Annotated in this window: 48 protein-coding genes; 4 read left to right on the top strand and 44 right to left on the bottom strand. The window is 43.6% G+C overall.

Going from position 1 to position 57671, the window contains the following annotated elements:
* Positions 1 to 419 precede the first annotated feature (419 nt).
* The 24 genes from RYL27_RS01470 to RYL27_RS01355 all read right to left on the bottom strand — a co-directional run bounded on the left by RYL27_RS01470 (position 420) and on the right by RYL27_RS01355 (position 28656).
* Positions 420 to 1646, bottom strand: coding sequence for a glycosyltransferase family 4 protein (locus tag RYL27_RS01470; protein WP_314964732.1), 1227 nt, complete (start codon positions 1644 to 1646; stop codon positions 420 to 422).
* Between the two features lie 10 nt (positions 1647 to 1656).
* Positions 1657 to 2709: a GNAT family N-acetyltransferase gene (locus tag RYL27_RS01465; protein ID WP_314964731.1), complete on the bottom strand. Its 1053-nt coding sequence runs from the start codon at positions 2707 to 2709 to the stop codon at positions 1657 to 1659.
* A gap of 108 nt (positions 2710 to 2817) precedes the next feature.
* Positions 2818 to 3276: a GNAT family N-acetyltransferase gene (locus tag RYL27_RS01460; RefSeq protein WP_314964729.1), complete on the bottom strand. Its 459-nt coding sequence runs from the start codon at positions 3274 to 3276 to the stop codon at positions 2818 to 2820.
* Entirely contained in the window at positions 3263 to 3943 is a 681-nt protein-coding gene (locus RYL27_RS01455) for a sugar transferase (protein WP_314964727.1), read from the bottom strand. Before RYL27_RS01455 ends, RYL27_RS01460 begins: the two co-directional genes overlap by 14 nt.
* 1 nt (position 3944) lies before the next feature.
* Positions 3945 to 5228 (bottom strand): DegT/DnrJ/EryC1/StrS family aminotransferase, encoded by a 1284-nt coding sequence (locus tag RYL27_RS01450; RefSeq protein WP_314964725.1) that lies wholly within the window; start codon positions 5226 to 5228, stop codon positions 3945 to 3947.
* Positions 5229 to 5230: 2 nt separating this feature from the next.
* Positions 5231 to 7273, bottom strand: a complete 2043-nt coding sequence (locus tag RYL27_RS01445; RefSeq protein ID WP_314964723.1) for a polysaccharide biosynthesis protein — start codon at positions 7271 to 7273, stop codon at positions 5231 to 5233.
* A gap of 144 nt (positions 7274 to 7417) precedes the next feature.
* Positions 7418 to 7894, bottom strand: a complete 477-nt coding sequence (locus RYL27_RS01440; protein WP_314964721.1) for a hypothetical protein — start codon at positions 7892 to 7894, stop codon at positions 7418 to 7420.
* Between the two features lie 150 nt (positions 7895 to 8044).
* Positions 8045 to 9025: a translation initiation factor 2 gene (locus tag RYL27_RS01435; protein WP_314964719.1), complete on the bottom strand. Its 981-nt coding sequence runs from the start codon at positions 9023 to 9025 to the stop codon at positions 8045 to 8047.
* A 1-nt stretch (position 9026) separates the two neighbouring features.
* Complete coding sequence (locus RYL27_RS01430) at positions 9027 to 9482, bottom strand: DUF4869 domain-containing protein (protein WP_314964717.1); 456 nt, start codon at positions 9480 to 9482, stop codon at positions 9027 to 9029.
* A gap of 140 nt (positions 9483 to 9622) precedes the next feature.
* Positions 9623 to 12256 (bottom strand): pyruvate, phosphate dikinase, encoded by a 2634-nt coding sequence (gene ppdK / locus RYL27_RS01425; RefSeq protein ID WP_314964715.1) that lies wholly within the window; start codon positions 12254 to 12256, stop codon positions 9623 to 9625.
* 173 nt (positions 12257 to 12429) lie between these two features.
* Positions 12430 to 13131: a response regulator transcription factor gene (locus tag RYL27_RS01420; protein WP_007157052.1), complete on the bottom strand. Its 702-nt coding sequence runs from the start codon at positions 13129 to 13131 to the stop codon at positions 12430 to 12432.
* A 71-nt stretch (positions 13132 to 13202) separates the two neighbouring features.
* Positions 13203 to 14249 (bottom strand): sensor histidine kinase, encoded by a 1047-nt coding sequence (locus RYL27_RS01415; protein ID WP_314964713.1) that lies wholly within the window; start codon positions 14247 to 14249, stop codon positions 13203 to 13205.
* Between the two features lie 27 nt (positions 14250 to 14276).
* Positions 14277 to 15398: a UDP-galactopyranose mutase gene (glf, locus tag RYL27_RS01410; protein ID WP_314964712.1), complete on the bottom strand. Its 1122-nt coding sequence runs from the start codon at positions 15396 to 15398 to the stop codon at positions 14277 to 14279.
* A 143-nt stretch (positions 15399 to 15541) separates the two neighbouring features.
* Positions 15542 to 15985 carry a MarR family winged helix-turn-helix transcriptional regulator gene (locus tag RYL27_RS01405; protein WP_007157055.1) on the bottom strand — a complete coding sequence of 148 codons (444 nt, stop codon included), beginning with the start codon at positions 15983 to 15985 and terminating at the stop codon, positions 15542 to 15544.
* Positions 15986 to 16900 carry a thioredoxin-disulfide reductase gene (gene trxB, locus RYL27_RS01400; protein WP_314328032.1) on the bottom strand — a complete coding sequence of 305 codons (915 nt, stop codon included), beginning with the start codon at positions 16898 to 16900 and terminating at the stop codon, positions 15986 to 15988.
* Positions 16901 to 17189: 289 nt separating this feature from the next.
* Positions 17190 to 17498 (bottom strand): thioredoxin, encoded by a 309-nt coding sequence (gene trxA / locus RYL27_RS01395; RefSeq protein WP_304070416.1) that lies wholly within the window; start codon positions 17496 to 17498, stop codon positions 17190 to 17192.
* Between the two features lie 136 nt (positions 17499 to 17634).
* On the bottom strand, positions 17635 to 18642 hold the full coding sequence (locus tag RYL27_RS01390) for an ORF6N domain-containing protein (protein ID WP_314964709.1): 1008 nt from the start codon (positions 18640 to 18642) through the stop codon (positions 17635 to 17637).
* Positions 18643 to 18734: 92 nt separating this feature from the next.
* On the bottom strand, positions 18735 to 19451 hold the full coding sequence (locus tag RYL27_RS01385; RefSeq protein WP_314964707.1) for a regulatory protein RecX: 717 nt from the start codon (positions 19449 to 19451) through the stop codon (positions 18735 to 18737).
* Positions 19452 to 19528: 77 nt separating this feature from the next.
* A complete protein-coding gene (recA, locus tag RYL27_RS01380; RefSeq protein ID WP_304070410.1) occupies positions 19529 to 20656 on the bottom strand; it encodes a recombinase RecA in 1128 nt (375 codons plus the stop codon).
* A gap of 369 nt (positions 20657 to 21025) precedes the next feature.
* Positions 21026 to 22276, bottom strand: coding sequence for a hypothetical protein (locus tag RYL27_RS01375; RefSeq protein ID WP_314964705.1), 1251 nt, complete (start codon positions 22274 to 22276; stop codon positions 21026 to 21028).
* A gap of 24 nt (positions 22277 to 22300) precedes the next feature.
* Entirely contained in the window at positions 22301 to 23503 is a 1203-nt protein-coding gene (locus RYL27_RS01370; RefSeq protein ID WP_314964704.1) for a TolC family protein, read from the bottom strand.
* A gap of 259 nt (positions 23504 to 23762) precedes the next feature.
* Positions 23763 to 26816: an efflux RND transporter permease subunit gene (locus RYL27_RS01365; protein ID WP_314964702.1), complete on the bottom strand. Its 3054-nt coding sequence runs from the start codon at positions 26814 to 26816 to the stop codon at positions 23763 to 23765.
* A 2-nt stretch (positions 26817 to 26818) separates the two neighbouring features.
* The gene (locus tag RYL27_RS01360) at positions 26819 to 27985 is read right to left on the bottom strand and encodes an efflux RND transporter periplasmic adaptor subunit (protein WP_314964700.1); all 1167 of its coding nucleotides are present in this window, start codon (positions 27983 to 27985) and stop codon (positions 26819 to 26821) included.
* Between the two features lie 2 nt (positions 27986 to 27987).
* On the bottom strand, positions 27988 to 28656 hold the full coding sequence (locus RYL27_RS01355; protein WP_314964698.1) for a TetR/AcrR family transcriptional regulator: 669 nt from the start codon (positions 28654 to 28656) through the stop codon (positions 27988 to 27990).
* Positions 28657 to 28923: 267 nt separating this feature from the next.
* On the opposite strand from RYL27_RS01355, the gene ispE reads away from it, so the two are divergent.
* A complete protein-coding gene (gene ispE / locus RYL27_RS01350; RefSeq protein WP_314964696.1) occupies positions 28924 to 29829 on the top strand; it encodes a 4-(cytidine 5'-diphospho)-2-C-methyl-D-erythritol kinase in 906 nt (301 codons plus the stop codon).
* Positions 29822 to 30511 (top strand): GntR family transcriptional regulator, encoded by a 690-nt coding sequence (locus tag RYL27_RS01345; RefSeq protein ID WP_007157066.1) that lies wholly within the window; start codon positions 29822 to 29824, stop codon positions 30509 to 30511. The genes ispE and RYL27_RS01345 overlap by 8 nt, the downstream gene beginning before the upstream one ends.
* A gap of 116 nt (positions 30512 to 30627) precedes the next feature.
* Here RYL27_RS01345 and RYL27_RS01340 read toward each other — a convergent pair whose 3' ends face one another.
* From RYL27_RS01340 to prfA, 14 genes are all read right to left on the bottom strand, one after another.
* Complete coding sequence (locus RYL27_RS01340; protein WP_314964694.1) at positions 30628 to 31461, bottom strand: Spy0128 family protein; 834 nt, start codon at positions 31459 to 31461, stop codon at positions 30628 to 30630.
* 15 nt (positions 31462 to 31476) lie between these two features.
* Complete coding sequence (gene srtB / locus RYL27_RS01335; RefSeq protein WP_314964692.1) at positions 31477 to 32211, bottom strand: class B sortase; 735 nt, start codon at positions 32209 to 32211, stop codon at positions 31477 to 31479.
* Between the two features lie 180 nt (positions 32212 to 32391).
* Positions 32392 to 33828 (bottom strand): DUF7601 domain-containing protein, encoded by a 1437-nt coding sequence (locus RYL27_RS01330; protein ID WP_314964690.1) that lies wholly within the window; start codon positions 33826 to 33828, stop codon positions 32392 to 32394.
* A gap of 700 nt (positions 33829 to 34528) precedes the next feature.
* A complete protein-coding gene (locus tag RYL27_RS01325) occupies positions 34529 to 36664 on the bottom strand; it encodes an ATP-binding protein (RefSeq protein ID WP_314964688.1) in 2136 nt (711 codons plus the stop codon).
* On the bottom strand, positions 36661 to 37884 hold the full coding sequence (locus tag RYL27_RS01320) for a metallophosphoesterase family protein (protein ID WP_314964686.1): 1224 nt from the start codon (positions 37882 to 37884) through the stop codon (positions 36661 to 36663). Before RYL27_RS01320 ends, RYL27_RS01325 begins: the two co-directional genes overlap by 4 nt.
* 168 nt (positions 37885 to 38052) lie before the next feature.
* Positions 38053 to 39327 (bottom strand): [FeFe] hydrogenase H-cluster maturation GTPase HydF, encoded by a 1275-nt coding sequence (gene hydF, locus RYL27_RS01315; RefSeq protein WP_314964684.1) that lies wholly within the window; start codon positions 39325 to 39327, stop codon positions 38053 to 38055.
* A 193-nt stretch (positions 39328 to 39520) separates the two neighbouring features.
* The gene (gene hydG, locus RYL27_RS01310; protein WP_314964682.1) at positions 39521 to 40975 is read right to left on the bottom strand and encodes a [FeFe] hydrogenase H-cluster radical SAM maturase HydG; all 1455 of its coding nucleotides are present in this window, start codon (positions 40973 to 40975) and stop codon (positions 39521 to 39523) included.
* Positions 40976 to 41085: 110 nt separating this feature from the next.
* The gene (gene hydE, locus RYL27_RS01305; protein WP_314964680.1) at positions 41086 to 42153 is read right to left on the bottom strand and encodes a [FeFe] hydrogenase H-cluster radical SAM maturase HydE; all 1068 of its coding nucleotides are present in this window, start codon (positions 42151 to 42153) and stop codon (positions 41086 to 41088) included.
* Positions 42140 to 42391 carry a TM1266 family iron-only hydrogenase system putative regulator gene (locus RYL27_RS01300; RefSeq protein WP_007157078.1) on the bottom strand — a complete coding sequence of 84 codons (252 nt, stop codon included), beginning with the start codon at positions 42389 to 42391 and terminating at the stop codon, positions 42140 to 42142. Before RYL27_RS01300 ends, hydE begins: the two co-directional genes overlap by 14 nt.
* 657 nt (positions 42392 to 43048) lie before the next feature.
* Positions 43049 to 43747, bottom strand: coding sequence for a hypothetical protein (locus RYL27_RS01295; protein WP_040649068.1), 699 nt, complete (start codon positions 43745 to 43747; stop codon positions 43049 to 43051).
* 44 nt (positions 43748 to 43791) lie between these two features.
* Positions 43792 to 44604: a GNAT family N-acetyltransferase gene (locus RYL27_RS01290; protein ID WP_314964678.1), complete on the bottom strand. Its 813-nt coding sequence runs from the start codon at positions 44602 to 44604 to the stop codon at positions 43792 to 43794.
* Positions 44605 to 44953: 349 nt separating this feature from the next.
* Positions 44954 to 46102 carry an L-threonylcarbamoyladenylate synthase gene (locus RYL27_RS01285; protein WP_314964677.1) on the bottom strand — a complete coding sequence of 383 codons (1149 nt, stop codon included), beginning with the start codon at positions 46100 to 46102 and terminating at the stop codon, positions 44954 to 44956.
* A gap of 171 nt (positions 46103 to 46273) precedes the next feature.
* Positions 46274 to 48013, bottom strand: coding sequence for a glycosyl hydrolase family 18 protein (locus tag RYL27_RS01280; protein WP_314964675.1), 1740 nt, complete (start codon positions 48011 to 48013; stop codon positions 46274 to 46276).
* Between the two features lie 107 nt (positions 48014 to 48120).
* The gene (prfA, locus tag RYL27_RS01275; RefSeq protein ID WP_007157084.1) at positions 48121 to 49197 is read right to left on the bottom strand and encodes a peptide chain release factor 1; all 1077 of its coding nucleotides are present in this window, start codon (positions 49195 to 49197) and stop codon (positions 48121 to 48123) included.
* A 248-nt stretch (positions 49198 to 49445) separates the two neighbouring features.
* Between prfA and RYL27_RS01270 the strand changes: the two genes are divergently transcribed.
* The gene (locus RYL27_RS01270; RefSeq protein WP_007157085.1) at positions 49446 to 49736 is read left to right on the top strand and encodes a hypothetical protein; all 291 of its coding nucleotides are present in this window, start codon (positions 49446 to 49448) and stop codon (positions 49734 to 49736) included.
* A 255-nt stretch (positions 49737 to 49991) separates the two neighbouring features.
* On the opposite strand, the gene RYL27_RS01265 is transcribed toward RYL27_RS01270, so the two are convergent.
* From RYL27_RS01265 to RYL27_RS01240, 6 genes are all read right to left on the bottom strand, one after another.
* Positions 49992 to 50780, bottom strand: coding sequence for an acyl-CoA dehydratase activase (locus RYL27_RS01265; protein WP_314964672.1), 789 nt, complete (start codon positions 50778 to 50780; stop codon positions 49992 to 49994).
* Between the two features lie 32 nt (positions 50781 to 50812).
* Positions 50813 to 51964, bottom strand: a complete 1152-nt coding sequence (locus tag RYL27_RS01260; RefSeq protein ID WP_314964670.1) for a double-cubane-cluster-containing anaerobic reductase — start codon at positions 51962 to 51964, stop codon at positions 50813 to 50815.
* 43 nt (positions 51965 to 52007) lie between these two features.
* On the bottom strand, positions 52008 to 52772 hold the full coding sequence (locus RYL27_RS01255) for an amino acid ABC transporter ATP-binding protein (RefSeq protein WP_007157088.1): 765 nt from the start codon (positions 52770 to 52772) through the stop codon (positions 52008 to 52010).
* A gap of 164 nt (positions 52773 to 52936) precedes the next feature.
* A complete protein-coding gene (locus RYL27_RS01250; protein WP_314964668.1) occupies positions 52937 to 53890 on the bottom strand; it encodes a transporter substrate-binding domain-containing protein in 954 nt (317 codons plus the stop codon).
* A 144-nt stretch (positions 53891 to 54034) separates the two neighbouring features.
* The gene (locus RYL27_RS01245) at positions 54035 to 54709 is read right to left on the bottom strand and encodes an amino acid ABC transporter permease (RefSeq protein ID WP_331666483.1); all 675 of its coding nucleotides are present in this window, start codon (positions 54707 to 54709) and stop codon (positions 54035 to 54037) included.
* A 223-nt stretch (positions 54710 to 54932) separates the two neighbouring features.
* On the bottom strand, positions 54933 to 55832 hold the full coding sequence (locus RYL27_RS01240) for an AraC family transcriptional regulator (protein WP_314964667.1): 900 nt from the start codon (positions 55830 to 55832) through the stop codon (positions 54933 to 54935).
* A 272-nt stretch (positions 55833 to 56104) separates the two neighbouring features.
* On the opposite strand from RYL27_RS01240, the gene gnpA reads away from it, so the two are divergent.
* Positions 56105 to 57671 (top strand): 1,3-beta-galactosyl-N-acetylhexosamine phosphorylase (gene gnpA / locus RYL27_RS01235; protein WP_314964666.1); only part of this gene is annotated, 1567 nt, incomplete at its 3' end.

Raw genomic sequence — 57671 nt, 5'->3', positions numbered from 1 at the left:
AATCTTGATAGAATTTAGGCATACTTCTATTTTCAAGAATTAATATTTGGATTATGTTGCATTACATAATTAGCATTTGCATATCTCATACACTACATACGATCCAAAATTTTATATTGATTTTTTCTTTTATCAAAAATACCTGTAGACTATTCCCTTAAATCCAGTCCTGATTATCATTCCAAAGTCAACTGTGTTTTATTAGAAAATACCCTTTAGCAATAAACATGTATTCGCTTTATCTCGTTTTCTCACAATTTATACGGTATTTATTAACAAAGCGCATATAACTAATGTTTAACAATGTGCAAAAGTATAAATAATAATTCTTATATTAATTCTCTTATACTTCTATCTATAGAAGCTACATCATCATACAATGCATACCTGATTTGATTTCTTTTTGAAGATATATTACACTAATTTTTGTATGCTCTTACAATAGCGTTATAAGCTACATCCGTTACATAATTACGTTTCAAACAATTCCTTGCATTCCTTGACTTCTCTTGTAATTCATCTTCTATCTGGTTTGATTCAAAGATTGATGAAATAAGATTTCTAAATTCTTGAGGATTCTTACTTTCTACCCACCATCCAAAATTTTCTTCCATAATTATTCTACCCACATCCGTATTTATATCGGTAGCTGCTATGACAGGGAGTCCATAATTCATGTAATCCAACAAACGAGATGGAAAGTTAGGAATGGTAAATCTATAATCTAAAAATAGTAATCCAACATCACAAGAGGCTACCAAGCAAGAATACTCTTCATAAGGTAATAAACAATCTATTACAGTCACATGCTTAGGGTTGACATTTTTAATGTATAAATCTATTTTAGAAAACTCGGTTCCTGATCCACATAAGATAAAATGTACAGCTTCTATATCAGAGCATCTATCGATTGCTTCAATAACATAATCTACATTCTGCGGCTTTCCAAAGTTTCCACCATATAAAAGTAAGTATTTATCTTTTGGAATTTTATATTTCTCTAAAATTGCATCATCTCTACGAATCTCAGTCTCATGCACAAAATCTATAGTGTTAGGGCAAAGCTCTATTTTATCTTTTGCAATTTCCCTATTATTTTTTAAAATAAAATCTATATTGGCATTTGACATACATCCTATTTTATCCGATATACTATATAACTGTCGTTCAATACACTTAAAATACCTATATACAATCCCTTTCCATCCTTTCCGAGACAAAATACCAATGTCAATAGCATTTTGCGGAAATATATCTTTTAGGAGCAAATAGGTATAAGCGTTATACTTCTTTTTTAATTCTGAAACCAAGCCTGCTATGGTAATAGGAGGGGTAGTATATAAAATCAAATCAAAGGATAATTGGCTCCAATACTTATCTATCGCCTTTTTGTAAAGATATCCTAGTGTCAGAGTGGAAATCCCTTTTTCAATCAAATTGGTTTTTGTAATATTCCCCACCCTGACTCTTAATACATTGATTCCTTCCTCAATTCCAAGCTCAGTGGCTCGACCATTTCGTTTTTCCAGTGCGCCTACCACATATACTTTATGTCCTTCTTTTGCAAACTTCTTTAATAAATCGGTATAGGCTCCACTATGACTAAAATTATATACTGCACCTATCGTTAAAAATAATATTCGCATTAATTTCACCTTATGCTCTATACTGAGGAAAAAACGCTGCTTCTTTACATGTTGGATTATCCTTTATTCTTAAATTCAACAAATAATCATATGCTTCCCTATTAAATATTTTTCTGCCAATATAAAAATCCACTATACCTCTTGGCGCAAGGCATGTTTTATATTGAAATATTCCGTCATCAGTACCATAACCTCCACCAAGAACAAAGTTTTTCAATCCCTTTTCTTTTGCCCATTTAATAATCTCAAATTTCAAAAAGTCATTTGGTCTTAAATCATAGTACTCTTTGTAAGTCCCTCCAAGATAGGAGTATGCATTTTCTGCACCATATAATACCAATTCAGTCGAAATTATCTTTTCATCCTGAAGGACATGAAAATACATAATATTATCTTTCATTCGATTTATACACTCATAAAATTCCTTTGAAAAGTAGAAACTGTCCTGTGCGTTGTTACGATCCATGGTTGAATAATAAATATCCAAAAAGTCTTTTAAATGTGCATCTGTATTTTCAATGATAATCTCCAATCCATTTTCTCTAGCTCTTTTTACATTCTTTCGAACCTTCTGTTTAAAGTCCATCCATAAATCATCGATGGGCAAGTCCAAGCTTCTTACCACATTGTGTGTTCTTGATTCTATTTCACCATCGTAGTACTTGTAGTAATCTTCCAAAAGCTCAAAACGAACAAATTCACATATATAGCCATTTTGAAGACAATAATGATTATATTCTTCGTTTAGTGAAGAATAATCAACTATATTTCCTAAAAAACCGCCATACCCATACGGCGAAATTAAGTCAAAATAGCTATTTTCTTTGATCTTATTTTTAAACTTATCATCCTTAGCTATATCCCGTTTAAATACAACATTTATAGCCCTTTCATCATTATTTTCATAATACAAAAGGATGGGAATTCCGTTTTTTTCTTCTTCCCTCATAAAAGCTAAAACATATTCATTAAGGTAAAAAACATCATAGTTGGAAATAGACTTAACAGTATTATTCCAACGCTCTTGCTCGTGAACATTGATTTCCGTAATTCCTTTTTTCATAAAATTATTCCTTAGATTTTATAATTTTCCCCAACTCGTAAACCTTCTTTTTAAGTCCTATGCTATACCAATATCTAAACATACAGTTTTAAGCATCTGATTATCAACTTAACGAATATCTTTTTTTAGTAAATACCTTTCTACTTGATATCCATTTTTCTGATAAAAGTTTACTGCAGGAACATTATTTTCAGTTACGAACAAATCCATACCATCGTAATTATGCTTTTTTGCATATCTTTCTGCTTCATCCATCAAAAGTAAGCCTAGACCTTGATTTCTCATTTTTTTTGAAACAGCAAAGCTCGCTACATGTAGTCTTTTTTTATCGAATCTGTCTATTGAATGACACCATATCCATCCCAAAACATCATTGTCTTTAATCGCTGTAAAAACAATTGCAGAACCATCTGAAATATATTCTCCCAATTTAGAAATTTTTTCTTCATAATACTCTTCTTTAATTATGAATTCAGGGAAACTAATACTCATTGCCTCCCTAATTAATTCCTTTATAGAATCTTTGGTTTTATCAAAGTTAAGCTTATCCAGTCTAGTGATTTCCATTTTTCCTCTCTTCATCAAAATCTTTTATCGTGTATTTTCCGTCCGTAGTAATATCTGAATGCATTATCACTTTTTTTATGGTTTTAAAAACTATTTTAATGTCCCCAACAAACGTAATCTTACTTACATACTTGCAATCAAGCGCAAATCTTTCATCCCAACCAAGATAATTCCTTCCGCTTACTTGCGAAAGTCCGGTCAGGCCCGGCTTTACTGCATGACGCATTCTTTCCTGTTCGGTATAAAAAGGAAGGTATTTTACAAGAAGAGGTCTTGGTCCAATCCAAGCCATATCCCTAAAAAGTAAAATATTAAATAAGATTTCCGGCAATTCATCCAGGCTGGTACTTCTCAGCTTTTTACCAAACTCGGTAAGTCTTTCCTCATCGGAAAGTTTGTTTTCACCTTCCTGAAGCATGGTTCTGAACTTATATAATTTAAAAATCTTTTCTTTTCCAGTTCGAGGATCAATTTTCCCCGGCCGATCTTGCGTATATAGTATCGGTGACCCAAGCTTGACTCTAACTAAAACAGCAATTATTATATATAGCCACCAAAAAAGTAGTACAAAAACAAATGCAAATAGCCACCCTAACACTGGCTTTAGGATGGCCTCATATAATCCATAAGGTCTATGTTTTAAATAATCACAATCCAATTCAGACATTTTACTGAAAGCACCTCTTCATAACTTCAATAATTCTATCTTGTTCTTCTTCCGTCATTTTATTATCCGAAGGTAAACACAGCCCTCTTTGAAAGATATCCGCTCCGACATCTACTATTTCTCCTTCATCAATATAGGCATTTGTCCGACCGCGTCCATTACCCTGACGTGTTACAAATGCATTCATTCGGTAAATCGGCTGCATATGCATCGGTTTCCAGATGGGACGACTTTCTGCATTAATTGCCGAAAGCATCTCCATGATTTCTTGCGGATTTGTTTTTCCTTCTTGAGACTGATATAAATACTCCCTCTCCCCTCGTACAATCGGAGACATTGCCTCTTTATCAATTAAAAGACAGCTGAGCCAGAAATTAGGCACACTATTCTCTGCATCATAAGGGTTCATCGTAATGGGTAAGTCTTTAAGTCCTTCCTTGTATCTTCTATAAATCTCTCTTTTTCTTGCAATATGCTCATCCAGATAAGGAATTTGTCCTCGTACTACTCCGGCTATTACATTAGACATCCGATAATTATATCCAATTTCTTCATGCTGATACCATGGAGCATCTTCTCGAGACTGGGTACTCCATTTTCTTACCTTATCTGCATCGTCTTTGGAATCTGTTAAGAACATTCCACCGGAAGAGCCTGTAATGATTTTATTGCCATTAAAGCTAATGGCATTATAGTCACCAAAAGTCCCGGTTTCTTTTCCCTTATAGCTTGCACCAAAGGATTCTGCTGCATCCTCAATAATGAGAGCATTGTGTTTTTGGGCGATTTCCAAAATCTCGTCCATCTTTCCGGGAGTTCCATAAAGATGAGCCAGTACGATTAATTTCACATCCGGATAAAGTGAAAAAGCTTTTTCTAAAGCTAGGGGATTCATGTTCCAGGTATCCTTTTCCGTATCAATGAAGATAGATTCCCCGTCCTCATAGGCCACAGGATTCACGGACGCATCAAAGGTTAAATCGGAACAAAAGACTTTTTTGCCTTTTAGCGTTCCTTCATGTGGTCTTGCCTGTCCGTAAAGCTTCTCTCCGGCAAGCTTTGTTGCAAGATGAAGCGCTGCCGTTCCGGAAGAGAGCGCAACCGCATAGCGGCATCCTATTCTTTCTGCAACCTGTCTCTCCACCTCATTGATATTCTTCCCTACAGTAGACATCCAGTTGCTCTCAAAAGCCTCTTTCATAAATGCCAGCTCTTCTCCGTGCATAGTAGGAGAGCTTAGCCAAACTTTCTTTTCAAAAGGCTTTATGCCATCCAGTGACTTCATTCTTAAACACTCCTTTTTTCTATTTCCGCCGGCTTATAGGTTCCCACAATTTCCTTCACCATTTCCCGGATATCGTCCTTGTTCTTATAGGCCGCTTCCATCAGGTCGTCCACCTTCCCCAGGAAGGCATCAATATCGAAACTCAGCGGCTTTCCGATATGAATACGCTCGTTGGCGGTGTTCTGCAAGCCCTCCTCCGCCATCAGCTTTTCTTCGTATAGCTTTTCTCCCGGACGAAGTCCGCTGTATTGTACCTTGATATCGATATCCGGCTTAAATCCGGAAAGGCGAATCAGGTTTCTGGCCAGGGTATCAATCTTTACCGGGCTTCCCATATCTAAGACAAAGATTTCTCCCCCCTTAGCGAAGGTTCCCGCCTCTAAGACAAGGCTTACCGCCTCAGGAATGGTCATAAAGTAACGGATAATATCCGGGTGAGTTACCGTTACCGGTCCGCCCTTTTCGATTTGCTTTTTGAAAATGGGAATGACGGAGCCGTTGGAGCCCAGCACATTTCCGAAGCGTACCGCCACGAATTCCGTCTGAATATCCTGGAACACTGCCCCCGTGCCGTCTTTGTCCGCATTCTCCATGCCCTTATGGGTGAAGAGCTGTGGGATGTCCTGCACTCTGCCTGCCTTAATCTTATTGTCAAAGGCCTGAATAATCATTTCGCAAAGTCGTTTGCTGGCTCCCATGATATTGGCAGGATTTACCGCCTTATCCGTGGAAATCAGCACAAAGCGCTTACAGCCGTTCACCATGGCCGCATAGGCGGTTTTGTAGGTTCCCAAGGCATTGTTCTTAATACTTTCGCAGGGGCTGTCCTCCATTAAGGGCACATGTTTATGAGCCGCTGCATGATAAACGATTTCCGGTCTGTACTCCTTAAAAATCTGGAACATTCTCCGGGAGTCTCGTACGGAGCCGATCAAGACCAGTAAATCCAACTCCGGAAAATTTTCCCTTAGCTCCAGCTGGATATTGTAGGCATTGTTCTCATAAATATCGAAGATAATCAGCTTCTTAGGACTGTGGCCTGCAATCTGCCGGCAAAGCTCCGAGCCGATGCTGCCCCCTCCGCCGGTGACCAATACCGTCTTTCCGTTAATAAAGGAAAATACCTCCCGAAGATCCACCTTGATCGGGTCTCTTCCCAGCAAATCCTCCACGGAAACTTTTCGCATGGCGCTGGCACTGACCTGTCCGGTAACCAGCTGGTACATTCCGGGAAGGTTCTTCAGCTCACAGGTGGTTTCGTTACAGATTTGCAGAATATCTCTTCTTTGAGAAACCGTAGCGGAAGGAATGGCCAGGAAGATTTTATCCACGGCAAATTTTTCCACCGCCTCCAAAATGCTTTCTCTTCCTCCCACCACAGGGATATTGTCAATCAGTCTTCCCCACTTGTTTTTGTTGTCATCGATAATACAAACTACCGCCCCGTCCACTTCTCCGGAGCGTTGAATGTCACGAATCAGCATTTGCCCGGCAGAACCTGCTCCGATTACCATAATCCGATGATGACTTTTCTTGTTATTGACCTTTCGAAGAAGCAGGATAAAACGATAGGAAAAGCGAATGCCCAGTACTGCCAGATACTGCAAAATCGCCCCGATAACGTAGTAGGAAATCGGCATTCTTCCCCACAAGAGCGTGATGCCGATGATATGAAAGACGGAGCAAATGACGGTGGCCATGCTTACCCGAAGAAGCTCGGAATAGCTGGCAAAACGCCAGATGCTTTTATAAAGCTTTAAAAACCAAAAAACCGCCAGTGACCCAAGAATATAGAAGGGAAGAAACGCTTTCCAACGTTCTATATATATTGTGTCAATGGTGCTGTAGCGCAAATCATAGCGAAGCCAAAGGGCAATCAAATAGGAAAAGCTGAGGGCAAGGGAATCATAAAGCATCAGTCCTAAAGCAATGATATGCCAATGCTCTAATCGAAAACCCTGCCCTCTCTTTTCTCGTTGGGGTACTTTCCCCCCATCTTGATTATCTATATTCTCGCTAGATATCTTGTCCTTAGTATTTTCCATGAAGAATGATTTCTCCTATTGCTACAGTCCTTGTACGTGTTGTTAAAAAGTTCTGCTGCTCTTTTTCTCGGGCGATGAAACGAAAACCTTTATTTCTTGCTCTAGGTATTTCTTCCCGCTCCGGTAAATTCTTATTCTTTTTTCTTACGCAGTGAAGGGGAAGCTCTCTCCCGGCTGCACGGTAACATCCTCCACTGTCTCTTCTCCCTTGGTGATTACATAGTGTACACCGTATTTTTGGAAGAAGCTTCCATAGCTGTCGTCTGTGGACTTACTATAACGGAAATCCTGTACCGCCGCCGCATTGGAAATCTCCCGCATCAGCTGATCCAGGAAAATGGTCAGTGCTTCATTGCTGACATTATCCACTATCTCTGCATGAACTTCCACCATATGGGTATCATTACTTCCGGAAATCGTCAGATTCTTTACAAAAGGGAAATCCTCAGGATCCATGCTCTCTATCACATCGTCAGAAATCTGGTCGAAATCGATAAGAATGACTTGATCTGCCGCTGCCGTAGTCATAACAGGAGCAGAATTCACTCCGTACTTGGGTTTGCAGGAAGCTAAAGATAACAAAGCCATAAGGCATAAAAGACAAGCTCTCTTCTTCAACATGAAATCTCCTTAAAAATTAATATCTTAATGTATTTTTTCTCTATTCTTATGCTAAAGCAGTATAGCATTGAACAGCGTTTTTAGCAATTTTTTATGAATCAGATTCTCTTATCTTAGAGACTTTATAAGAGCACTATTATACTGATACATCTATTCTTTAGCCAAGCAGATTGGTGCCATTGCCTCTAACACTTTTTGAACAACCTTATCCTGAAGATAAAAGTCCTTAAGATTAGACTTGTCATAAGGATAAGGGGAATCTTCTGTTTCTTCCATTAGTAAATCTGTAAAATATCTTTCCCAGCTAAAGTATTTTTCACTTTCAATATAATTTTCCGCTTCTTCAAGCCTTTTACGAATAAATGGTTTATTTAAAATATCCGCATACAATAAAAGCCATTCAAAAGATTCCGGAAGATAGAGTTTGATATTTGAATTTCCTCTAAGTAATTGAGAAATATGAGCCATTTCCGGTCCAAATGCTGCTCCATCCGCTATTACCAAAGTTTCCTTCTGCTCTTTATTAAGCAGCCTTTTCTGTAAAATCCCTAGAATATTAGACTTTCCATCTGCACTTTCGCAGCAAATCCCCCTTGTCATGGCAACTTGTGAAAAAAAGGTAAATCCTGCTTGAGAATCCTCCGTCACTAAGGACTTTACCAAAAGCTTTCCGGGATTTGTCTCCGAGTATATCTTATAAAACAGGTTATATACCTGCCTTGTATCCATATATCTTCCCGAACAATGAATCCCGTATATTTCTTCCACGGAGTAGGGTAAGGCAGGTAAATTTTCTCTGGTAATCAGCACATAATAATTATTGGAATTACGAATTCTTTTTGCAAAATCCTTAGTTTTCAAAAACCTACTGTCCTCATCAACAAAGACTATGGAATCATGGATATTTTCCAACGTCTCCTGCCAGTATTTTCCGGATAGCGCTACACAGGCCTTATCGCATTGAATTTGCACGCCAGAATCCTTGCCAAGATTTCCATATTCTTCAATCATAGAGAACAGCGTTGTTTTTCCCGTAGCACTATCTCCTCGGATAATAGTAATATTTCTTTTTATAGAAAATGCAAATCGAATCCGCTTATTTTGTATAACAATGTGGTGCATTCCCTTCATTTTAGAAGTCCTCCAAAGGAATTTTAATAGCTTCCTCTAAATACGCATTGTAGCTTTCTACCATTTTGCCGGTATTTAAGATAAATGCGGAAAATCCTTCCACAGTGCTAAAATCCATGATGTGATGCAAATTAATTGTTAAATCTTTATGAGACGCAATGGTAGAAATCCACTTGGCGCAATTATCTCCGCAAGCCGATCCATTAAAGATATGTCCGCTGTTATCAAAAGCCATCAGCAAAAGGGTCTTGACTCCCCCGGAAAGCCTTTCAGGGGGAATCGGTCCCAATATCGGACTCTCAATTAGATGGCTACTAACCACCTTGGATTGATCCACATCTTCTATCATTACCTTTGCCAAGTCCTCTTCCAGCCACTCATCCTCATATTGATTGTTAAAGTATATTGAAGGCGTATAAATTGCATTTTCCATTTCTCCGAAAAAAATCTTTAACAAAGCACTTCCTCCTAAGCTAGAGTCTTGACCATACGATTCTAAGCTATCCTATCACATTTTCCTTAAATCTTGAATTTAAGTTTTTCTTATTCACAGTAATAAAAAAGACGCATCCCTTAAAGGATACGCCTTTTTATCTATTACTTTCTTGGATTCTTAATCTGCGCCTGTGCTGCAGCAAGACGTGCTACCGGCACACGGAACGGAGAACAGGAAACGTAATCCAGTCCGATATCGTGGCAGAACTCAACGGAAGAAGGATCTCCACCGTGCTCACCACAGATTCCTACGTGTAAGTGCGGATTTACAGGCTTTCCTAACTCGATAGCCATCTTCATCAGCTTTCCTACACCAACCTGATCCAGCTTTGCAAATGGGTCAGACTCAAAAATCTTGTTGTCATAGTAAGCATTCAGGAACTTTCCTGCGTCATCTCTGGAGAAGCCGAAGGTCATCTGGGTTAAGTCGTTGGTTCCGAAGCAGAAGAAGTCTGCATTTTTCGCAATCTCATCCGCAGTAAGGCAGGCTCTTGGAATCTCCACCATGGTTCCTACCTGGTATGCAAGATTTACGCCGGCCTTCTTGATTTCCTCGTCAGCAGTCTCTACAACCACCTTCTTAACAACATTGAACTCCTTCACTTCGGAAGTAAGAGGAATCATGATTTCCGGATTCATCTTCCAATCAGGATGCTTCTTCTGTACGTTGATTGCCGCACGGATAACTGCCTTGGTCTGCATAACGGCAATTTCAGGATAGGTAACAGCAAGACGAAGTCCTCTGTGTCCCATCATGGGGTTGAACTCGTGCAGGGAAGTGATGATATCCTTGATTTCCTGTACGCTCTTGTTCTTTGCCTTAGCCAGCTTCTCGATTTCCTCTTCCTCCTGTGGAACGAACTCGTGAAGAGGCGGGTCTAAGAAACGGATGGTAACAGGATTGCCCTCAAGTGCCTCATAGAGTGCCTCAAAGTCTCCCTGCTGGTAGGGAAGAATCTTCTCTAATGCTTCTTCTCTCTCTTCCTTGGTGTCGGATACGATCATCTCACGGAAAGCGAAGATTCTCTCGGGATCGAAGAACATATGCTCTGTACGGCAAAGTCCGATTCCCTCTGCACCAAGCTCTCTTGCCTTCTTAGCATCCTGTGGAGTATCTGCATTGGTACGAACGGCAAGCTTTCTGTACTTGTCAGCCCAAGCCATGATTCTTCCGAACTCTCCGGCAATAGAAGCGTCTACTGTAGGAATCAGGCCGTCATAAACATTTCCGGTAGAACCGTCTAAGGAAATGAAATCTCCCTCGTGGAAGGTCTTTCCGCCTAAAGTAAACTTCTTATTTGCCTCGTCCATGACAATGTCGCCAAGTCCGGATACGCAGCAGGTTCCCATTCCTCTTGCTACTACGGCTGCGTGAGAAGTCATACCGCCACGAACGGTCAGGATACCCTGTGCCACCTTCATTCCGGTGATATCCTCAGGAGATGTCTCCAAACGAACCAGGATTACCTTTTCTCCACGTGCTGCCCAAACTTCCGCATCGTCAGCAGTGAACACAACCTTACCGCAAGCAGCTCCGGGAGATGCGCCAAGTCCCTTTCCAAGAGGAGTAGCTGCCTTTAATGCCTTCTGGTCAAACTGTGGGTGAAGAAGGGTATCTAAGTTTCGAGGATCAATCATAGCAACTGCCTCTTCCTCGGTACGCATTCCTTCATCTACCAAATCACAAGCAATCTTTAATGCTGCCTGAGCGGTTCTCTTACCGTTTCTGGTCTGCAACATATACAGCTTTCCGTGCTCTACGGTAAACTCCATATCCTGCATATCTCTATAGTGCTTCTCTAAAATCTGACACACTTCTGTAAACTGCTTGAAGGCCTCAGGGAACTTCTGCTCCATCTCATTGATGTGCATAGGAGTACGAACTCCGGCTACTACGTCCTCTCCTTGTGCATTGGTTAAGAACTCACCGAACAATCCCTTTGCTCCTGTTCCGGGGTCTCTGGTAAATGCTACACCGGTTCCGCAATCGTCACCCATGTTTCCGAAAGCCATGGACTGAACGTTTACAGCGGTACCCCAAGAGTATGGGATGTCGTTGTCTCTACGGTAAACGTTGGCTCTTGGGTTATCCCAGCTTCTGAATACCGCCATAATAGCCCCGTAGAGCTGCTCCTTAGGATCGGAGGGGAAGTCGGAACCAATCTTGGATTTGTACTCTGCCTTAAACTGCTCAGTCAACTCGTGTAAGTCTTCTGCAGTAAGGTCAACGTCCTGAGTAACGCCCTTCTTAGCCTTCATCTCATCGATAAGCTCTTCGAAGTACTTCTTACCTACTTCCATAACTACATCAGAGTACATCTGGATAAATCTTCTGTAGCAGTCCCATGCCCATCTTGGATTGTTGGACTTCTCAGCCAAAACTCTAACAACATCTTCATTTAAACCAAGGTTCAAGATGGTATCCATCATACCCGGCATGGAAGCTCTTGCTCCGGAACGAACGGACACTAACAATGGATTCTCATGATCTCCAAACTTCTTTCCTGTAATCTCTTCCATCTTAAGGATGTGTGCGTCGATCTGCTCACGAATCTCGTCATTAATCGTCTTGCCATCCTCATAGTACTGTGTACAAGCCTCGGTAGTAATGGTAAATCCCTGAGGAACCGGTAAACCGATCTTGGTCATCTCCGCCAAGTTCGCTCCCTTACCACCCAAAAGCTCACGCATGCCTGCATCACCTTCTTTGAAAAGGTAAACCCATTTTCTTGCCATTGTGCATCCTCCTTAATCGATTAGGGAAAATGGAAAAAATTTTTTTCATTCCCGTCATTTGAAGTAATTGTCAGATTGTTCGTGATAAAATACGAAAATCATACTCCGTCATTATAAACAAGAATAAAATGATAGTAAAGGGAGGAAACAGGTAAATTCAGCTTTTCTATTTCCTATGCTTTAAAGCGATACCCCACACCCCAGATTGTCTCGATGTATTGAGGCTTCACTGCATTTTCCATCTCAATCTTCTCACGAAGCTTCTTGATATGTACGGTAACAGTGGCAATATCTCCGATGGACTCCATTTTCCAAATCTCCTGGAACAGCTCTTCCTTGGTGTAAACCCGGTTGGGATGGGCCGCAAGAAAGGCTAAAAGATCAAACTCTCTAGATGTAAAGGGCACCTCTTCTCCGTTTACAAACACTCTTCTGGCGGTGGTATCAATCTTCAAACCCCGGATTTCAATGATTTCATTTTCTTCCTTGCCGCTATCCCGAAGTCTTGTGTATCTTGCCAAATGGGCCTTTACTCTGGCCACCAGCTCGCTGGCGGAGAAGGGCTTGGTCATGTAATCATCCGCCCCAAGGCCTAATCCTCTGATTTTATCGATATCGTCTCTTCTTGCCGAAACCAGCAGGATGGGGATATCCTTCTTGCTTCGCACCTCCTGCGTAATGGAGAAGCCGTCTCTTCCCGGGAGCATCAAATCCAGAATCAGAAGGTCATAATTTCCTTCCAAAGCCTTCTTTAAGCCCTTTTCTCCGTCCCCCTCGGTCTCCACCTGAAAGCCGGACAGCTCCAAATAGTCTTTTTCCAGCTCTGCGATGGAGGCTTCGTCCTCCACAATCAAAATTTTCTTCTTCTCTTCCATAGAATTTCCTTTCTTGCTTCCGTATTTTATCTTTTTCCCTTTTTCTTCTTTTGGGAAATGCTTTAGCTGCCTTAATGGTTTCTTGTTTGGGGAAAGCATTTTCGTAATACAAAATGAATGCTTGTTCCCTCTCCCAATTCGCTCTCCGCCCAGATTCTGCCACCGCTATCTTCGATAATCTTCTTTACGATGGAAAGGCCAATGCCGGAACCGCCGGTTTCCGTATTTCTGGCGGCATCTGTTCGGAAAAATCTTTCAAAAATATTGGGTAAATCTTTTTTTTCGATTCCCTTTCCGTTATCGGAAATCTCCACCTCTACGAAATCCCCCGCATCGGAAAGCACGAAGCGAATCTTCGGATCCTTCTTATCCATATATTTAATGGCATTGGAAATGATATTGTTCAGCACCTTTCGTAGCTGCTCCGGATCCGCAATGACCTCCACGGATTCTTCCAGCAGAAAGTCCGTTTCGAACCTGTAGCCCATGGCATCCAAGTCCATCGCCACCTCCACGCTGAAATCCTGAAAATACTCCAAGGCGGGAAGCTGACAAAAATGATAGGGAATCCTGTTGGTTTCTATCTTGGCGTAGTAATTCAATTCGTCAATCAGGCGATTCATCTCCACTGCCTTATGGTAAATGGTTTGGATGTATTTCCGTTTTTTCTCCTCGGTGGAGGCTACCCCATCCAGAATTCCCTCCGCATATCCTTTGATAGAGGTAATGGGAGTCTTTAAATCATGGGCAATATTGGTGACAAGCTCCCTGTTTTCCTGCTCGTCCTTTAACTTTTCTTCCTGATTCTGCTTTAGGCGAATCCGCATTTTCTCGAAGGCCTGGGTCAGCTCTCCAAACTCATCGTGGCTTTCCGCCTCCAGACTGAAGTCCAAGTCTCCGTCTCCGATACGTTTGGCTGCGTTTTTCAATTCATCCACCGGCTTCACAATGCCGTTATAAATCCAAGCAATAAAGAACAGTCCCGCAAAAATCAGGATAAAAATCCCCTGACTGATTCGAAGAATCTTCAGAAAGGAGAGGTAAAACAAGAGGATGGGCAAAAGGGTGGTTACCACAAATCCTACCGCTACACGCCCCATAAGTCCTATGGGTTTCATTGTTTCCTCCTTTCCGACAAATACCGTTTATCCTAAATGCTTTTTGGAAAAGTCCAGGGCGGAGGCAATAACCATATCCATGTCATAGTATTTGTACTCTCCCAGGCGGCCTCCGAAAAGTACCTTCTCTTCCTTCTCGGAAAGCGCCTTGTACTTCTGATACAAAGCCTGGTTTTTCTCATCATTTACCGGGTAGTAGGGCTCTTCTCCCCTCTTCCACTCCGCACTGTATTCCTTGGAAATGATGGTTGTGGGAATATCCTTTCCTTCCAGATCCTTTCCGAAGGTAAACCACTTATGCTCTATAATTCGAGTATAGGGGCTTTCTTCATCGGTGTAATTCACCGCGGCATTTCCCTGATAATTCTCTATAGGAAGCTCTTCCACCACGAAATCCACCTTCCTGTATTCCAACTCTCCCAAGGAGTACTCGTAAAAGGCATCAATAGGACCGGTAAATACAATCTTCTCCGCCTTTTCCATCCACATTTCCCTATTCTCAAAGAAGTTTTGAGACAGCTCCACGGGGATATCGGAAAGAATATTTTCCACCAGCTTGGTATAGCCCGCCTTGGGAATTCCCTGATATAGGGCATTAAAGTAGTTGTTGTCATAGGTTAGACGTACCGGAAGTCTTTTGATAATGGAAGCCGGAAGATCCTTACAATCCCTGCCCCACTGCTTTTTGGTATAGCCCTTAATCAATTTCTCATAGATTTCCCTTCCCACCAAGGAAATAGCCTGCTCTTCCAGATTCTTAGGCTCGCTAATTCCCGCGGCCTTTCGCTCCGCCTCAATTTTTTCTTTCGCTTCCTCCGGGCGGATTACCCCCCACATCCGATTGAAGGTATACATGTTAAAGGGCAGAGAATAAATCTCCCCCTTATAATTGGCTATAGGGGAATTGGTGAAGCGGTTAAATTCCGAAAAGCGATTCACATACCGCCAAACCTCTTCATTGTTGGTATGGAAAATGTGAGCCCCATAGTGGTGAACCATGATACCATTTTTCTCGTAGCTGTAAACATTTCCCCCGATATGATTCCTTTGGTCAATGACCAGAACCTTCTTCCCCCGTTCCTTTGCCTCTCTAGCAAAAACAGCGCCAAAAAGTCCCGCACCCACTACCAGATAATCAAACTCTGCCATCTATTCCTCCAATCTTGTCTCGAACTGTACACTGCTCCCTATTTTACCAAAGCTTTGGGAAGAACGATAGCGGAAAACAAGTCAACTGACAAAATCTTTACTCTATTAGTCGCTAAACAAAAAACAAAAAAGAAAGGAGGACCTTAGTCCTCCTCCAATCCCTCTAAGGTTCTATGTAATAATTTCTTCAATACCTGCATCTCTTCATCGCTTAGAGAAATGCATGACCGCATTCCCTCCGGAATGGACAGGGCTTTCTGCTTTAGTGCCTCTCCCTCTGCACTAATGCGTACACAAAGGGCTCTCTCATCCTCCTGATTGCGAGAGCGTGTAAGCAATCCTTTTTGCTCCAATCTTTTTAAAAGAGGCGTCAAGGTTCCGGAATCCAGATATAGGGCTTCTCCCAAATCCTTTACCCGCACTTCTTTTTTCTCCCAAAGCACCATCATGGCAATATATTGGGTATAGGTCAGATCCAAGGGATCCAGAAATGGCTTATATTTTCTTGTGACCTCCTTGGCACAAGCATAAAGAGGAAAACAAAGCTGATTTTCCAGTCTCAAACTTAAGTCGCGATCTACTTTCATTTATAGTCCTTTTTCGTTGATATAGCTTACTGCTGCAAGTCCTGCCACTGCACCGTCGGAGGCTGCTGTTGCCAGCTGGCGGATTGCCTTGGTTCTGCAATCTCCTGCGGTGAAAATGCCGGGAGTCTTGGTTAAGGTACTTTCTCCTGCAGAAATGTATCCCTTACCGTCTAATTCCACCAGTTCAGAGAAGGCCTGATTGTCCGGCGCCTGTCCAATGGCAACAAACAGACCGTCCACCTTCAGAGTTCTTTCCTCTCCGTTCTTATTCTCTACCACAATACTGGTTAATCCGGAAGCATCACTTTCCAGCCTCTTTACGGTGGAATTCAAAACCAGCTCTACATTTGGCTTGGAGGTCAAACGATCCACTTCTGCCTTGTCCGCTCTGAATTCGTCTCTTCTGTGAATCACATAAACCTTCTGCACATAATCGGAAAGGAAGGTGGCATCCTCTACTGCTGTGTTTCCACCGCCGTTTACTGCTACCACCTTGCCACGGTAGAACATTCCGTCACAGGTTGCACAGTAGGAAATGCCCTTTCCCACCAGCTCCTCTTCCTTTTCCACGCCAAGGCTTCTGTTCTTGGCACCGGTAGCAAGGATTACGGTTTTTCCCTCGTAGCTCTTGTCCTTTGTCTTTACTTCCTTAAACTGTCCCTTATCTTCGATTCCCTCTACCTTTTCAAAAGCAAACTCTGCTCCCAGGTTTTTCGCCTGATTATAGAGGTTTGTGGCAAATTCAAAACCGGAAATCTTCTGGATTGCCGGATAATTTTCAATTTCCGGAGTGTTGATAATCTGACCGCCGTATGAAGCCTGTTCTAAAACCAATACGCTTTTTCCGGCTCTCAGTCCGTAAATGGCTGCGGATAATCCTGCTGTTCCCGCTCCCACAATGATAATATCATGCATTGTTTTTCTTTCCTTTCTATCTTAATCGCTTCGCCTATTTTATTCTTTTATAAGTCTTATTTTCCCTGTTTCTGCGTTTCTGCTTCTACTTCTCTGTTTCTGCTTTTCTGTTTCTGCTTTTCTGTTTCTGCACTTCTTAAGCTTTATTTTTCGTTTAGTTATAAGAAAAGGGCGACCGCAGTCACCCTCTCCCTTCCCCTAAGGGGCTTTCTATCTTTAGACCCAAACTACTCTTTTTCCTGAAAGAACGGACTGCTTGCCTTCTTTAAAGAAAATATGCTCCGTTAAATTACTTTAAAAGATCTAAAACCTGATCCTTCTGAATAAATCCTGTATTCTGCTTGTATACCTGGCCATCCTTAAATACGATTAAGGTTGGGATAGCGCGAACACCGTAGCGAGCCATCAAGTCCTGCTCTTCATCGGCATTAACCGCATATACCTTAAAGCCCTGTGCCTCAGCTGCAATCTCTCCGATAATTGGAGAAAGCATCTTACAAGGTCCACACCAGTCTGCCCAGAAATCCACTAATACCGGCTCCTTAGACTGTAGTACCTTCTCTTCAAACTCTGCTGCAGTAATATTTGGTGCTGACATATTCATTCCTCCTTGAGTATTTATAAAAGTGATTATTGATTTTCTTTACGTGTTTGATTGTACGCAATTAAATAGACTGTGTCAAGTTTTCATTTCTAAAGAGTTTATAAAGTACAGACAGCCCTCCTGTATAGCATTAAATTTGTAAGTCTGCATTATTTAGTATTCCTTTAAACAAGCCATGATACATATCTCTTAAAGGCTCTTCTATTTTGGATATTGTAGATATTTTATTTCCTACATCTTTCGAAGATGCTCCACAAAAATAAAAAGCTTCATGATTTGTACCATAGTCAATAGCAAGATATCTATCATGATACATTGTTCCTACGTTTTTTATTTTCAATTGGATGTTGGGATAATCTTGTCTGAAGTCATTTAAAATACTCTGCGTGAGCATATCCTTGTTTTTCAAATTTTCGCTAAAGACTATAATTTCAACATTATCTTTAGCAGCTCTCAATAATTCCAATGTTTTTAGACCTATGTAGTTATCAATTAAGAAAATGCTTTTCTTTGCAGACTTATATACTGTAGTATAGGCAAGATCAGCTTCAATCTTCTCTCCGTTCATCAGCAGAAAATGTTTATAGCTATTCGGATCTATAAAGTTATCCATTACTTTTTTAAAGTCTTCCTTTGATGCCAAAGTGCTTATCTTATTATTAAGTATTGCTATATCTCTGGTATTCTGTGTCGTCTGTGCTGCTACTTGTATAAACGCTTTGGCATCGATAAACTCACTGTTTTCAACAAGGAAATCCTTCATCTGCTTAAACATTCGTATCAATGCCTTGCTTTGTTTTGTGGCAAGTTCCCCTTTTAACACAGTCATTAGCATATAAATTCCTTGCTCTGTAAAAGCGTAGGGGAGATATCTTCTACCGCCGGATCCCTGCTCTGATTTTGAGGTCGAATTTTTCGACCTCAAAATTTCCCACTCATCTCTTGTGAGTTGAAACAGAAAATCTTCATCAAACTTGCCAGCATTGTTTTTCACTTGCTCATTAAATCTCTTCGTAGAATAACCATATATTTCAGCAAGATCAAAATCAAGCATAACCTTTTGATGTCTAATATTGAAGACCTTTTTCTTAATTGTATTTTCATCTATTACAATATTTTTTTCTTTTGATTCCTCCATGAACTTCACCTTCCGATATACTTTATCTGTATTACTCTAGTGATAACTTCTCACTTAGTTTTGAAAATATATCCTCTATTGTTTATAGTTTTCTACTCCTCCTGCTGCAAATACTCCTGAATCATACTGTAAGAAAAGCCCTTTCGAAGGAGGGAGGCCGTAAGCTTCTGCCTCTCCTTCCAATCCGATAGATCCATGTTTCTGCTTTTTTTCTCCAGCCAACGCTTTAAAGCAATTCTTTCCGGATCAGTTTCTCTTTGCTCTTCAAAGGAACTTTCCTCTCCCTCTTCTCTATGTTTTCTTTGATAATCCTCCATGGCTTCTCGAATCACAGAGCCGTCAACGCCTCTACCATAGAGCTTAGTCTGTATATCCTTTGCGGAACGGCGGTGAGCATTTTCCTCCAAATATTGCATACAATAGCGATAGTCATTGATGTAGTCGTATTCTTTAAGAAAGGAAATGGTTCTCTCTATAATTTCTTCTGTATAATGCTCGGACTTTTGCAGTTTTTCCCGAAGTCTCCGTTCGGTCTTTGCTGCCCCTGTTAAGAGATAAAGGCTTCTTTCTTTGCATCGGTTATAGAGCCTTTCCTCTTCGGAAAGACTTTCTCTTCGTAAGGGATTCCGGACAATTTCAGCAAGTTCAGTATCCTTCAAAGAAAAAGCAATGCCCCTCGACTCGCTGTCTTCCTGCTTCCTTTCTTCCCGTTGTTCTTCTTCCGCTTCCTCTGCCTTACTTTCTTTATTGCTACTTTTCTTTCTCACTGCCTGTTCCCGAAGAAATTCCTCCGGATTCCATTCCTTCAAGTTGTTCCTCCTTTTGTCCACTCTGTATAAAGCTTTAGGAAAAAAGAGGGAGTCCGCACTCCCTCTTCAAACAAATCTTATTCCTCTGCGTCCTCAGCCAGGCTAACCGTAAGATCCATATCCTCATCCTCCGGAACAAAGGCCAAAACCTCTTCCAAATAGGGGTCTTCCTTCAAACCGTATTCTTTACGAAGTTGAATCTCCAAATCCGCCATGATTCTGGGATGACTCTTTAAGAAGGCCTTGGCATTCTCACGGCCCTGTCCGATCTTATCCCCGTTATAGGCAAACCAGGCACCACTCTTCTCAATCATCTTCTTTTCTACCGCAAGATCCAGGATTTCTCCTTCCTTGGAAATACCGGAACCGAAGCTGATGTCAAACTCCGCATTCTTAAAGGGAGGGGCAATCTTATTCTTGGAAATCTTCACCTTGGTACGGGCTCCACTGAAATCTCCGTCACCGGTCTTAATGCTTTCTCCCTTTCGGATGTCCACACGAACAGAGGCATAGAACTTTAACGCGCGTCCACCGGTGGTAGTCTCCGGATTACCAAACATCACGCCGACCTTTTCTCTTAACTGATTGATGAAAATAAGGATACAGTTGGACTTGGCGATAATAGCGGTAAGCTTTCTTAAAGCCATAGACATCAAACGAGCCTGTAAGCCCACATGGCTGTCTCCCATCTCTCCGTCAATCTCCGCCTTAGGCACCAATGCCGCCACGGAGTCCACAACCAAGATGTCCATCGCACCGGAACGAACCATGGTCTCTACAATATCCAAGGCCTGCTCTCCGGAATCCGGCTGTGCCACATAGAGGTTATCAATGTCCACGCCGATAGCCTGAGCATAGCGGGGATCCAAAGCATGCTCCGCATCAATAAAGGCCGCGATTCCTCCACGCTTTTGTACCTCTGCCACTGCATGAAGGGCAAGGGTAGTCTTACCGGAGGATTCCGGACCGTAGATCTCGATAATACGCCCTCTTGGGAAACCGCCTGCCCCAAGAGCAATATCCACGGATAAGGAACCGGTGGGTACTACGGAGATGTCCTTATTCACTCCGGAATCTCCCAGCTTCATCACGGAGCCCTTTCCGCAATCCTTTTCAATCTTGCTGAGAGCCGCATCCAGCGCCTTTAACTTTTCATCCCGATCTTCCAATGCTACTACAGGAGCCTTGCTTACTTTGTTTGCCATGATTTTCTTCCTTTACTTTTTGTATTGTTACTTGGACCGGTTTTCGCTTCTTACCGGACTACTGTTCTTTCCCTTTATTTCTTCATTTTTTGCTTGCCGAGAGATTATATCATAGAACATACATTCTGGCTATTGGAATTTTTCTTCAGCTTCTTCCGTTATAACACAAAACACTCCAATCTCCTATACTCCACATTCGGATAAGCTTTTCTTAAAAAATACGCTTCGAATTCCCTGTTCGGAATGCCTGTTTATCATAAGGCTTATCGTAAGACTTTCTATAATGCTTTCCATAAAATCCTTATGCGTATGTCCAATGAGATATCCCACACTACCCGTGAGATACTCCTTAAGAAAAAAAGAGAGGGATTACTCCCCTGTGGAAAGTATCCCTCTCTCGACCGCTTCTTCGTATTGGAAGACCGCCTGATTATAATCCAGTTTTGCCTGAGCAGCTGCATTTTCCTTGGATAAGGCTTCTAAGGATAAGCCTTGGAAATCTGCCCTTCCCAAAAGTCCCAAAGCATTCATCCGCTCTGCTTTTTCCTTTTGTAAACGGGAAAGCTCTGAAACGGATTCTGCCGCATTTAATGCCGCTTCCGCTTCGCTAATATTCCGTCTGAGCTCCTCCATGGAAACTCGAATCTGCTGTTCTTTTTCCTTTTGACTCTGTTTCTTCTCCGTCCAGCCGGTAATGTTATTATCCTTAACGCGGAGAATACTGCCCAGTTCACTGTTATGACTTAGGGCGGAATCAATGTCCTTTCCCCAGTCTCTTGTTGACAGATAATTTCTTGGATAGTCGGGAATGGCTTCGAACTGAATATTAGAATAGGTATTCATGCTCCAACCAAGGCTCAGTCCCATATTTCTCTTCATGCTTTCCAGACCGTCCTTAGCCTTTTGTAAATCCGACTGAGCACCGTCCAAGGCAAGCTTTGCCGCGCTCACATCATTTGCCGTAGCCTGTCCGAGGCGCGCCTGTCTTTCCGTCTTTTCTAAGCCTGCCTGTAACATGGCCACTCTTTTTTCCAGCATTGTCTTATTGTTTTCCAAGGAAATGGCACTGAAATAAAGATTTTGCATACCGTCGCTTAAGAGCTTTTTTCCGGTATAAAATCCGGACTTCACAGCCTTTTCCGTCTTGGCTTCCGCCTTCTTCATGCTTTTTTCCGTCTCGGAAAGCTGCACCAGGCCTTGGTTCACCTCTGCCAGACTGCTGTCTATATCCGGTAAAATCTTCTTGCTGTTCTTTACCTTTTCTAACTGATTGATCTGGCTTTGCAAAAAAGCCTTGGTCGTAGGATCTGTGGTATCCTGCTTCTGCTCCTTTAAGCTGTCAATGCTTTCCTGCAAATTCGCCAGTATATCAGCCTTTTCGTCCTTTACCGCCTTCTGTACGGAAGCCATATCGCCGGTGCTTTGCGCCAAAGCATCCTGCTCCATCTTGGCCACGGTACTGAATTGGTCCACAAGATCCGGGATTTCTCTGAAGGAAATGATGTTGTCATTTACATCCCAAGGCTTCTCCTCCGCGAAAGCAGGGAAACTTTGACAGAGAAGCCCTAGGCTCAAAGCCAGAGCAAATGCGGATTTTATCTTATTCTTTTTCTTCTCCATAAAAGATTCAATGTATCCTTTCTCTTACTCTGCCGTCGCCAAACCATTCTTTCCGGCCTGATAATCCAAATATTCTTCATAAAGCTTCAAATCCGCCTGCTGCTTTTGAAGGCTTGCAGTATCGGAAGCATTTTTCGCCTTTTCAAAATCCACTCGGCTTACACTTCCCAGCTTATAGCCACGCTCTGCCTTTTGGTAAGCCTGCTGTGCGTTGGAAGCCTGCAGCTCCGCCTGTCTTTTTGCCTCCTCCGCCTGCTTTAAGCTTTGGTAGCGAGAAAGCATATCGGATTGAATCTTTTCCTTTGCTGCGGAAATGCTTCTTGTCAGGTTCTGTCGGTTGGCATCTCCTGTGGAAAGGTTTAGCTTTCTTTCTGAAATCCGAAGACTGTAGTTATTCTGTAAAGCCGTCTTACTGTCTTCCTCTAAATTCACTGCCGTAAGCTGCTCTGCACTAAGGCTTGGAATTACAGGCATCTCCGGAGTGTCACTAGCTTTCCAGCCCAGGTTCACCCGTAAAAGCTCCGTCATCTTATCAAAGGCGGAATTGTTCTTCGTAAGACTCAGATTCGCCTGGTCATAGGCCTCCTTAGCAGTCAGTACATCAATCTGGGTGGCCTTTCCGATAGCTTTCTTTCTCTCGGTGCTTTTCTGTGCACTTTTCGCATCTGCTAAAGATAAGGCATCGATTTGCTTTTGAAGACCGGTGCTTTCTCTGCTAATGAAGGACTTTCTAATGGTCTCAATAGTATTCTGCTCGGTTTGCTCCACGGAAAGCTTGGCAATCTCCCGGTCTGCGTTCTGTGCTACAGTATCTGCGGAAAAATTGCTGCTGTTGCTCTGATACTGCATTTCTGCCAGAGCCTCCGCCACACTGTTTCCGTCTGCTGCGGACAATGCCTTTTCATAGGCTTCTTCCACCTGATTTCTGGCATCCTCTACATTGACATTGTAGCTGCCCTTGCTGTCACTTTCCCGGAAGTTTCTCCAAAGACTGGATACGGTGGGGTTGTACTCGTGTACCAAGTCCCCGATTTCTTCCCAGGAAATCACATTGTCCCGAAGCTTTGCCCACTCCTCCTCGGAACGCTGCCGTTCAAAGGAAGTCTGCATCTGATCCACGGAAACATTATCGGAAAAGCCCGGTACCTTCTGCGCCATGGCAGGCATGGTAAAGGACAGACTCGCTAAAACAATTGCTATACTAATAGGATATCCCTTTTTTCTCATCTTCTTCTCCTTACAAAAAAGGCTCATATTCTCTAAGCATGGGGCTGTAAAGTACACTGTACTGCATAAGAGCTATAATGTATCCTTACAGCCCCTACTAAGAGAAAAGGAGTCTTCTCTACTATAACATAATATTCCTCGGAATTTCTTAACGAAAATCGTCAATCCTGTGAACTTTTGGTGTTCTTTTTCCTAAATAAGTTTCTACTATCCTGCCAAATATCGCCTTACGCTATGCACCAAAGCTGCACTGCCGGCTTTAAACTTTTATCATATGTTTTTTCCTGCCATAGATAATCATGTAGTACACCGGAAGTAGAAGCAATGCCAGCAAGGTGGACGCCACCAAGCCTCCTACATTTACCAAGGCCAGCCCCTGCATCAGGGCGCCATTATCACCAAAGCCCAAAGCCATGGGAATCATAGACAATACCGTAGTCAGGGTGGTCATCAAAATAGGACGAAGTCGGGTGGCACCGGACTCTGTCAAAGCTTTCTCCAAAGGCATTTCCTGACGGTACTGGTTTACCGTATCCACATAAAGGATTCCGTTGTTTACTACAGTTCCCACCAGCATCAAAAATCCCAAAAGGGAGGTCATGGACAGGGTGGCATCAAAGAGCCACAAGAGACCGAAGGAACCAATTAAGGAGAAGGGGATAGTGGTCATCACCATAAAGCTGAAGCGTGTAGACTCAAACTGGGCCGCCATGACTACAAAGACCAGAAAGACCGCAATAGCTATGGCACGGAACAGGTCCGCAAACTCTTCATTCATGCTTTGGGTTTGAGAATTGGCCACAACGGAAATATTTTCTCCTAAATTCTTACCCACCAATTCATCAATCTCTGCCTTGGTATTGCTGTTAGCACTATCCGTATAATTTGCCGTAATCGTCGCCTGATATTTTTTATCTTCTCGTTCAATGCTGGCCGGAGAATCCGCATACTTTACAGTAGCCAAACTTTCCAGGGAAACCTGCGCTCCTGTGGGTGTAGTAAAACGAATGGACTTCACTTTTTCCAAGCTATCGAATTGATCTTTGGGATAATTCACCCACACATCTACCTTTTGCCCCTCCACCGTCATTTTCATTGCTTTTTTTCCGGTAAGATCGGTATTTAAGGACTGGGCAATCTGGATAGGACTTAAGCCTTCCGCCGCCGCCTTAATGGGGTCTACCTTCACCTGCAAGAGGGGAGCTGCATTTTCCAGGCTGGAATGAATGCCGGTGAGGCTGCTCTGCTTTTGTAATAAAGAAAGAAGTTCATTACTCTTTCTTTGCAGTTCTTCCAAATCCGATCCCTGAATAATAATTTCATAGTTGTTGCCGAGGCTGTAATCTCCTCCGCTCATACTGGTATCACTTACGGACTTTATGCTTAAAACCTCTTGAGACCGGTTTTCCAAGGCCTTCTTCCATGCCTTTACCTTTTCCTTAGTTTTCATGGAACGATCCTTTTTCAGATATACCGTAATCGTAGGATCAGTGCTTCCTCCGTACAGAGCGGAAAGAGCGGATCCTCCCGCCGTTGCGGTATAACGGTCCGTATCCGGATCCTTCGCCACCAGCTCCTCCAGCTCTTTTATTACCCTTTCCTTTTCTTCTATGGAAAGACCGGGCTTTTGGGTAATGCCGATTTCAACGGTTCCGGTATCAATATCCGCCATCAGCTCTGTTCTGAGCTGTGTCGCCAGGAAGAGAGAAAGAACTAAAATACCGGCTGTAGCTACAAGCACTACTTTTTTATGTCGTAGAAATTTACTGATGGTGCTTCTATAGGCATCCTGTAAAAGCCGAACTCCACGATAAGCTACCGCCTTACTGTTCTCCTTAGGCTTATAAAGGGTAAAGCAAAGAGGCACAATGGTAACTGCGGAAATCAAAGAGGCCACCATACAGAAGACAATGGTAAAGCCAAGGGGCTTAAAGTACTGTCCGGAAATTCCCTGTAAAAAACCCAGGGGAAGGAATACTACACAGGTGGTAAGAGTACCTCCAAAAACTGAGGCTCCCACTACCCTGACAGAATCGATAGCAGCTTCCCTCAGACTTCTTTGCTGCTCTCCGTAATCGTCCATGGCACGGAAGCAGGCCTCCAATACTACGATGGAATTGTCCACCATCATACCCACGCCCAAAACCAGGGCGGAAAGGGTCAGCATATTCAGGCTATAGCCCATGGCTCCCATAAAGACGACTGCTCCCAGGATCGCCAAGGGAATGGAGGAACCTACGATTAGGGAGGCCTTTATATCTCCAAAGAAAAGGAAGATAATCAGCATAGAAATCACGACAGCCATAATCATGGTCTGAAATACGCTGGACAGGGAGCTCTTAATGCTATCCGCAGAGTCGGAAATCACATGAATTTCCAGATTGGGATTCTTCCCTTCCAATTTCTTGATTAAGGTGTTCACATCCTTACTCATGGCAATGTCCGACTTACTCTGTAGCTTATTTAAGCTTAAGGTAATGGTCTCTTCGCCGTTATATCGTCCTATACTGCTTTTATCCGACAGAGCGGAACCCACTGTAGCCAAATCCGAAAGGGTCAAAGTATTTCCTGTTCCGGTAGTAATAGGAAGCTTTCGTAATTCCTCAATGGTGGAATAGTCCTGAGCGGTACTGATGGATAATTCCTGATCTCCCACCTTTGTACTTCCTGCAGGATAGGTGAACTTTGCAGCCTGCATCATTCCCACCACCTGTTCCATGGTCAAATGATACTGTTGCAGTTTTTCCGGGGAAAGCTCCACTCTTACATAGCTTTCCTGTCCTCCGGAAAGAGAAAGGGAAGCCACGGTGGATAATTTTTCAAACTCCGGCCTAATGTTATTCTCTACATAATTATAAAGCTGACTCTCGTTTTTATTGTTGATGGAGAGAACCATTCCCGGTCTGGCATTAATATCCACTTCCATAATGCTGATATCCTTGGCGTCCTCCGGCAGAGAGGATTTAATGGCGTCCATCTTTTTCTTCAGACTGTCATAGGCCTTGGTCATGTTCGTACCGTAATTGTAACGAACAATAACCATGGAAAAGTTCTCATTGGACTGGGATCTGACCTGCTTTACATCGGAAAGCAGGGAAACCTCCTCCTCAACGGGCTTGGTGACAAGCTCGTCCACATCCTCCGGAGAGGCTCCGGGATAGGTGGTGGTCACGATGAGGTAGGGGAAGTTCATATTGGGGAGCAACTCCATTTTCATGGTGGTAAAGCTCATAAAACCGAAGAAAATGAGGGTGATTACCACAAGAAAGGTAGTAACCGGTCGTCTTAAGACGAATTTCGTCATGGAAAGCATCCTTAGCCCTCCTTTCCGGTTTCCGTAGCGGCAGAACTAACTGCCCCAGTACTGCTATCTGTTTCTCCTGCCGTCTTTCCATCAGAAGAAGACGCTGTTTCCGAGCTATTCAGTCTTACCTTTGCGCCGTCATACATCTCATTATTCCAGGAGCTGAGGATCAAATCCTTCTCCGTAAGCCCGGAAAGTATTTCCACCTTTTCCTCTCCCTGCAAGCCAAGCTCTACAAACTGCTTTTTAATGCTTCCATTCTCACCCTCTCCCTTTTCCAAAAGATAAACGTAGGGAGAACCGTTGTCATAGTAAATAACGGATAAAGGAAGAAGATTTACTTGTTTCCTACTATCCTTCGTTACCGTTAATTTCACCCGACTTCCCTCAGGAAGAGAGGAATTCTCTAAATTCGCTTTCACGTTGAAGAGGCCGGTCTGGGCATTCATCACCCCGGAAATCTCGGTAATGGAGCCGGTATATTGTTCCTGTCCCTTCTCCACCTTCACTTCCTGGCCTAAAGACAGGTTCTTCATCAGTTCCTCTGTTGCGGAAAAGACAAGCTGCTGTTTTCCATTCCCCATAAGACTGGCTATCTGAGTGCCCTGGGGAATCATGGCATCCTTCACCAAAATGCTGTTTTGCAAAACCCCGTCTGCAGGAGCGGTAATGGTGGCAAACTCCACCTGGGTATCATAGTTCAGCTTTGCCGCCTTTACCTGGGCTTCCGCAGCCTTTGCCTGGGCATCCGCCGATTCAAAATCCTGGGCGGAAATATCTCCGGAAGCTTGGAGGCTTGCCAAACGGTTTCTGGCGTCGCTTGCCGCCTTCGCCTGGGCCTCGGCCTGCTCCAAAGTATATTTTGCCGCATCAATCTGCTTTTGATTGTCTAAGCGGGCAATCTTATCCCCTTTTTTCAGCTCCGCACCATTTTCCGCATAGATTTCCAAGACCTCTCCGGAAACCTTGGAAGCCAAAGCATACTGCTCACTGGCCTCAATGGTACCCACCAAAGACTCTGTAATGGACAGGTCACCCTTTTCCACGGAAATACCGGTAGCCAAAGGAAGCTGCGTATGTTCCACTTCCTCTTTAGGCTTTAACACACGCCTTCCTACCAAAAATGCCACTCCTAAAAGGATAAGCAACACGATTACAATTTTTACCCCTTTTTTCATCTCTACTCTATTCCTCCTAACGCTTTCTCCAAAAGTTGAATCTGCTTTTGAAACACATAAAGAATCTTTTGCAGAAAAACTTCCCGCTCTTTCGTATCCTCCTCCGGCGATCCCTCTTTTCGCCCTTCTATGGAAAAGGCCTGTAAAAGGCTGAGGGAAGCCAGTGAAAATGCGGTTTGAATCCCGATGCCCTTTTCCTCCTCCGATAGTGTCTTCGGAAAATAATCTTTGGGTATCGCCTCTAAGACCACATCAATGTTGTCCCGTCTTCCCTGATCCATGTGGCTTCTCATACTGGCCAAGGAAAGATTTTTTAAAAATCCGGAGCGGTAAAACATGGCAAAGCTGTCCTGCACAATCTGTTTTTTTCGAACCTTCACGATTTCGATGACCCATTCCTGAATACTTTGAAAAAAATCCCCTTGATTTCGCTGCATGATTTCCATGAAATACCGCACCGCCTTATCCTCTTCCGCTTCAAAGAGGTGCACCAGTAAATCATCTTTATCCAGGAAGTAGGTATAAAAAGCCCCTCTGGAAATATCACTTTCTTGAATAATCCGATTAATGGATACTTTGTCATAATCATAGGAAGAAAATTCTTTTTTTGCCGCTTCCAAAATCCGTCTTCTCTTCTCTTCTTCCAGTTTTAGAAATCTCTGTGTGGGCATGCCCCCTCCTCCGCCAAAGTAGATGATAGTGACAAATCATCACTGTTTGTATCTCCTGTGTGGTGACATCACTATTAGTGTCTCCGGTGTAGTGACAAGTTGTCACCAGTTGCACCGACTCAGTATAGTGACAGCTTGTCACCATGTCAAGAAGTTTTTTATTTTTATCTACTTTAGTAACACAAAGGATTGCACTTGCAAAAATGCAATTTAACCTTTACAATAAAGTGGCGTTTGTATACAGGATTTTTTTAAGAAGGAAGAAGCATGGAAGAACAGCGAATTCAGGCTTACGGAAAGATTAATCTTTCCCTGGATGTGCGAAGAAAAAGACCGGATGGCTATCATGATGTGTGCATGGTCATGCATACCGTGAAGCTTTGCGATGAAATTTCTCTGAAAAGGGAGAAGACTCCCGGCATTCGCTTAAGCAGTAATTTGGACTTTCTCCCCACAGGAGAGGATAATCTGATGGTAAAGGCTGCAAAGCTTTTGGCTGACGAGTTCTCTATCCGGGAAGGCTTATCCTTTCACTTGGAAAAACGTATTCCGGTTTCCGGGGGAATGGCGGGAGGCTCCACAGATGCCGCCGCCGTGTTGCATTTAATGAATCGGGTATATGCTCTGGGTCTTAGTATAGAGGACCTGGAGAAAAGAGGCGTGAAGCTGGGGGCGGATGTTCCCTTCTGCTTACACAGGGGCTGTTATCTTTCGGAGGGTATAGGAGAAATTCTTACTCCCCTTCCCAACTTACCGGCTTGTATTCTTCTCTTGGCTAAACCGGCATTTTCCCTGTCTACAAAGGCTGTTTATGAAGCCCTGAACGTAAATGCCATTCCCAAAGAAGAACATCCGGATGTGGAAAAATTTCTGTATTTTCTGAAAAAAGGAAATTTATCGGAAATTACCCCTTTGATGGGAAATCTTCTGGAAAAAGTCAGCATTGCCATGCGACCGGAAATACAGCTTCTTAAGGAGCGGCTCCAATCCTACGGAGCGGAGGTGGCTTTAATGAGCGGTTCCGGCCCCACGGTTTTTGCCCTCTTTCCTTTGGAGCATAAAGCTTGGGCGGAAAAAGCCTATCAAGCACTTCGCTATGGCGAGGATCAACATTTAGCACAACAGGTATATCTTACAGAACCATGGGCAGAAGAAGGAGGAACAGATGAGTAGTGATTTTACCATTAATATGAACGAGTATCTTCCCCTACGGGATTTGGTGTTCAATACCCTGAGACAGGCGATTTTAAAGGGAGAACTGAAGCCCGGCGAACGACTCATGGAGATTCAGCTGGCAGAAAAGCTGGGAGTTTCCAGAACGCCCATTCGTGAGGCAATCCGAAAGCTGGAGCTGGAAGGTTTGGTTCTGATGATTCCCAGACGAGGGGCAGAGGTGGCAAAGATTTCCCATAAGTCTTTACAGGATGTGCTGGAGGTTCGGGGTGCTTTGGAAGAGCTGGCTACAGACCTGGCCTGCCAGAGAATCGACGAGGAGCAACTGGCTGCCTTACATGAGGCGGAGGATCGTTTTAAGAAGGCCGTAGCCACCGGTACGGAAATGGAGATTGCGGAGGCGGATGAGGCCTACCACGACATCATTTACAATGCCACCGGCAATAAGCGTTTGATTCAAATGATTAACAATCTTCGGGAGCAGATGTACCGCTATCGTTTAGAGTACATCAAGGATGAAGCCCAGAGGGGAACACTGATTAACGAGCACGAGAAGATCTTGGAGGCCATCCGGATTCGAGACATTATTCGTGCAAAGGCTCTGATGAAGGAGCATATCGATAATCAGGAAATGACGGTTTCCAAAAATCTGAATGAGCAGGAAGAAGCCGGAAAGAAATAGATAAAAAAACACCTTGGAAAGAGCCCCCTTACGCCTTTCGGCAAGCTCTTTTCTAAGGTGTTTTTCTTTAACCTTCCCCGTTCTTTCTCTCCTAAACCAAGAAAGGGAAAGGCTCTTTACTCTTCTGTTTCGGGATTTTCATCATCCTCACTACGCTTCTTCACCTGGTAGCTCCAAAAACCGAAGCTTCCCATGGCCAGCAGGGCTGATAGTCCATAGAATACCATATCACTGTCATCTCCTGTGGCAATCTTTCTGGCCACACCCAATACAGCAGGTACCTGACTGATGATTCCCTCGATGGGTTTTAGGATTTCTCTGCCCACTCCCAAAACACCGGGATTCTTGGGCGGACTACCGGGAGGATTTTCATTTCCTCCTTTCGGCCCAGGTCCGGGAGCCGGCGTGGAGGGGTCTCGGTAGTAGCTGTTTTTAAACAAAAGCTCACCGGACTTATCCTCTTCTCCTTCTTTCTCCGCAAGGACAACGGCATAAAGATAAGGAGATACTTCATTTCCATTGTAGTCCTTGTTCTTACTGTGTACTTCAATCACAACGGAATATACCGTGGTGTCATAGGTAAAGCCTTCATGATTTCGCTGTTCCTGACGAACACGATAATGATACTCACCCTCACTTAAAAACTGCATCTTTCCAAAGCTGAACTGCTCTTCCCCGGAGTCCATGTGGAGATCCATAATGTAGGGGTTTGGTAGCGGCGCATTGGGGCTTTCCACAGCTCTTTCTATATAGACGCGAAAATCTGACTGGGGAACCTCTTCTCCTGAAACAGAGATGGCAAAGGGAATCTGCACTTCTGCAGGCTTCTCCAAGCCGAAATTTTTCTTCTGTTCACTGGCACTGGAGACCAGTACCGTGGACTTCCCCGTCCCCATTAAGAGGAGGGCACATAGTCCCGCTAAGATTTTTTGACATTTTTTTCGAAACAAATTCCCTCACCCCCCTTATGGGTTTATTCTGGCAAAGACAATCATCCTACCGTTGGTGGATGCGGATACACAGGTGGATAAGCTGATTACCTGATCCGTGTCTTTCATTCCAATATCTCTATACTGCTGTGCATTATTTTTGATGTAATCCAGAAACTCCTGCATATTCCCCTGTTTATCCATAACATTATAGATATAGGGGTCATAGGCATCTCCCTCCATACAGGCAAAAACCTCTAACTGCCTTGCCTTTCCGGGCAAATACAAAGTTCCCGTCTTATGTTCTTCAAAATAACTGTTATCGATGAACTCCATCACATCTCCGTACATTCCGCCATTGTCCATATGATGTCCATAGGTCAGAATATAGGGGTCGGAAAAATCCGACGCATTGTGATAGCTCATAAAAATGGATCCGGATAGGGAAAAGTTTCCCTCCACATCCTTATTGACGTATTCCATATCATCCTTTCCCTGTACCATAGGGTAGTCGATATTGGTTCCGTCCAGGGTAATCCAAGCTCTGGTATCTTTGTTTAAGGCTAAGAGTTCCTCAAAGCTTAGACTGCCATCCTCACTTACTACTGGTTTTAAGGACATTAAGTCATTATTTAAAAATCCTTCTTGCATGGTCATATAGGTGTACCAAAGGGAAAATCCCCCGTAGCTCATGAGTAGAATCATTAGAATGGCAGCTAAGATGGTAATCATGCGATCTCCCAGCCTTGCCGCGCTCACCGCAATGTTCATATTTGCCTCTCTACTCTTGTATCCCGGGATACATGCAATACTTTTGTTCCCGAAAATCTCGCATCTATCCGGGATTACCGGGATGGATTAGGGAAAAGGGGATGGGGAAGAATCCGGGAAAAGAAAAACCTCATAGCTTTCCTTTTCCCGCTTCCTCTATCCTAAGAAGGGATAGACGACTTATTCCTCTTCCTTCTTCCGGTTAAAGAACATGAAGCCCATGCTTCCTGCCACTGCTAACATCATGGCATAAGGAGCCACAGTCAGTACTACACCGGTTGGTGTGATTTCATCAATATGGTTGTGATAAGCCACATGGCTGTCCTTCTGTACTAAGCTCTTATCTCCTCCTCTTTCTGTGGAGCTTGCTGCAGGAGCCACTGTTTCAGTGGTTACCGCCGCAGTATCCGGAACCGGATTTGCCACATCCTCGGAGAAGCGCACATCAGACTTAATGGTTAAAGCAGTATTGTTGGTCTCCTTTACATTATAGGTAGTGGTTTTTGGCAAACCGATGATTTCCAAAGATTGTCCGTCCTTCAGCTTTGCGCCTAATCCGGGGATTTCACTGGCCTTCTTAACGGTATAAGCAGTTGCTCCCGGCATCTTTACCTTAACCTGCAAATCCGCGTTGTCAAAGTTGACTGCTCCTGCTTTGTTATGAAAAAGGTTGACTGTGAAGGGAAAGAGATTATCCTTATTGATCATTCCGCTAATCTTCTTATCCACCTTCAGCTTTCTCGGAGTATAACGGGTATATCCCTGAGGAGTATCTCTCTTGCCCGTTTTATTGCCATCTCCGTCAAAACCGCTGTTCTTGTCTCCGGTATGCTTATTTCCTGTTGCATTGTTGGCAAGCAGAGTATCTCCACTGTGGAGAACATAGCCGTAGATTTCTCTTTCACCGGTAGCACTACCTTCCTTCAAACGTACATATACATCCAGGAAACGCTGAGTCTGGTAGGGTTTTTCCACACCATCCACGTTAACCTTCATAGCCTCCACGTCTCCGCTGTTTGCTCCTGTTGCAGGATTTTCTGTAACTACGAAGCGATATACTCCGGGAGTAGCAAAGGCAGAAGGCTTAAAGGTGATTTTTACTCCGTCTTTAAAATCCTTTAATGTACTTCCTTCCGTGCCGGCAAGGTTAAAGCTGTTGGCCTTAAATTCCGCCTTTAAATCACTGTTTCCCGTATCAATCTGGGAATCCTGTCCGGCTAAAACAATCATTTCCTGATTATTTTTATCTACAATTTTTGTTTTACCTACCTCAAATGCTGCTGATTCGGAAGCTCCGCCGACATTAATCTTCTGGTTGTTTGTGACTCCTGCAACGCCGTATGTCCATACCACATCCGGCTGGTCTACCATTTCATTGTTGTCCGTTTCAACACGGATTACCTTATCAAAGGAAACGGAATTCCCTAAAGTCTCTAACTTTCCAGCGGCATTTGCACTTACACCTACGTTAGCTTCATCCTTTCCATAATATACATTTAAGTTCGGATCAGTCTTGTTGACATTGGTGCTGGATGCGAATACCGGTGCGGCGGTGGAAAGTACCATCATTCCGCTTAATGCCAATGTTGCTAATCTGTTCATGTTCTTCTTCATCATTAATTATCCCTCACTTTGCGTTCTTTATAAAAAATGTCTATGCAGACAATTTTTTTCATACTCTTTTTGTTTTCGTTTGCTTTCGTTTATTTTCTTACTAAGAAGAAATTCTTCTCTTCCTCCTTAGAAAAAGGAGCTATGCTTTTATAAAGTTTTAAGGGGACGGGGGAATCTCACCACGGGCTCTTCTTTTTCTCAGCGCCCTCGGTTCAGGCATAAATAGTGCTGAACTCTCTTTGCCGTATATTCTGTGCTCCCACGGGTGTTCCCCGGTCCTCTTACCGTATTTTCGAAAGAGTAGAGTGTATTGCAGCTACCCTCTTAAGCTCTTCCCGCCGGCGGTGCTTTGCCGCCTTTCTCTCCCCTCTTCGGGGGCTTTTCTCTGATTCCTCTATTTCTTATCTTCCTCATTTTTATAGCTCCTTTTTTTCTTAAATTATTTTGCTATGTATGTATATCGCGTTATTTTTTTAATATATAAGCAAAAAATCAAAAAATATTCTACTTTTGCAAAATAATTTTTCTTTATAAGTTTTTTGCTCCAAAAGACCGATAAAAGCACGAAAAAAGCCGCTATCTCTCGATAACGGCTTTTGTTAATAGCTTTCGGTAATTCCTTATATTCATAGAATATGATAGGGAGGAAACTTTTGGAATGATGATGGGGAAGGATAATGGAGAGCTTCCCGGCATATCTATCTTAATCCCTAATCTTTCGTTCCTCACTACAGGTAAAGTAAAAAATCTGACGACTCTTGGCAAGCTCCTCCAGCAAAGCTCTTGCTCTTGCTCCGTTTTTCTCATCCAAATGACTGAAGGGATCATCCAGTAATAAGAAGGCTTTCTCCTCTTGAAACATGGCATCAAAGATGGCCAGTTTTTGACAGAAACGGCAAAGATCCTGCAAACCCTCACTTAGATAGCCCTGCTCCCGGCTTAATCCTCTGTCCACAAAGCTAAGCTCCAGGTCCTCACTCATCTGGAATTGTAGCGGCTCTGTGCAGATGCTCTGAAAATACTTCTGAAAAGCTTCCAGAATAGGCTCCTTATATTGTAGGGCAAAACGCTCCTTGGCCATTTCCAGATAGGCTTTTGTTTTTTGCAAAAGATTGTAACGCTTTTCCAAGGCCTCCCGCTCTTCTTTTTTCTGTTCCAGAAGTCTTTCCTGTTCTTCCAAGAACTCCAAATCCCGAACCTTCGCTTCTCTTTCCGCCCGTTTCTTCCGAATCTCTTCCCTTCTTTCTTCTTCCTCTTTTCGGAACTCTTCCAGCTTTCTCCTACTCTCCTCTAAGGAAGGGCCTTCCTCCCATTCCTTCTGTTTCTCTTCCAATAAAGAAAAGGCCTGCTCTCCTCCTTCCTCTTCCACGAAGCGAAGGAACGCTTCTTTTCGACCTGCTGCTTCCATTTCTAAATCCTGCATATCTTCCAGCTTATGAAAACGGGAAAGAAGCTCTTCCAAGGAGGCAAAGCGTATTGCCTGTTGCTTTCTTTGTCTGGCCTCTTCCTCTTCCTGCTTTTCTTTCCATGTCCGCTTTTTCTGTTCTCCACTCCACCAAAGGAAGAAGCAAAGACTAAGGGAAAGGATCCCCAGTAATAGGAATAGGGCTGAGGGAAGTCCCAATGGCATACCGAAAAGCTTTCCGAAGAAAAGAAGAACAAAGACTAGTCCCAGTCCTGCCAAAGCGAAAAGCACTACAGGAGAAGTACCATACTGTCCCATTTCCTTTGTCCCATTCCCAAAGGTCTCGTTCTTCGAAGTATCTTTCTTTGCACGACTGGCACCGGGAACACTTGCTTCTTCAAGGGGCAGCACTATTCCCCCTTCTGTTCCGGCCTCAACACCGATATTCTCTACACCGTTATTCTCCCCGCCGGCTTCCGATACTTTTTCGATTTCCTTCTTAATAGAACGAATCTGTTCCTGAAGGGACTGCATTTCCTCCTTCCAAAGGAGTGCTTTCTTCTCCTCGGGAATCTCGGAAAAACGCTCCTGATAGTACCACTTTAAAGCATTTTCATAACGATACTCCGCCTTTTCCCGTTCTTCCTTCTTCTGGGCATAAGACATCCACTTCCCCAAAGAATCTTTTTCCGAAATCCTTTGGCTAAGCTCCTCCTCCAGAGCCTTTCCCTCTTCCTTCCGCCTGGCTTCCTTTTCTGTAAGAGCAAGCACTTCCTTCTCTATAGAAAGAACTGCATTTTCCAAAGCCTCCTTGCCGTAAAGACCGGAGGACAATTCCTCCTCCTGCATCTTTAATTTGAAAATGTTTCCGGTTCGACGGTTAGGAGATAGGGCATTGATGCCATCCTTAAGAATCGTCTGCACCTGCTGGAACTTCTTCATATCCTCCTGATCCTCCGCCACATTGCCAAGCTTGGCATGCATACGAGAGTTCATGGAAAAATGAAGATCCTCATGGCTAATCATGCAAACTCTTTGGAAAGACTCTGCGTCCAAAGAAAAAAGCTCTTCTCCGATATTTTCCGAATAATCCTTGGATTCCTTTCCGCTATCCTCATCAAAAAGTCGGAAGCTGTCCTCAGACTTCTTTAGCCCGAAGCTTCTTTCCAAGCGATAACGCTTCTCCCCGATACGGAAAATGATCCGTCCTCCAAAGGATGCTCCTTGGAAGGGCATGTAATGCTTTCGCTCATTTTCCTCCAAGTCCTGTTTTCTATCTCCGGAAACCCCATAGAACATCAGCTTAAAAAAGTAGATAAAGCTGGTTTTTCCATAGCCGTTGTCCCAGAGGAAGCTGTTCTTTCCGGGAGAAAAGGAAAAATCCGCATCCTTCCATTTTCCGAATTGGGCAATGTGGCATGCTTCTATAATCATAGTTCTCCTCCCTGCAAAAGCCCCATTCCTAAGGCAATGATTTCTTCCTGCTCTTCCTTGGAAAGATTATCCGCAGCGGCCAGCACCCGCAGAAACTCCCCCTTCAGGCTCTTCTCCTTCATGGCTTCTTCCCGATTCCAGCTAAGCTCGCTCTCATCCTGTATTTCCAGGAAAAATACGCTGTCCTGAAGCTGTAATTGCAGGTAACGAAGATTTCTTTCCTGCTCCAAGCCCTTTTTTCCTTTTAAAATAATGCGAAGGCTGTCCTCTTTGGAAATGCCGGCCTTCTCCATTTCATCTTCTATCTTTTTCAGGCAGGCTAAAGTACCCTCATCTTCCAAAAGCTCAATCTCCAAAATCCGAAACTCCCCCTGCTTAATGGGAATAAATTCCTTGTGAATTTCCTTCTTCTCTTCTTCGACCTTCAGATACAGAAATCCCCTTTCTCCTTCCTCATCGAAGCCTCTTCCTTGCAGGCAACCGGGATAGGCCCAAAGAGCCCCATTATTTAACTTCCCTTCGCCCCCCTTATGGATGTGACCAAGGGCAATATAGGATAGGGGAAGCTTTTCCAGGTTTTTCAGGAAAATGCCTTCCTCCCCCTGAAAGCTATCCCCCTTGGGTGTTCCCTGATACAGGGCACCATGAAGCAGGAGGATATTGCAGTCCTCTTCTTTCAGCTTTAGGAACTTGGATTCTTCTTCCGACTCAGTTTCGTTTTTGCTTAGCGCTTCCGCTCCATGTACGGTTTCCTGCCCTACGCCTTGTTCGGCAGCTTGTCCGGCTCCCTGTGTAGCCCCTTCATTTTCTCCAAAGGAAATATCCTTGGTGCCGTATTCCACCCCTGCCAAAAGTAATCTGTCGTTTAAACGGTATTTCTTCCCTTTATCCGAAAAGAGAAAGAGATTCTTCGGCAGATTTTCCTGATAACGGAAGGTATTTTCCGTATCATGGTTTCCTCTTAAATAGAAGAAGGAAATCTCCGGGTGCTCCGCAATAGTGGATAGAAAGAAGTCCATGGTTCCATGAGAAACCACCGGACTGTCAAAAAGGTCACCGGCAATCAAGATTCCCTGTACCTTTTTCTCCACAGCAAAGGACAGCAGCTCCTTCCAAGCCATAAGCTGCTTTTGTCTCCTATTTTCCGCCTCTTCCTTGGTAAAGCGGGAGCGAAATGCACTGTCCAAATGCAAATCTGCGGTATGAATGAGTTTAACCATAGGGGAATTCCTTCTTTCTTAAGTACTGCAATGCATCGATTACCGGTACGAAGCTTATCGTTTATTTCTCTATTGACTTCTTTAGTAACTTCTTTAGTAATTTCTTTATTGATTTCTTTATTGATTTCTTTATTGATTTCTTTATTAATCTACTCGTTATGCATTCTATTATAGCATCTCAATGGAGCGTTCCAAAATACCCGTCATCTTTGCCATAGCCAGTCCGTAATTACAAATGGGAATCTTCTTTCGAAGAAAGTCCTGATAACGACTCTCCACTTCTTTTTCACTAAGCATGCAGGCGCCGCAGTGAATCATTATCTTCACCCGCTTCTGTTCCTCCTCCGGCAAAAATCCCTTTCCCTCCGAGTACATAAACTGAAGCTTCTTTCCGGTATATTTTTCCAGCATCCGTGGAAGCTTTACCGTACCGATGTCTCCGCACTGCCGATGATGGCTACAGCCCTCTGCAATATAAACCCTGTCTCCATCCTCCAAGGTGGAAAGCACGGCACAGCCCTCCAGGGCATAGCTTAGAAATCCCTTGTATCTTGCCATCAGAATGGAAAAGGAGGTCAATGGCATGGTCTTAGGAAGAATTTGATTCACCTTGGAAAATGCCTGAGAATCCGTAACTACCAGCTTGATTTTATCTCCCAAATTTTCCAGAGTCTTCGGAAGCTCCTCCACCTGGCAGACCAGAGGGATTCCATTATAATCTAAAATGTCTCGAATCGCCATTTGTTGCGGTAAAATCAGTCTTCCTTTCGGAGCGGATTCATCAATAGGGGTCACCAGTACCACAAAATCTCCCGGCTCCACCAGACCGTGGAAGAGTCGTTTTTTCTCTTCCTGTAGACTTGCTAAGGGCGCAAAGGCATTCTTTACTGCTTCTACTCCCTCCTTGGTTTCGGAAGATACTAAAAATATCCCCTGAAAAGGCAGATCCTTTTTCCGGGAAATCCGGTCCTCTATCCACTCCTCTATCCGCCCTCTTTCTTCGGAAGAAAGTTTATCCGCCTGGCTTAATAAGAGGAATGCAGGAATTTTATTTTCCTGAAAAAGTCTAAGGTAGGAGGCCTCTTTCTCCGGCAAGAAAAGGCCTTCACCCTGCTCCTCTTTCCTTGCAGACAAAAAGTCCTTGGCAGGAAGAAATAAAAGGGCAATATCCGTTTCCCGAAGCACCTCTTTGGTTCTTTCCACCCTCATGCTTCCCAGCTCCCCTTCATCATCAAAGCCCGGGGTGTCAATCAAAAGTACCGGTCCCAAGGGCAAAATCTCCATGGATTTCCGCACCGGATCTGTCGTGGTTCCTAAGATTTCCGAAGTAAGGGACAGCTTCTGTCCGGCAATGGCATTAAAAAAACTGGATTTTCCCGCATTTCTCCTCCCGAAAAATGCGATGTGGATCCGCTCCCCCTGAGGGGTGTCCTGTAGACTCATCTTTTTCTCCTGTTATAAAAAGTCTTGGCTATAGCCCTACGCGCTGAAGGAACTTCCTCTACGTACAGACTGTAAAAAATCAAAAAAATTTTCTAATCAATAAAGGTCTGAAGTTGGGGCACGTTCAGACTTCCCTGCATTCAGACCTTTATTGCCGAAGCTACTCCTAAATTATCTATAGCCTGTAATTTCTTTAGAAATAAAAGTCCCTCTTATTGGACTCGTAAATATTACTGATGTGATCCTTGGCAATGTCCCGTCGTTTTTCATTGGGGATGGTAAGGAGCTCTTTCTCGATTAAGTCTTCTCCGCACTTCTTGGTACCCTCACTGGCATAGTCGGTGAGGAACTCCGCCAAGGTCATTAAGGCATTGGGATGACAACAGTTTTGAATCTGTCCGGATTTACACAGCGCCATAAAGCGATCTCCGGTTCTTCCCTCCCGATAACAAGCAGTACAGAAGGAAGGCAGATAACCAAGATCCATCAGCCATTTTACCACCTCATCCAGGCTTCTCTGGTCGGAAACATCGAACTGCTCCGTATCATGGGGACGCTCCTCTTCGGAATAACCGCCTACAGAGGTTCTGGATGCTCCGGAAATCTGAGAAATACCGATGGATAAAGCCCTTCCTCTAACCGCTTCGGACTCTCTGGTAGAAATAATCATACCGGTATAGGGCACGGCAATCCGAATGCAGGCAATAATTTTTTCAAAAATCTCATCATCAATACCATTGTCAAACTGGCTGGGATCAATATCGGAGGCCCTTTTCAATCTGGGCACGGAAATGGTATGAGGCCCAACACCATGAACTGCCTCCAAATGCTCTGCATGCATCAGAAGCCCTGCAAACTCATAGCGGTACTTGTCCAAACCGAAGAGTACGCCAATACCTACGTCATCAATACCGCCCTCCATGGCTCTGTCCATAGCTTCCGTATGATAACGATAATCATGCTTCGGTCCGGTAGGGTGAAGCTGTTCATAGCTTTCCTTATGGTAGGTTTCCTGGAACAAGATATAGGTACCGATACCGGCTTCTTTAAGCTTTCGATAATTTTCCACGGTGGTTGCCGCAATGTTCACATTGACACGGCGAATGTCTCCATTTTTATGATGGATACTGTAAATGGTTTTAATACTCTCCAAAATATACTCAATGGGGTTATGAACAGGATCCTCTCCCGCCTCTAAAGCCAGACGCTTGTGTCCCATATCCTGAAGGGCAATGACCTCTTTACGAATCTCCTCCTGGCTTAGTTTTCTTCTGGCAATGTCCTTGTTCTTCGCATGATAAGGACAGTAAACACAACCGTTTACGCAGTAATTGGAAAGGTATAATGGCGCAAAAAGCACGATACGATTCCCATAAAAGGCCAGCTTAATCTCCTCCGCCAGTTTAAACATTTTCTCGTTTAAATCCGGTAATTCGCAAGCCAATAAAACGGAGGCCTCCCGATGGCTCAAACCATCACAATGGACTCTGCCCTTCTCATCATATACCGGCTTTGCCTTTTCCAAGATTGACTCTATATAAGCCCGGTCATTCTTATGCTCATCGGCAAACGCCAAAGTTTCCAGGATTTCTTCATGGGAAATAAATTCTTCTGCTTTAGTTGATTTTGGATTATAGATTGTACTCATAATACTCCCTTCTTCCGGTTCGACTTCCTTTTTAGAAAAATGTGTTTACGTTCCGTTCAGATTGGAAGGCATAAATGCTTTCACCTGATTAATAGACTATTTGATTTTTCTTATGCTTCTACTTTTGCTTTCTTTGCATCTCCTCTATCCACCAGAAGCTTGGCGCCTACAGACTCCATCCTTCGACTTAAGCAGGCACGACACTGAGCCGCCTCATCTCCGGTACAGATTTTGTTGTCATAGAGAAGATATTTTTTTCGCACTGCCGTGGGAGACAGATTGGGCATCAGAACATTTGCCCCTGCTAAAATCCCCAGTTCTCTTCCTCGTTTATCGATGGTTCCCAGAGCTGTGGTGGCGGGAATCAAGAGATTCGGTTGAATCAAACGTAGCATGGATAGGAGAAAGAGGGTGTCCTCCAAACTGCCCTGCTTTTCCTTTGCGAAAATGGTGCTGTGCTGGGGAATGAATGGGCCAATCCCGCACATATCCGGTTTGAATTCCTGTATAAAGTACAGGTCCTTCGCCAAACTTTTACTGCTCTGTCCCGGAGAACCTACCATGAAACCGCAGCCCACCTGAAAGCCGATGTCCTTTAGGTCCTGAAGACAACGCATCCTGTTTTGAAAGGATAATTCCTTAGGGTGAAGCTTCTGATAATGAGCTTCATCCGCAGTTTCATGCCGAAGAAGATAGCGGTCTGCTCCTGCTTGAAAATATTTTTCATAGGATTCTTTAGATTTTTCTCCAATGGAAAGGGTGACGGCGCAATCCGGAAATTCTTCTTTGATTGCCTTTACAATCTCTACGATCCGCTCATCCGTAAAGTAAGGATCCTCGCCTCCCTGTAAAACAAAGGTACGAAATCCCAGTTGATGCCCTTCCCGGCAACAGTCCAAGATTTCCTCCTTCGTCAGACGATAGCGCTCCACCTCTTGATTTTCCCTCTGAATCCCGCAGTAGTGACAGCCGTTCTTGCAATAATTGGTGAACTCGATTAATCCTCTGGTATACACTCCATTGCCGTAATATTCTTCGGTACAGTCCTTCGCCAGGTTCTTCGCCAGCTCCTCATCCTCTTTCGTCCTATTCGAAAGAATCAGCTCATATTCTTCCAAAGACAAATGATGGGTTTTTTGCAGCTGACGAAGCAAATCCGCTACTTTACTTGCTGGCATAGGCAGTTTTTACACTGATTTCCGGGATGTTCCCAATCTTTCCCGCCAAAGCGGAAATCGTGTCGTTGGGGGCATCCAGAGCGATGGATACAATGTTTACTCCCTTCTTCTCATAGGGTAATCCCATTCTCCCTACGATATAGTCCCCATATTCATGAAGAAGATGATTCAGCGTATCCACGGACTCACGATTCTCAACAATAATCGCCATTACCGCAATTCTGCTTTCCTGTTCCATAATTGAACCTCCTTTAGATATAGTTCTGTTTGATTATTTTATCATAATGCCAGGGGAGAGGCTATAGGGGAGTTTATTTTTGGAGAATATGTTAATGATAAAAAATAATAATCATACCATTACTTAAATTAAGGATAAAATTTATGTTTTTTATGATATGATATATTATGCTACCACCCCTAAACGGGTACGGAAAGGGGGTGTGCTACATGGGGATATTTTTGTCTTTTTTAATCTCTGTTTTGGCGGGTATTGTTTGCCACTTTATCTGCAAATGGTTGGACGGAGATCAGTAAGCGGTAGTCAACCTAAGGTCTAATCCACCTTGCCACAACGGAAAAAAATCCCCCAGGAGTTGCCGCTCCTGGGGGATTTGCGTACTACATGAGTACTTCTGTCTTTTTTACGTTTCTAAGTATAGCATAAGCAGACAAAAAATCAAGAAATGGTGTAATGAAATAATGTAGCGTATGAAGATTATATAAAATTAGGTGGCATTGTGGACATTATTGGTGACATCCTTTGCTATTAGCAAAATCCACAACCAACTTCATGTACTGTATATCTTTTCGATGGAGAATATTATCCGCCCCAGAAGTTGCCGTTCCTGGGGGATTTGCGTACTGCATAAGTACTTCTATTTTGCATTTCCTTGTCCTATACATGAATCGCATCGGATGCATTTATAGAATAAATTGTGGCATGCTTCAAAGCATTCCCATATTTCTTATTTTGGCCTGCAAGCATTAGCACAGGAAGTATAAAAGCCTTAATGAAATACAGAATTGTCCAAATCACAGTGTTTTCGAATTGGTAAGATTTCGTTACAACTCCATAAAGTAAAGTAGAATTCAGAATCAAATTAAATGTTGTGGCCAAACTAGCAGTCATTAGATTCGTCCGTATTTCGGGATGATAAAATTTTACTGCATATAGGCCAAGTAAAGAAATGTTGTAAATACAAATCGGCTTATAATCTTTCCTATAAACTACCAGTGTTTTTCGATTATAAAACAAAAACTTTTTTCTTACATAATGGGCTTCATTAATCCATACATGGCTTACAGCAGTAATTTCCGTCCAGGGCACAAGTAAATCTATTTTACAAAGGTAAATCCCCTCCTCACCAATGCTACATTTCCAGCCTATAAAAGAAAATAATAAAATGAGAAAGAGACTGATTCCCGAAAGGATATAGTTTATCTCCTCCTGACCAATACTAACCATTCCTTGAAAAAGCTCCAGTTTCTCACCACTCTTCTCGGTAATAGTCCAAAGGAAAAGAAGAGGAAGAATCACAACGATAAACAAATAGTAGCGATAATAAATACTATGAAACTTAATTCCTTTTTTCATCCTAAACGAAACTCCAACACTATGCATTAAACCTGTCAAAAAGATCATGCTTCAATCCTAAACTCCAAAAGATGCCCTAAAAGCTCCTCTGCCGGTACATCGAATTCCTCTGCAAGCTCCTGCAAACGTTCATCAATCAAGTACTTACTTTGCTTTTGATAACGCCTTAGTCGCTCTCCGTGGAGAAAGCTTTCACTGATTCCATTGGGCTTTGCCTCTAACTTCCGCATCATACCGATAGAAGCTTCATTGTCCGCATCCACCCGTCCTCTATAGACAGACTCTCCGGTACGGCGCTTTAAGGCCTTCATCAAAAGTCTTAAGCTTTCTGTACCGATTCCCCGTCCTTGATATTGTTTTTTCAAGGAAATGCACAATTCCCAAGGGTTTGCCTGTAGATTTCGGATTCCACAATAGCCTAAGAATAGTCCATTAAAAGAAAATATACTGTAATAGGCTCTATTCCTATAATGGAAGCTGTTCCAAAGATTCTTTAAAAACCTCTGGTCGGAAAAGGCCGCCTTAAAGAAGGAAGTATCATATTCCACCTCCATATAATCCTCCCTATCTTCCTCTGCAATTCCCAGCAAACAAAGGCTTTCTCCCTCCGCCAGAAGCTCCCCTTCCCTCGGCAAAATGCTTTCATCAAAAGCAGGATTCCTCTCCTCCAGAACTTCTTCCTCTGCGAAATGAAGTTCCTCCTCTAGTGCAGAAAAGAGGCTGCAAAATCGCTCTGCTGCCCCTTCTTTCTTGTCACCCTGTTCAATTTTTTCGATTTCTTTCAAACCTTCCAATATTTCCGAGAACAACATCTGTTCCTTCAAGTGAATATTTCTGTCCTCCTTCAGTACTTTCATAGCCACCCCTCTCTGTAGGTCGCCGTCCCACGCTCTATAATTCTCCAAGCCTTATTGCCGGAGAATATTTCTATACCGAAAAGGCTATCTTTCTAGCTTTAGGATACACCCAAGAGTATGGGATTTCTACACTTTAGAGCATAAAAGTTTTTTGCAATCCCGCTAAAGGTTTAAATTATTTTTCATTTTTTCAAAATTATAATTTTATGGGTTTTCGATGTCTATGAAATTTAATAAAGAAAGAGATTATGAAGCAAAATCAACCCTAGCTTTTATGCATCATAGGTCTGAAACGGGGGTAATCTGAGCCCGTCAGTACTTACTGAAAGCAAGCACCTGCTTTTATCCCTTAGACATACAAAATCCTTTGTCCCGCTGCCTTCTTTAAGCGATTCATTAAGGCAAATCCTACTCCTTCTTCGGAATAGCACTCTCCCAAAATCAATTCCGCTCCCTCTTCATCTGCCTTACGAAGCAGTCGAAACAAATTATGGGTCATGGATAGGGGTTCCTCTCGCCTCCCTAAAATTTGCACTGTAAAACGCCCATCCCCCTCATATAGGGACGCAGTATCCTCTCCGCAAAGAATCCAGATTCTTTTCTCCGGAGATACCGAGAGTTCCTTCTCTCCATAAGAAAGGATGGCTTCCGCTACAGACTTTTTCATCTCTTTCTCCGGGCAATCAGAAAGTTCCTTTTCCCCATAAGAAAGGATCAATTCTGCTATTTCCTCTTGCCCTGACCTTGTCTCATCTTCTTCCTTTTTCTTAAAGAGTATCATCTCCGCCTTAGGCGCATAATGCCGGTACTTCATGCCGGGAGCCTTTGGGGTAAAGCCCTCTGCCATGCTCTTTCCCAATAAAGTCGGGTCAATGGCCACCTTTTCCCCTAAAACCTCTTCCAAATCCTCTATCGTAATAGCTCCCGGACGAAGCAGGGTGGGACAGTTTTCACTTAAATCCACAATGGTGGATTCTACCCCGATGCCTACTGCACCGTCCTCTAAGATGCCCTCAATCCTGCCTCCCAAATCCACAAAAACGTGGGAAGCCTCTGTGGGGCTGGGGCGTCCGGAAAGATTTGCAGAGGGTCCTGCAATGGGAAAGCCGCAGGCGCGAATCAGATCGAGGGTTAAGGCATTTTCCGGAGAACGTAGAGCTACGGTTTCCAGTCCTCCCGTACTTTCTTTGGGCACCAAGTCGGACTTTGGCAGTACCAGTGTCAAGGGTCCCGGCCAAAAGGCTTCCATCAGCTTTTTTGCCTTTTCCGGTAAAGCTTTTACCAAAGGGTAGACCTCTTCTATAGAGGAAACGTGCAAAATCAAAGGATTGTCGGAGGGTCTACCCTTAGCGGCGTAAATCTTTTTTGCCGCCTCCTTATCCAAACCGTTCCCTCCTAAGCCGTATACAGTTTCCGTAGGGAAAGCCACTAAGCCTCCCCCCTTTAGAATCTCAGCGGCCTCTGAAATCCCTTCTTTTCCAAAGATTTGTGTCTTCATCCTGACGCCTCTAATTTAAGATATTTCTATAATGCTTTTACGATATAATCACGCTTTGTTAAAATGCCTTTTTGCGACTTTTTATACTTTTTATGATGCTATATTTGTGATGCTACTTTTATGATGCTATTTTTATGATGCTATTTTATACTTCTGTTTCATAATGCATCTTTATGAAGCCTTTTCTTCTAAATTCAGAATAGACCAAAAGCCCTGAGGCTCCTGTCCCAGCTTCCAAGCCGCAACACCTTGAATGCCCTTTTCCCGAAGCAGGCTTATCTTTGCTTCCATGGACTTTTCATCCTCCATCCAGATTTCCTTTTTCTCATTTCCATCTTGAATCACACCGTAGTATTGACCAATATCCTCTTTCCACTCTAAAGGAACATTTTTCTCTGTAATCCATTCCTTGGCCTTTGTGATGGAAAGAGCCTCGGAACGGAGCTTTCCGTTTGCATCGGTAATCCACACTCTGGTATAGAAAGGAAGGGCGATAATCACCCTGTTCTTATCCATCTTCGCAGCACTTTCGTCAATTCCCCTCTCCACATAGCTTAAAGAGGACACGGAGCCTGCTTCCTCCGAGCCTGCATAATGCTCGTCATAGCACATAATGACCACATAGTCGCAAATTTCTCCCAGCTCCTTGATATTGTAGTAAGCATTATAAGAATAGGGAACATAGCAATCCACGCTCAAAAAGAGCTCCTCGGTACGGCAGGCAATGGACAGCTCCCGCATGAATTCCAGATAATCTCTGGCTGCGCCTTCCGGTAAAAGCTCAATATCCACATTGATTCCGTCAATCTGCTTTTCCTTTAAATCCTTGATCAAATTTTCAATCAAAGCGCTTCTATGCTTTGCCGCAGAAAAAAGTGCCTTGGCATCCACCTTTCCCGCATCAAAGTTATTCAGAGTGGCAAATACCTTCTTTCCTGCTGCATGAGCCTTGGCTACATAGCTGGCATCGCTATAGGAAATAAAGTTACCTGCATTGTCGGAAAGCACATACCAGGTAGGTGCCACAATATTGCTCTCTGCTGCATTTGGCAGCAAGGTGTCCAAGGTATTGTTGGCTTCCGGAGTGGTAATCTGATGGAAGGCCAAAGTAGGATGAACTCCCTCTCCCATGCTTTTATGGGAATAGACCGGAGCCTGGAAGTCGGAGCTTTTTTCAATCTCCACCTCATCCCCTAAACGGCTGTTTCGAAGGTAACCGATAAAGCCGTCCTTGGTTTCCACCTTAGACCACTTCTCCATTTTTTCTAAAACAAGAACCTTATCTCCCTTTTCCAGGTCCGTAAGGATAGGACTCTTCACTCCACCCTGCACACGAACCGCCTCTTTAGCCGTTAAAGTCGCCTGCTTTTCCTTGCCAAAAGCATTGTAAAGGAAGACTCTCTTATGCTCCGCATCCGTAAAGCTTTCCACTTCCAGGGCAGTATGGGACTGAATCAGAGAGAGGCTGAGGAAAATGTTTTTCCCGTCCACAAAATAGGGAAGCTTTCCATCCTTTCCCTTTTCTCCCGGCTGATAGATTTCCACAGAATCCGGCAGGGCATAGCGGAGGGTTTTCTCATCATCGTCATAATAAAAACGAATATTTAACTGCTTTACCACAAAGCCATAGGGGAGATAGACCTCTCCATCCTGCATTCTTCCCAGAGTCAGTACGGAATCCTCTACCTGTTTTTCATGGTTTAAATACAGCTCCACATTGTCTCCGGATACGGAAAAATAGCTGTTTAAATCCGCTCTGGCTTTGGTGGGCATATACTTCTTCACATAGTAAAAAAGACCTGCCCCCGCAAAAAGCAAAATGAAGCAAAAAAAGATCAGAAAAAAAGGAAGGAGACTCTTTCCCCCACTCTTTCCCCTTTTTCTGCTCTGTCTTTCTCTTTGTTCTTCCATTCCTTACCCCTTCTATACTTTCATCAGCACGATTCATTATTCCAAAGAAACTATTTTATTATACAAAAATCCCCCCTTTTCCCCATTAAGAAAAGGAGGCATTTTCCTTAATTCTTCTCTTCCAATCGTGCCAGTTTCTCTGCCTGATCTTCAGTAATCAACGGGTCAATTAAGAGATCCAGATCTCCGGAAAGCACCGCATCAATATTGTAAAGAGTAAGCTTGATTCTATGATCCGTTACTCTTCCCTGAGGGAAGTTGTAGGTACGAATCTTCTCGGAGCGGTCTCCCGTTCCTAACTGAGAACGCTTCTCCGCCGCATTTTCCGACTGCTGCTTTTCCAACTCGATTTCATAAAGTCTTGCTCTCAGAAGTCGCATAGCCTTCTCTCTGTTTTGTACCTGAGAACGCTCCTCCTGACACTCTGCCACAAGACCGGTAGGCTCATGAATCAGTCGAACCGCAGAAGAAGTCTTATTGATATGCTGTCCACCGGCTCCGGAGGAACGGAAAACCTCCATACGCACATCCGCAGGATTGATTTCTACCTGCACATCCTCTACCTCCGGCATAACCGCCACCGTTGCAGTGGAGGTATGAATTCTTCCGCCACTTTCCGTCTCCGGTACACGCTGTACTCTGTGTACCCCGGATTCATATTTTAAACGGGAGTAAGCACCGTGACCGTCTACAATAAAGACTACTTCCTTTAACCCCCCAAGGCCGGTTTCATTAAAGGAAACAAGCTCTGTCTTCCAGCCTCTTTTTTCCGCATAGCTGGTGTACATTCTATAAAGAGATCCGGCAAATAAAGCCGCTTCCTCTCCCCCTGCACCGCCACGGATTTCCATTACGATGTTCTTATCATCATTTTCATCCTTAGGTAAGAGGAGAAGCTGAATCTCCTTGGTAAGTCTCTCTTGGTCTTCCTTGGCCTGCTGCAATTCTTCCTTGGCCATCTCCAGAATTTCCTTATCCTTTTCATTGTCCAAAAGGGAAAGAGCCTCCTCTTCACTTTGCTCCGCCTTTCGGAAAGCCAAATAAGCCTTATAAATCGGCTCCAAGCTGGTCTGCTCCAAAATCAACTTTTTATACTGACTAATGTCGGAAACCACCTCCGGAATCGTCAGGTTATGCATAATTTCTTCGTAATGCTTTTTTACTTCTTCTAAATTTTCAAACATCCTTTACTCCTTGTAATGGAATTTTTCCCAAGAGGGGATTCAATGCTGTAAGACCTGCACGCCTAAAGGGACTGCCTTGGCTCTACACTATGCATTCGCAAAGGGAACGCCTCATCTCTACAATATGCACTTGCAAAGGGAACTATATAGCAAAAAGCCTCCCCCTGTCAAATGAGATTTTCCCTTGACTCTCCCCTACAATTTCGTATAGTGATAAGGGAAAAGTAAACGCCTAAAAAGGAGGAAATATGAAGGTTCAAATCGTTGGTAGTCACATGTGTCCGGGATGCGTAGAAATTCTGGAAGAAATGAAGAAAAGAAATGTAGAGGTGGATTTTGTAAATATTTTTGAGGATTTTCACTCTCTGAAATATTATCTGATGTTACGGGAGCAGGAGGACTGCTATGCGGAGATTCGGAAGCAGGCCCTTCAGTCTGATTATCCTGAAAATGGCAGACTGGGCATTCCTTGCATGATTCTTCCGGACGGAAGAAAGTTCCTGGATATGGATGAGGCGATTGCCGCATTAGAAGCCTAGCAATAAGAATAGAATATAAAAGATATAAAGAATCAAAATTAAATAGCTTTTATAAGCATAGGTCTGAAAGAGGGGTAGTCTGAGCCCGACGGTACTTGCGAAAAACAAGAGAAACGAAGTTTTTCGCTTAGTATCCGTTTCGAGGCGAAGCTAGCGGGAGCGTGCCCCATTTCAGACCTATGCTTTATAAAAAGCGTATGCAGTATTCAGCTATATTTTTTTACATTTAGCTAAGAACTGAAGCGGTAAAGCCTCCTACATTCTACCCTTTTCTACCTGCTCCTTCGCCAGTACCGCAGCACCTAATGCTCCGGCAGAGCGGGCATTTTTATGGGAATGAATGGGTTTTCCGATTTTCTCCGATAAAATCTCCTGAAAATAGGCCGCTTCACAGAGCCCTCCGGTAAGATAGACCTCCGGGCTTTGATCTCTGAGCCTTCCCAACATTTGCACCACCTTTCCTGCAACGGATTGCAGGATGCCGTAAGCAATATTGGCTCGTTCAATCCCCTGTCCCACCAAGGAAATTACCTCTGATTCCGCAAAAACCGTACACATAGAGCTGATTTTTACTTCTTCGGTATGCTCCTTGGCAAGAGAGTTTAAGTCCTCCATGGAAATGTTTAAGCGGTTTGCCATAACCTCCAAAAACTTTCCTGTTCCTGCAGAGCATTTGTCATTCATGAAAAACTCTTCCACGGTTCTCCCCTTACAGGTAATGACCTTGGTATCCTGACCGCCCACATCAATCACATTCATGGCCTCATTCCCAAAAAGAGCCATGGCCCCTTTGGCATGGCAGGTGATTTCCGTCATGGTTTTTCCCGCAAAGGCCACCGCGTTTCTACCGTAGCCTGTGGCAATGCAGGCATAATGTTCTTCATCCATGGGTTCTTCCAATCTTTCCCCAATGGACTTTAAAGCCTCAAAGCTACTCCAGCCGGTAGGCACGGAAAAGGCTTGAAGAATCTCGCCTTTTCCGTCTAAAACCACCGCCTTTCCCGCTGTGGAGCCTATATCAATTCCTAAATATTTTCTCTCCATCTTCCCTTCCCTACAAAAAGATCAAAAAGGAATTACAGCATCTCGATAAATGCTGCCACACGGGTATTTAACTGTCCCACATTGGACTGAGAGTAGTCAGTCTCTACGTTAAGATAGGGAATGCCCTTTTCTTCATTTACAAAGCGGCGAATCTTATTGGTCTCAATAGCATAGGTATGGCAGGCCTGCAAGGTCATATCCAAAACACCATCCGCATGATACTCACTGATCATCTCTCCCAAAGTCTGGAAACGGTTATTATTCGGTGTCATTACAGAGCAGCCAATAGCCAGGTATCTTCTGGAAATTGCCTCGTAGATATCTTCAGCATTTTCATCCACCTGAATACCGATAGCCTTTTCTCCTGTACAGTTTTCATATCCTACTACTACACCGCCATTTTCCTCTACCGCACGAATGACCTTCTCGGTAGCTCCTCCGATAGGACAGCCTGTAATCAGTATACGGGGGCGCTTCTCAAAATGCTTGCCTGCCTTATATTCCTCTTCTGTCTTCTGCTTTAAGGCAATGACCTCCTCCGCCAATGCCGCTCTATCAAACTTAAAGGTAGAGCCGTAGAGTACCTTAAAAACATCATAACCGGAAATCGGTGTAGGATCGTGCTTCATGAGTCCGTAGAAATCCTTTAATGCCTGATTGGCTCTATTGTTGATTCTGGTGGCTTCTCTAACCATTTCATCGGTAATATCCACCTGGAACTTCTCGGAAAGATAGTCCTTTAAACGAATGATTTCGTTTCGATACAGCTGAACAGCCAATTCTGTCTGCTCATGGGGCAGCCGCAGGAAGAAAACATCCTTAAACTCACTCATCAATTCATACATCTTCTTCTTTCCGTCACAGGTACTTTCTCCCACAACCACATCGGAAAAATAGAAGAAGGGACACTTGTCGGTTTTTGCAAAACCATAGCTTGACTTAATCAAAGGGCAGAGATTCTTGGGTAAATCCTTCTCCGCCTCTGCAATGGTTTCATCGGAAGTAGAGCAAAGAGAAACACTGGCTGCTCCTGCCGCCATAGCAATTTCCTTCGGAAAATAAGTACAATAAGATCCTACAATGGGCTTCCCCTGGTCCTTCCATTCCTTCACCATCAGGAAGGACTTCTTTCTCTGCTCCGCAAAACTCTCAAAAATCTCCGGCAAATCCTGTACAAGTTGCATATTTGTCTCCTTTCCAAAATAGACGCAAGTAGAATATATTGTGCTACAGCTCCTCTTCCCTCCTGACAAAGGAGAGAAACTGTTGTAACCTTTCCTGTTTGGTATCGGAGAAAAACTCCTCCGGTGGGGCATCCACCTGAATCTTCCCTTCTTCCATAAATAAAATTCGGTTTGCCACCTGTCTGGCAAAGGAAATTTCATGGGTGACGATAAGCATGGTGCGCCCCTCTTTCGCTACCTCTTGTATGGTAGCCAAGACTTCCTTTACCCACTCCGGATCCAGAGCCGAGGTGGGTTCATCGAATAAAATCACCTCCGGATTTACCGCCAATGCTCTGGCAATGCCCACTCTTTGCTGCTGTCCTCCGGACAGCTTGGACGGATAGAAGTCCATTCTATCCCCCATCCCTACTTGCTCTAATAAATGCTTGGAAATTTCTTCCGCCTCCGCTTTGGGCATCTTTTGCACCTTCGTTAAGGCTTCCATAACATTTTCCAAGGCAGTTTTGTTTTTAAACAGGTTGAACTGCTGAAAAACCATGGAAGATTTCCGCCGTAAAGCATAAACTTCTTCCTTTGTGTGAGACTTTGCGTCCACTGTACATTCCCCGATGCGAATCTTTCCTTCGCTGGGTACCGTAAGATAATTTAAACAACGAAGCAGGGTGGACTTTCCCGTTCCGGAGGGCCCAATGATGGCTACAATATCTCCTTTATGAATCTCCAAGGAAATATCCTTTAAAACCTCTGTTCCTCCCGGAAAGCTTTTGGACAAATGTTCAATTTCTATGAGCACTTCTTTTGCCACGGATTGTCCTCCCTACTTCTATGCATAATCCTTTACATACTTCTTTGTATGCTTCTTTACATAATTCTTTGTATACTTCTTTGTATGCTTCTTTACATAATTCTTTGCATACTTCAATATGTGCTGCTGTATGAATACTCTTCTTATACTCTTCCGCTTATTTCTTATTCCACGGTAAAGCCAAGCTCACTGTAAGGAATAATGTTCTTGGTCATATCGGAATACATATATTTCTCTACAATCTTTGCTACAGTTCCGTCCTCCAGCATTTCGGAAAGAACCACATTTACCTCATTTCTTAAAGCCTTACCTTCATCAGTTTTTGCAAAGTAGTAAGCAACGTCGTTGGCATAAAGTCGCTCATCCAAGAAACGAAGCTTATTGTTGCTGGCATTTTCCCACTTATAGACTGCGGAGTCTGTGGAAGCAAAGGCATCCAGCCTTCCCAAAAGAACATCCTGATATCCTGCGGAACCGTTCTCGCCCTCATATAAGGTTACGGTAAAGCCCTTTTCCTGCCCCATTCTTTCAATGGTCTGCTGGGCAGCCTGTCCGTTTAATACTCCAACCTTCTTATCCTTTAAATCATCGAAGGTCTTAATGGCACTGTCTTCCTTTACCACTACGCACTGTGCATCTCCATAGTAAGGTACGGAAACCAAATACTTCTGCACTCTGTCAGCATTTACCGCATAACAGTTTGCCGCCACATCCGCTCTTTTCGCATCCACCTGTCCGAAGGTTGCTCCGGAGCCGGTGGCCTGCATCACATCAATGGTCCAACCGGTTCTGTTTCCTATTTCCTTCCAGATTTCCGCATCAATACCGGTCCAGTTGCCCTTGTCATCAATCAAGCTGTAGGGCTCTCCCCCACCGCTGGTCGCCACATGGACGGTTCTTCCCTTGGTTATTTCCACCTTGGCACTATCACCTTCTGCCTTCTCTGTAACTTTCTCGCTTTCTCCCGCCTTCTCCTCAGCTTTCTCAGAAGCCGCCTCAGTAGCCTTCTCACTGGCATTTTCGCTTCCCACCGCAGTTGTTGCACTCTTGGCTCCTCCACAGGCATTTAATGCCAATGCAGCCAAGGCCAAAGCAATCCATAAATTCTTTTTCTTCATTTTTCTTCCTCCCTATACAAAAGTTTCGCTTTTTCAAGCAGTAGCCGGTGCTCTTTGAATTTCCGTATAAAAGCTCTTTCACCAGGAAAGCTTTATCCCAAAGCGCTGTCGATAAGCCAAATACGCCTACAGCATTTCTTTCCTTTAGTAGGCTTCCTTCAAGCGTTTCTCCACTATTTTCCGGAAAAAATCAAAGAAACTAATCACAACCCAGTACACCAGCATCACTGCCCCATAAACTTCAAAATAACGGTAGCTTTGGGAACCTTCCGTTCTGGCTGCTCCCATGATATCTGGAACCCCCAGCATAAAGGCTAGGGAACTGGATTTGATCAGATTGATAAAGTCATTAAAGAGGGGTGGTATAGCCACACGAATTGCCTGAGGCAAGACAATGCGGTATACCACCTGAAAGTGAGTCATCCCTAAAGACAGAGCCGCTTCTTTCTGTCCTTCTTCTACAGACATAAGGGCTCCTCGGATGCTTTCTGACATAAATGCTCCAACATTGACACTCAGCACAAAGGCTACTGCGGAAATCGGTGTCATGTCTCTTACAAGAACACTGTAAACCGCCAAGCCGAAATAAAAGAAATAAAGCTGGGCAACGATGGGGGTTCCCCGCATAAAGGAAACCAAAAATTTACATAAGGGGTTTAAAATCGGAACCTGATAATAAGAAATAATGGCAATCAAAATGCCCAAAACCAGGGAGAAAAATGTTGCGATTAAAGCGATTTCCAGAGTTACGGGAACCTTTAGGAAAATCTTGGGAACCACAGAAAAAAAATAAGAAATATCAAACATTGTGCTATCCACATCCCTCTATACAAGCCTTAAAATTCGTGTCAAAAAGAAAATTTTTCTTTTATAGGATAAACGAAAATGCATAGCATGACAAATTCTGAAAACTTATAATTTCTCATATTTATAGAGAATTTAAATATGCGCGTTTTTTATGAGTCTCCTTAGCAAAAAAGAGAGTGCATCCACTCTCCTTAAGCTGATATTTCTATTCTATATACCTATATCTGTCTTACCCTTATGCTTCCTCCGCCAACGACCTTATGGACTGAGCATACTCCGAAGGAGACATATCACACTCTTTTTTAAACTGCCGGGAAAAATAATGAATGGAGGAATAGCCCAGCTGGTCTGCAATCTGGGTAAAGTTTAGCTGTCCCTCTCGAATCATCCGCTTTGCGGTATCAATCTTCATCTTATGGAAGAGTTCCATCACTCCCATGCTTCCCACTTCCTGAAAGAGCTTTTGTAAATGAGAACGTCCCAATAGCATATCCCGACAGATTTCCTCTATAGTAAGCTTCTCCTGAATTCTTCTTTCCAGATACTCTACCACGCTGTTATAAAGCTCCCGTTTCCGATTTCCCTTTTCCACAAAATACTCCGTACTTCTCCCCGGTAAGGGCAAAGAAAAATACCGTCTGTATAAGGAAATCAAAAACTCCGCCAAATACTGCCGAATCAGCTGTTGCCCGCCGAAATTTTGCTCCGGAGAGAAAAGCAGCTTCTTTTGGTAGGGCTGATCCATTCTTCCGCTGAAAACATTGCTGCCTTCTTGAATAATTTTCGATAAAATCCGTTTTTCCTGCTCTGTAACGGAAAGACATTTTCTACGAAAATGCCAAAGAGCCGGACTGTGACAGTAAAAACTGATGACCACAAGGCTGGGTGCACTCTTTCCGTTGGTTAAGACATTATGAAACTCATTGGGTTCATGGAAGAGTATTTCTCCCTTTTTCAGGGGAATCGCCTTCTCTCCCGCAATGGCCGTGATTTCTCCGGAATCCACACAAACAAATTCCCAAAAGGGATGAGCCTCTCCGGGAAAAGCAAAATCTTTATGGTATTGAAAATAATGAAGAGATACCAGTTCCGAAATCTCTATAGAATCCTGCAAATACACGCTTTCATAATCCATAAGTCCTCCTAGTACTGCACCTTCCTATCGTCTGTACTATTCGATTATACCAATTAAATCGCTAATCATGCAAATATATATTCCCATTTTTTATGCTTTTTGCACTAAAATACGGGGTAGATTTATTTTCACTTTTAACACCAATCATGGCTAAAAAGCAAAGCCGGTCTTAAATAGCAGTCATAGGAAATGGTCTCAGCGCAAAGCAAGAAATACAGATGCATTGCGCCATAGGGAAAACAGAAAATACCAAGGAATAGAGAGGCAACAGTATGGGAAAAAGAACAGGACAACTTACTCTTCCCGGAGAAGAGAATTTTTTTGAAGAAACCAAGGAACTGGTGGAGCGTTTAGGAGCGGATGCCATCAGAGACAGTGACGGCACGCACTTGGATCCAAAAAGCAAAACTCTGCCGGTAAAAATTTACAGCACTTATTTTGTAGCCAGAGGGCACAATGAATTTGCAGAAAAGCATCCGGAGGAGTGTCAGCAATTTTATTTGATGTCCAAACCGGTAACCGCCTATTCCTCCCACTTGGAAATCCCCTATATGGAAGGCTTCTTTCCAAAGCAGGTAAGTCCGGACTTTGACCATGATCCGAAAAAATGGTGGGAGCTTATAGACCGTAGTACAGGGGAAGTGGTAGAGTCCTCCCTTTGGAGCCTAAAGACAGAAAAGAAGGAAGAGGGAAATCAGTATCTCCTGATTCTGGAAGATGCTCTTCCCTTCCACCGTTATACCCTAAGCTTTTTAGCCTATGCCCTTTGGGATCCCACAGAGCTTTATAACCACATTACCAACCAATGGGGGGATAAGCCCGGAGATATCCCTTTTGATATTCGGAAGCCCCACAGTAAGGCCTTTGCCAAATCCTGTCTTAGTCAGTGGTTGGCAGAGCACCCGGATACGGATGTGGTCCGCTTCACCACCTTTTTCTACCATTTTACCCTTCTCTTCAATCATGAAGAAAAAGAAAAATATGTGGACTGGTTTGGCTATGGAAACACCGTTTCCACAGATGCTTTAGAGGCCTTTGCAGAGGAATACGGCTATGCTCTTCGACCGGAGGATTTGGTGGACGAGGGATATTTCAACAGTACCTTCCGTATTCCTACCAAGGCTTATCTGGATTACATGGATTTCATCCAGCGCTTCGTGGCCAAGGAAGCCAAGGAGCTGGTGGAGCTTTGCCATAAGGAAGGCAGAGAAGCCATGATGTTCCTGGGGGATAACTGGATCGGTACAGAGCCCTACGGAAAATATTTTCCCTCCATCGGCTTAGACAGCGTGGTGGGAAGCGTGGGAGGAGGGGCTACTCTTCGTCTGATTTCCGACATTCCCGGAGTCCGTTATACCGAAGGGCGTTTCCTTCCCTACTTCTTCCCGGACAGCTTCTCCCCCGGCATGCATCCCGAAAAGGAAGCCATAGAAAACTGGATTAGCGCAAGACGGGCCATTTTCAGAAGTCCCATTGACCGCATCGGTTACGGCGGATATTTGAGCCTGGCCTACAAGTTCCCCGCCTTTTTGGATACCATGGAAAAGGTGGCGGAGGAATTTAGAGAAATTCATCAGGAAGTAAAGGGGCAGAAAGCCTACAACAAATGTAAGGTAGCCATCCTGAATGCCTGGGGGAAAATTCGTTCCTGGCAGGCTTACATGGTGGCTCACGCCCTGTATTATCAGCAGATTTACAGCTATTTCGGTATTTTGGAAGCCCTGTCCGGTATGGCGGTGGATGTGGAATTCCTCTCCTTTACCGATCTTTTGGAAAATGGGATTCCAAAAGACATTGATGTCATCCTGAATGCAGGGGATGCAGGTACCTCCTGGTCCG

Source organism: Oribacterium sinus (assembly GCF_963537195.1).
Taxonomy (GTDB): Bacteria; Bacillota; Clostridia; order Lachnospirales; family Lachnospiraceae; genus Oribacterium; species Oribacterium sinus_A.
Note: the sequence above shows the minus strand (reverse complement) of the source record. Positions and strands in the feature narration are given on the sequence as shown.

Coding starts and splice junctions, on each gene's coding strand:
- RYL27_RS01470 (WP_314964732.1), bottom strand. CDS start 1,646: ATGCGAATATTATTTTTAACGATAGGTGCAGTATATAATTTTAGTCAT.
- RYL27_RS01465 (WP_314964731.1), bottom strand. CDS start 2,709: ATGAAAAAAGGAATTACGGAAATCAATGTTCACGAGCAAGAGCGTTGG.
- RYL27_RS01460 (WP_314964729.1), bottom strand. CDS start 3,276: ATGGAAATCACTAGACTGGATAAGCTTAACTTTGATAAAACCAAAGAT.
- RYL27_RS01455 (WP_314964727.1), bottom strand. CDS start 3,943: ATGTCTGAATTGGATTGTGATTATTTAAAACATAGACCTTATGGATTA.
- RYL27_RS01450 (WP_314964725.1), bottom strand. CDS start 5,228: ATGAAGTCACTGGATGGCATAAAGCCTTTTGAAAAGAAAGTTTGGCTA.
- RYL27_RS01445 (WP_314964723.1), bottom strand. CDS start 7,273: ATGGAAAATACTAAGGACAAGATATCTAGCGAGAATATAGATAATCAA.
- RYL27_RS01440 (WP_314964721.1), bottom strand. CDS start 7,894: ATGTTGAAGAAGAGAGCTTGTCTTTTATGCCTTATGGCTTTGTTATCT.
- RYL27_RS01435 (WP_314964719.1), bottom strand. CDS start 9,025: ATGAAGGGAATGCACCACATTGTTATACAAAATAAGCGGATTCGATTT.
- ppdK (WP_314964715.1), bottom strand. CDS start 12,256: ATGGCAAGAAAATGGGTTTACCTTTTCAAAGAAGGTGATGCAGGCATG.
- RYL27_RS01420 (WP_007157052.1), bottom strand. CDS start 13,131: ATGGAAGAGAAGAAGAAAATTTTGATTGTGGAGGACGAAGCCTCCATC.
- RYL27_RS01415 (WP_314964713.1), bottom strand. CDS start 14,249: ATGAAACCCATAGGACTTATGGGGCGTGTAGCGGTAGGATTTGTGGTA.
- glf (WP_314964712.1), bottom strand. CDS start 15,398: ATGGCAGAGTTTGATTATCTGGTAGTGGGTGCGGGACTTTTTGGCGCT.
- RYL27_RS01405 (WP_007157055.1), bottom strand. CDS start 15,985: ATGAAAGTAGATCGCGACTTAAGTTTGAGACTGGAAAATCAGCTTTGT.
- trxB (WP_314328032.1), bottom strand. CDS start 16,900: ATGCATGATATTATCATTGTGGGAGCGGGAACAGCAGGATTATCCGCA.
- trxA (WP_304070416.1), bottom strand. CDS start 17,498: ATGTCAGCACCAAATATTACTGCAGCAGAGTTTGAAGAGAAGGTACTA.
- RYL27_RS01390 (WP_314964709.1), bottom strand. CDS start 18,642: ATGGAGGAATCAAAAGAAAAAAATATTGTAATAGATGAAAATACAATT.
- recA (WP_304070410.1), bottom strand. CDS start 20,656: ATGGCAAACAAAGTAAGCAAGGCTCCTGTAGTAGCATTGGAAGATCGG.
- RYL27_RS01375 (WP_314964705.1), bottom strand. CDS start 22,276: ATGGAGAAGAAAAAGAATAAGATAAAATCCGCATTTGCTCTGGCTTTG.
- RYL27_RS01370 (WP_314964704.1), bottom strand. CDS start 23,503: ATGAGAAAAAAGGGATATCCTATTAGTATAGCAATTGTTTTAGCGAGT.
- RYL27_RS01365 (WP_314964702.1), bottom strand. CDS start 26,816: ATGCTTTCCATGACGAAATTCGTCTTAAGACGACCGGTTACTACCTTT.
- RYL27_RS01360 (WP_314964700.1), bottom strand. CDS start 27,985: ATGAAAAAAGGGGTAAAAATTGTAATCGTGTTGCTTATCCTTTTAGGA.
- RYL27_RS01355 (WP_314964698.1), bottom strand. CDS start 28,656: ATGCCCACACAGAGATTTCTAAAACTGGAAGAAGAGAAGAGAAGACGG.
- ispE (WP_314964696.1), top strand. CDS start 28,924: ATGGAAGAACAGCGAATTCAGGCTTACGGAAAGATTAATCTTTCCCTG.
- RYL27_RS01345 (WP_007157066.1), top strand. CDS start 29,822: ATGAGTAGTGATTTTACCATTAATATGAACGAGTATCTTCCCCTACGG.
- srtB (WP_314964692.1), bottom strand. CDS start 32,211: ATGAACATTGCGGTGAGCGCGGCAAGGCTGGGAGATCGCATGATTACC.
- RYL27_RS01330 (WP_314964690.1), bottom strand. CDS start 33,828: ATGATGAAGAAGAACATGAACAGATTAGCAACATTGGCATTAAGCGGA.
- RYL27_RS01325 (WP_314964688.1), bottom strand. CDS start 36,664: ATGATTATAGAAGCATGCCACATTGCCCAATTCGGAAAATGGAAGGAT.
- RYL27_RS01320 (WP_314964686.1), bottom strand. CDS start 37,884: ATGGTTAAACTCATTCATACCGCAGATTTGCATTTGGACAGTGCATTT.
- hydF (WP_314964684.1), bottom strand. CDS start 39,327: ATGAGTCTACAGGACACCCCTCAGGGGGAGCGGATCCACATCGCATTT.
- hydG (WP_314964682.1), bottom strand. CDS start 40,975: ATGAGTACAATCTATAATCCAAAATCAACTAAAGCAGAAGAATTTATT.
- hydE (WP_314964680.1), bottom strand. CDS start 42,153: ATGCCAGCAAGTAAAGTAGCGGATTTGCTTCGTCAGCTGCAAAAAACC.
- RYL27_RS01300 (WP_007157078.1), bottom strand. CDS start 42,391: ATGGAACAGGAAAGCAGAATTGCGGTAATGGCGATTATTGTTGAGAAT.
- RYL27_RS01295 (WP_040649068.1), bottom strand. CDS start 43,747: ATGAAAAAAGGAATTAAGTTTCATAGTATTTATTATCGCTACTATTTG.
- RYL27_RS01290 (WP_314964678.1), bottom strand. CDS start 44,604: ATGAAAGTACTGAAGGAGGACAGAAATATTCACTTGAAGGAACAGATG.
- RYL27_RS01285 (WP_314964677.1), bottom strand. CDS start 46,102: ATGAAGACACAAATCTTTGGAAAAGAAGGGATTTCAGAGGCCGCTGAG.
- RYL27_RS01280 (WP_314964675.1), bottom strand. CDS start 48,013: ATGGAAGAACAAAGAGAAAGACAGAGCAGAAAAAGGGGAAAGAGTGGG.
- prfA (WP_007157084.1), bottom strand. CDS start 49,197: ATGTTTGAAAATTTAGAAGAAGTAAAAAAGCATTACGAAGAAATTATG.
- RYL27_RS01270 (WP_007157085.1), top strand. CDS start 49,446: ATGAAGGTTCAAATCGTTGGTAGTCACATGTGTCCGGGATGCGTAGAA.
- RYL27_RS01265 (WP_314964672.1), bottom strand. CDS start 50,780: ATGGAGAGAAAATATTTAGGAATTGATATAGGCTCCACAGCGGGAAAG.
- RYL27_RS01260 (WP_314964670.1), bottom strand. CDS start 51,964: ATGCAACTTGTACAGGATTTGCCGGAGATTTTTGAGAGTTTTGCGGAG.
- RYL27_RS01250 (WP_314964668.1), bottom strand. CDS start 53,890: ATGAAGAAAAAGAATTTATGGATTGCTTTGGCCTTGGCTGCATTGGCA.
- RYL27_RS01240 (WP_314964667.1), bottom strand. CDS start 55,832: ATGGATTATGAAAGCGTGTATTTGCAGGATTCTATAGAGATTTCGGAA.